This window comes from Clostridium sp. AF27-5AA (genome assembly GCF_003478415.1).
Lineage (GTDB): Bacteria > Bacillota > Clostridia > Lachnospirales > Lachnospiraceae > Otoolea > Otoolea fessa.
In genome coordinates, this window is sequence record NZ_QUFH01000008.1 from 1 (window position 1) to 43,931 (window position 43,931).

37 protein-coding genes, 2 tRNA genes, 1 rRNA gene and 2 riboswitches are annotated in these 43,931 nt (G+C 49.1%); of the genes, 36 read left to right on the top strand and 4 right to left on the bottom strand.

What is annotated here, in order from left to right; genetic code table 11:
* Window positions 1-92 precede the first annotated feature (92 nt).
* The 18 genes from DWY89_RS09105 to DWY89_RS09190 all read left to right on the top strand — a co-directional run bounded on the left by DWY89_RS09105 (window position 93) and on the right by DWY89_RS09190 (window position 19,141).
* Window positions 93-2,980 (top strand): 23S ribosomal RNA (locus DWY89_RS09105).
* 131 nt (window positions 2,981-3,111) lie between these two features.
* Window positions 3,112-3,186: transfer RNA gene (locus tag DWY89_RS09110), tRNA-Pro, on the top strand.
* 13 nt (window positions 3,187-3,199) lie between these two features.
* Window positions 3,200-3,272: transfer RNA gene (locus tag DWY89_RS09115), tRNA-Gly, on the top strand.
* 322 nt (window positions 3,273-3,594) lie between these two features.
* Window positions 3,595-4,326: a 30S ribosomal protein S2 gene (gene rpsB / locus DWY89_RS09120; protein ID WP_022359217.1), complete on the top strand. Its 732-nt coding sequence runs from the start codon at window positions 3,595-3,597 to the stop codon at window positions 4,324-4,326.
* 128 nt (window positions 4,327-4,454) lie between these two features.
* On the top strand, window positions 4,455-5,387 hold the full coding sequence (tsf, locus tag DWY89_RS09125; RefSeq protein WP_107000379.1) for a translation elongation factor Ts: 933 nt from the start codon (window positions 4,455-4,457) through the stop codon (window positions 5,385-5,387).
* Between the two features lie 456 nt (window positions 5,388-5,843).
* A riboswitch (TPP riboswitch) is annotated at window positions 5,844-5,950 on the top strand.
* Between the two features lie 393 nt (window positions 5,951-6,343).
* Window positions 6,344-6,880 carry an energy coupling factor transporter S component ThiW gene (gene thiW / locus DWY89_RS09130; protein WP_117796324.1) on the top strand — a complete coding sequence of 179 codons (537 nt, stop codon included), beginning with the start codon at window positions 6,344-6,346 and terminating at the stop codon, window positions 6,878-6,880.
* Window positions 6,873-7,694, top strand: coding sequence for a hydroxyethylthiazole kinase (gene thiM, locus DWY89_RS09135; protein ID WP_118523686.1), 822 nt, complete (start codon window positions 6,873-6,875; stop codon window positions 7,692-7,694). Before thiW ends, thiM begins: the two co-directional genes overlap by 8 nt.
* A 54-nt stretch (window positions 7,695-7,748) precedes the next feature.
* Complete coding sequence (gene thiE, locus DWY89_RS09140; RefSeq protein WP_118472127.1) at window positions 7,749-8,384, top strand: thiamine phosphate synthase; 636 nt, start codon at window positions 7,749-7,751, stop codon at window positions 8,382-8,384.
* Between the two features lie 182 nt (window positions 8,385-8,566).
* Complete coding sequence (gene thiD / locus DWY89_RS09145; protein ID WP_118293611.1) at window positions 8,567-9,376, top strand: bifunctional hydroxymethylpyrimidine kinase/phosphomethylpyrimidine kinase; 810 nt, start codon at window positions 8,567-8,569, stop codon at window positions 9,374-9,376.
* Window positions 9,373-10,035 (top strand): thiaminase II, encoded by a 663-nt coding sequence (tenA, locus tag DWY89_RS09150; RefSeq protein WP_107000374.1) that lies wholly within the window; start codon window positions 9,373-9,375, stop codon window positions 10,033-10,035. Before thiD ends, tenA begins: the two co-directional genes overlap by 4 nt.
* Before the next feature lie 2 nt (window positions 10,036-10,037).
* On the top strand, window positions 10,038-10,790 hold the full coding sequence (locus DWY89_RS09155; protein WP_118524614.1) for an ABC transporter ATP-binding protein: 753 nt from the start codon (window positions 10,038-10,040) through the stop codon (window positions 10,788-10,790).
* A gap of 35 nt (window positions 10,791-10,825) precedes the next feature.
* A complete protein-coding gene (locus DWY89_RS09160; RefSeq protein WP_117796467.1) occupies window positions 10,826-11,566 on the top strand; it encodes an ABC transporter permease in 741 nt (246 codons plus the stop codon).
* Between the two features lie 236 nt (window positions 11,567-11,802).
* Window positions 11,803-12,882, top strand: coding sequence for an ABC transporter substrate-binding protein (locus DWY89_RS09165; protein WP_118523689.1), 1,080 nt, complete (start codon window positions 11,803-11,805; stop codon window positions 12,880-12,882).
* A gap of 257 nt (window positions 12,883-13,139) precedes the next feature.
* Window positions 13,140-14,213, top strand: coding sequence for a tryptophan--tRNA ligase (gene trpS, locus DWY89_RS09170; RefSeq protein WP_117796329.1), 1,074 nt, complete (start codon window positions 13,140-13,142; stop codon window positions 14,211-14,213).
* Window positions 14,214-14,462: 249 nt separating this feature from the next.
* Window positions 14,463-15,782 carry a sodium-dependent transporter gene (locus tag DWY89_RS09175; protein ID WP_117796330.1) on the top strand — a complete coding sequence of 440 codons (1,320 nt, stop codon included), beginning with the start codon at window positions 14,463-14,465 and terminating at the stop codon, window positions 15,780-15,782.
* Window positions 15,783-16,137: 355 nt separating this feature from the next.
* A complete protein-coding gene (locus tag DWY89_RS09180) occupies window positions 16,138-16,794 on the top strand; it encodes a DUF6465 family protein (protein ID WP_117796331.1) in 657 nt (218 codons plus the stop codon).
* Window positions 16,795-17,332: 538 nt separating this feature from the next.
* On the top strand, window positions 17,333-17,560 hold the full coding sequence (locus DWY89_RS09185) for a hypothetical protein (RefSeq protein WP_118482355.1): 228 nt from the start codon (window positions 17,333-17,335) through the stop codon (window positions 17,558-17,560).
* A gap of 189 nt (window positions 17,561-17,749) precedes the next feature.
* Window positions 17,750-19,141, top strand: a complete 1,392-nt coding sequence (locus tag DWY89_RS09190; protein WP_182429164.1) for an RsmF rRNA methyltransferase first C-terminal domain-containing protein — start codon at window positions 17,750-17,752, stop codon at window positions 19,139-19,141.
* Here DWY89_RS09190 and DWY89_RS09195 read toward each other — a convergent pair.
* Complete coding sequence (locus DWY89_RS09195) at window positions 19,138-20,025, bottom strand: RluA family pseudouridine synthase (RefSeq protein ID WP_118482356.1); 888 nt, start codon at window positions 20,023-20,025, stop codon at window positions 19,138-19,140. The genes DWY89_RS09190 and DWY89_RS09195 overlap by 4 nt on opposite strands.
* Window positions 20,026-20,318: 293 nt before the next feature.
* On the opposite strand from DWY89_RS09195, the gene purE reads away from it, so the two are divergent.
* The 9 genes from purE to DWY89_RS09240 all read left to right on the top strand — a co-directional run bounded on the left by purE (window position 20,319) and on the right by DWY89_RS09240 (window position 28,788).
* A complete protein-coding gene (gene purE / locus DWY89_RS09200) occupies window positions 20,319-20,831 on the top strand; it encodes a 5-(carboxyamino)imidazole ribonucleotide mutase (protein ID WP_107000367.1) in 513 nt (170 codons plus the stop codon).
* 38 nt (window positions 20,832-20,869) lie between these two features.
* Window positions 20,870-21,901 carry a phosphoribosylformylglycinamidine cyclo-ligase gene (purM, locus tag DWY89_RS09205; protein WP_022359210.1) on the top strand — a complete coding sequence of 344 codons (1,032 nt, stop codon included), beginning with the start codon at window positions 20,870-20,872 and terminating at the stop codon, window positions 21,899-21,901.
* Window positions 21,895-22,488: a phosphoribosylglycinamide formyltransferase gene (gene purN / locus DWY89_RS09210; protein ID WP_118467813.1), complete on the top strand. Its 594-nt coding sequence runs from the start codon at window positions 21,895-21,897 to the stop codon at window positions 22,486-22,488. The genes purM and purN overlap by 7 nt, the downstream gene beginning before the upstream one ends.
* A gap of 10 nt (window positions 22,489-22,498) precedes the next feature.
* Window positions 22,499-23,773 (top strand): phosphoribosylamine--glycine ligase, encoded by a 1,275-nt coding sequence (gene purD, locus DWY89_RS09215; protein ID WP_118524615.1) that lies wholly within the window; start codon window positions 22,499-22,501, stop codon window positions 23,771-23,773.
* Between the two features lie 190 nt (window positions 23,774-23,963).
* Entirely contained in the window at window positions 23,964-24,503 is a 540-nt protein-coding gene (gene rbr, locus DWY89_RS09220) for a rubrerythrin (RefSeq protein WP_107000364.1), read from the top strand.
* A 567-nt stretch (window positions 24,504-25,070) separates the two neighbouring features.
* Window positions 25,071-26,144, top strand: a complete 1,074-nt coding sequence (locus tag DWY89_RS09225) for an NlpC/P60 family protein (protein WP_182434550.1) — start codon at window positions 25,071-25,073, stop codon at window positions 26,142-26,144.
* Window positions 26,145-26,180: 36 nt separating this feature from the next.
* Window positions 26,181-26,636: a ribonuclease Z gene (locus tag DWY89_RS09230; protein WP_118482359.1), complete on the top strand. Its 456-nt coding sequence runs from the start codon at window positions 26,181-26,183 to the stop codon at window positions 26,634-26,636.
* A 165-nt stretch (window positions 26,637-26,801) separates the two neighbouring features.
* Window positions 26,802-27,890 (top strand): DNA/RNA non-specific endonuclease, encoded by a 1,089-nt coding sequence (locus DWY89_RS09235; protein WP_118523683.1) that lies wholly within the window; start codon window positions 26,802-26,804, stop codon window positions 27,888-27,890.
* Between the two features lie 433 nt (window positions 27,891-28,323).
* Entirely contained in the window at window positions 28,324-28,788 is a 465-nt protein-coding gene (locus DWY89_RS09240) for an Hsp20/alpha crystallin family protein (RefSeq protein ID WP_118472111.1), read from the top strand.
* Between the two features lie 150 nt (window positions 28,789-28,938).
* On the opposite strand, the gene DWY89_RS09245 is transcribed toward DWY89_RS09240, so the two are convergent.
* Both DWY89_RS09245 and DWY89_RS09250 read right to left on the bottom strand, forming a co-directional pair.
* On the bottom strand, window positions 28,939-29,493 hold the full coding sequence (locus DWY89_RS09245; protein WP_118482360.1) for a hypothetical protein: 555 nt from the start codon (window positions 29,491-29,493) through the stop codon (window positions 28,939-28,941).
* A 218-nt stretch (window positions 29,494-29,711) separates the two neighbouring features.
* On the bottom strand, window positions 29,712-30,962 hold the full coding sequence (locus DWY89_RS09250; RefSeq protein WP_243015348.1) for a cell wall hydrolase: 1,251 nt from the start codon (window positions 30,960-30,962) through the stop codon (window positions 29,712-29,714).
* 403 nt (window positions 30,963-31,365) lie between these two features.
* On the opposite strand from DWY89_RS09250, the gene pfkB reads away from it, so the two are divergent.
* The 9 genes from pfkB to DWY89_RS09295 all read left to right on the top strand — a co-directional run bounded on the left by pfkB (window position 31,366) and on the right by DWY89_RS09295 (window position 42,558).
* Window positions 31,366-32,286, top strand: a complete 921-nt coding sequence (pfkB, locus tag DWY89_RS09255) for a 1-phosphofructokinase (RefSeq protein ID WP_118524616.1) — start codon at window positions 31,366-31,368, stop codon at window positions 32,284-32,286.
* A gap of 93 nt (window positions 32,287-32,379) precedes the next feature.
* Entirely contained in the window at window positions 32,380-34,389 is a 2,010-nt protein-coding gene (locus DWY89_RS09260) for a PTS fructose transporter subunit IIABC (RefSeq protein WP_118523682.1), read from the top strand.
* A 94-nt stretch (window positions 34,390-34,483) separates the two neighbouring features.
* Complete coding sequence (locus tag DWY89_RS09265) at window positions 34,484-34,741, top strand: HPr family phosphocarrier protein (protein WP_022359198.1); 258 nt, start codon at window positions 34,484-34,486, stop codon at window positions 34,739-34,741.
* 80 nt (window positions 34,742-34,821) lie between these two features.
* Window positions 34,822-36,447 (top strand): phosphoenolpyruvate--protein phosphotransferase, encoded by a 1,626-nt coding sequence (gene ptsP / locus DWY89_RS09270; protein ID WP_107000455.1) that lies wholly within the window; start codon window positions 34,822-34,824, stop codon window positions 36,445-36,447.
* A 79-nt stretch (window positions 36,448-36,526) separates the two neighbouring features.
* The gene (locus DWY89_RS09275) at window positions 36,527-37,273 is read left to right on the top strand and encodes a DeoR/GlpR family DNA-binding transcription regulator (protein WP_118523681.1); all 747 of its coding nucleotides are present in this window, start codon (window positions 36,527-36,529) and stop codon (window positions 37,271-37,273) included.
* A gap of 348 nt (window positions 37,274-37,621) precedes the next feature.
* The gene (locus DWY89_RS09280) at window positions 37,622-38,437 is read left to right on the top strand and encodes a MoxR family ATPase (RefSeq protein ID WP_118523680.1); all 816 of its coding nucleotides are present in this window, start codon (window positions 37,622-37,624) and stop codon (window positions 38,435-38,437) included.
* Window positions 38,427-39,620: a VWA domain-containing protein gene (locus DWY89_RS09285; protein WP_107000351.1), complete on the top strand. Its 1,194-nt coding sequence runs from the start codon at window positions 38,427-38,429 to the stop codon at window positions 39,618-39,620. Before DWY89_RS09280 ends, DWY89_RS09285 begins: the two co-directional genes overlap by 11 nt.
* 89 nt (window positions 39,621-39,709) lie before the next feature.
* Window positions 39,710-39,794, top strand: a riboswitch (NiCo riboswitch).
* 101 nt (window positions 39,795-39,895) lie between these two features.
* On the top strand, window positions 39,896-40,786 hold the full coding sequence (locus DWY89_RS09290) for a cation diffusion facilitator family transporter (RefSeq protein WP_117796348.1): 891 nt from the start codon (window positions 39,896-39,898) through the stop codon (window positions 40,784-40,786).
* Between the two features lie 410 nt (window positions 40,787-41,196).
* Window positions 41,197-42,558, top strand: a complete 1,362-nt coding sequence (locus DWY89_RS09295) for a L,D-transpeptidase family protein (protein ID WP_243022807.1) — start codon at window positions 41,197-41,199, stop codon at window positions 42,556-42,558.
* Between the two features lie 435 nt (window positions 42,559-42,993).
* Here DWY89_RS09295 and DWY89_RS09300 read toward each other — a convergent pair whose 3' ends face one another.
* The gene (locus DWY89_RS09300) at window positions 42,994-43,617 is read right to left on the bottom strand and encodes a hypothetical protein (protein WP_117796349.1); all 624 of its coding nucleotides are present in this window, start codon (window positions 43,615-43,617) and stop codon (window positions 42,994-42,996) included.
* Window positions 43,618-43,931: the final 314 nt, after the last annotated feature.

Sequence of the window (43,931 nt, forward strand, 5' to 3'; positions counted from 1 at the left end):
AAAACAAGCAATTATTAATTGTAAACACCATAAGCCAAAGATGCAACGCTATGCATCTGAGAGGAACACCGTACCCGCGGTGTGAATCAATTGGTTAAGCTAATAAGAGCGCAGGGTGGATGCCTTGGCACTAAGAGCCGATGAAAGACGTGATAAGCTGCGAAAAGCTTCGGGGAGGAGCAAATATCCATTGATCCGGAGATATCTGAATGGGGAAACCCGGCTGAGAAGACCTCAGTCATCCATACGCCAATACATAACGTATGGAAGGGAACCCGCTGAACTGAAACATCTAAGTAGGCGGAGGAAGAGAAAGAAACATCGATTCCCAAAGTAGCGGCGAGCGAAATGGGAAGAGCCCAAACCAGAGTGCGTGCACTCTGGGGTTACGGACTGCATAAGTGAGCTGATTCGTTAATGGAACGGTCCTGGAAAGACCGGCCAGAGAGAGTGAAAGCCTCGTACATGAAAACGATAAGCAGCGGCAGGATCCAGAGTACCGCGAGACACGTGGAACCTTGCGGGAATTCGGGGGGACCACCCCCCAAGGCTAAATACTCCTTAGTGACCGATAGCGCATAGTACTGTGAAGGAAAGGTGAAAAGGACCCCGGGAGGGGAGTGAAAGAGAACCTGAAACCCTGTGTTTACAAGCTGTGGAAGCACGTTAAGGTGCAACCGCGTACTTTTTGTAGAACGGTCCGGCGAGTTGCGGATGCTGGCGAGGTTAAGGAGTAAAGCTCCGGAGCCGAAGCGAGAGCGAGTCTTAATAGGGCGTAAAGTCAGCATGTGCAGACCCGAAACCGGGTGACCTATCCATGTCCAGGTTGAAGTTCCCGTAAAAGGGAATGGAGGACCGAACGCACATCCGTTGAAAAGGGTGGCGATGAGGTGTGGATAGGGGAGAAATTCCAATCGAACCCGGAGATAGCTGGTTCTCCTCGAAATAGCTTTAGGGCTAGCCTCGTATTAGTTTAGCGGAGGTAGAGCACTGAATTTCCTAGGGGGCGTCAAAGTCTACCGAAGAATATCAAACTCCGAATGCCGCATAAATGATGTACGGGAGTCAGACTGCACGAGATAAGTTGGGTAGTCAAAAGGGAAAGAGCCCAGACCTACAGCTAAGGTCCCAAAGTGTGTGTTAAGTGGAAAAGGATGTGGGATTTCGAAGACAACTAGGATGTTGGCTCAGAAGCAGCCACACATTCAAAGAGTGCGTAATAGCTCACTAGTCGAGAGGTCCTGCGCCGAAAATGTCCGGGGCTAAAACACAACACCGAAGCTTAGGAATGTAATTATACATTGGTAGAGGAGCATTCTTAAAGAGACGAAGCAGTACCGATAAGGAGCTGTGGATTTTTAAGAAGAGAGAATGCCGGAATGAGTAGCGAGATGGAGGTGGGAATCCTCCAGGCCGAATATCTAAGGTTTCCAGAGTAAAGCTGATCTGCTCTGGGTAAGTCGGGGCCTAAGGCGAGGTCGAAAGACGTAGTCGATGGATAACAGGTTGAAATTCCTGTACTGCATATCATCAGAACTGTGGGGACACAGAGAGATACCGGAACCTGGGAATGAAGATACCAGGGCAAGCGAGGTAGGTGCTAAGCTGGCAAAACCGCTTAGTAAGCCGAAGACGTGATGCGGAGCGAATTAAAGTAGCGAAGTCCGGGATTCGAGCTGTCGAGAAAAGCCGCTATTGTGTGATATGTACCCGTACCGTAAACCGACACAGGTGGATGAGGAGAGAATCCTAAGGCCGGCGGGAGAAGCATTGTTAAGGAACTCGGCAAAATGACCCTGTAACTTCGGGATAAAGGGTGCCACAGAGATGTGGCCGCAGAGAATAGGCTCAAGCAACTGTTTAGCAAAAACACAGGTCTATGCGAAACCGAAAGGTGAGGTATATGGGCTGACGCCTGCCCGGTGCTGGAAGGTTACGAGGAGAGGTTAGAGCAATCGAAGCTTTGAATCTAAGCCCCAGTAAACGGCGGCCGTAACTATAACGGTCCTAAGGTAGCGAAATTCCTTGTCGGGTAAGTTCCGACCCGCACGAAAGGCGTAATGATTTGAGCGCTGTCTCGACAATGCACCCGGTGAAATTGAAATACCAGTGAAGATGCTGGTTACCTGCGCCAGGACGGAAAGACCCCATGGAGCTTTACTCTAGCTTGATACTGGGATTCGGTACTGCATGTACAGGATAGGTGGGAGACTTTGATGACAGGACGCCAGTCTTGTCGGAGTCGCTGTTGGGATACCACCCTTGTGGTACTGGATTTCTAACCAACCTCCGTGACCCGGAGGTGGGACAATGTCAGGTGGGGAGTTTGACTGGGGCGGTCGCCTCCGAAAGGGTATCGGAGGCGCTCAAAGGTTCCCTCAGAATGGTTGGAAACCATTCAAAGAGTGCAAAGGCAGAAGGGAGCTTGACTGCGAGACCGACGGGTCGAGCAGGTACGAAAGTAGGACTTAGTGATCCGGTGGTAGAAAGTGGGATTGCCATCGCTCAACGGATAAAAGCTACCCTGGGGATAACAGGCTTATCACTCCCAAGAGTTCACATCGACGGAGTGGTTTGGCACCTCGATGTCGGCTCATCGCATCCTGGGGCTGAAGTAGGTCCCAAGGGTTGGGCTGTTCGCCCATTAAAGCGGTACGCGAGCTGGGTTCAGAACGTCGTGAGACAGTTCGGTCCCTATCCGGCGCGGGCGTAGGATATTTGAGAGGAGCTGCCCTTAGTACGAGAGGACCGGGGTGGACTGGCCTCTGGTGTATCTGTTGAGCTATCAAGCTCATGGCAGAGTAGCCAAGCCGGGACGGGATAAACGCTGAAGGCATCTAAGCGTGAAGCCCCCCTCAAGATGAGATATCCCATACGCAAGTAGTAAGACCCCTTGAAGACGACGAGGTAGATAGGGCAGAGGTGGAAGCGTAGTAATACGTGAAGCTGACTGTTACTAATCGGTCGAGGGCTTAACCAAAAGGTTATGGTTAAGGATAGGTAAGAGGAAGTTATTTCCTAAAAGGATGAAAGATAGAAAGTAGAAGAAATTCAGTGTGCAGTTTTGAAGGTATATAAACGTTCAAGAAAATCAAATATAAACGTGGATGACGGGGTGTGGCTCAGCTTGGCTAGAGCGCCTGGTTTGGGACCAGGAGGTCGCAGGTTCGAATCCTGTCACCCCGATTCTTACAAATATGCGCGAGTGGCTCAGTTGGTGGAGCGCGACCTTGCCAAGGTCGAGGCCGCGGGTTCGAGTCCCGTCTCGCGCTCTTTTTTATTTCTAGGATTTATGCGGGTTCCGAGGTTTTCGGAGCCCGCTTTTAATTTACATAGAATTGCTAAAAGTTTTTACTGAAGGTTTTGTATTATCATTCCGTATATGCTTGCTGGAAGAAATTCAAGAAACAAAGAAAAATGAAGGAAAATGCGTGATTTTTTTAATTTTCACTTGCATGTATACCTTGCCTGTGATATAGTATAAAGGCTGAAAATTCACGCCGGTCGGATTTGCGCAGGACGGTGCTCATTATGAGTCCCCGCGGAAAGCATGAGAAGACGGCGGAAGAAAAACCAAAATTGGAGGAAAGAAACATGAGCGTTATTTCAATGAAGCAGTTACTCGAAGCAGGTGTACATTTTGGACACCAGACCAGAAGATGGAACCCGAAAATGGCTCCGTACATCTACACCGAGAGAAATGGTATCCACATCATCGACCTTCAGAAATCTGTAGGTAAAGTAGATGAGGCTTACAAGGCAGTATCCGATATCGCAGCAGACGGCGGCACAATCCTGTTCGTTGGTACAAAGAAGCAGGCTCAGGACGCTATCAAGACCGAGGCTGAGAGATGTGGTATGTTCTATGTAAATGAGAGATGGTTAGGCGGTATGCTGACAAACTTCAAGACCATCCAGAGCCGTATCGCTAGATTAAAACAGATCGAGGCTATGTCTGAGGACGGAACTTTCGACGTTCTGCCGAAGAAAGAAGTTATCGAGCTGAAAAAAGAGTGGGAGAAGCTGGAGAAGAACCTGGGCGGTATCAAAGATATGAAGAAGATCCCGGATGCTATCTTCGTAGTAGATCCGAAGAAGGAAAGAATCTGCGTACAGGAGGCTCATACTCTGGGTATTCCGCTGATCGGTATCATCGATACCAACTGTGATCCGGAAGAGCTGGATTATGTAATCCCGGGTAACGATGATGCTATCCGTGCCGTAAAACTGATCGTTTCCAGAATGGCAGACGCTGTTATCGAAGCTAAGCAGGGCGAGGCTGAGGCAGCTGCAGCAGAGGGCGAAGCAGAGGCTACAGAGGCTTAATTTAAGCTTACAAAACTTAAGAACTGAAACCAAAAAACCAGGAGCACGCCGCGGATTTCCGCATTAAAGCGTGCTCCAAGCGGGTATACGCAAGTGTACCTGAATTTATATACACGGAGGGATTTAAGATGGCAGTTACAGCCGCAATGGTAAAAGAGTTACGTGAAATGACAGGCGCTGGTATGATGGACTGTAAGAAAGCTCTTGCAGCTACAGATGGCGACATGGACAAAGCTGTTGAGTTCCTGAGAGAAAAAGGACTTGCAGGCGCTACTAAGAAAGCTGGCCGTATTGCAGCAGAGGGTATCGTTATGACTAAGGTTACCGCTGATGAAAAGAAGGCAGTTGTAGTAGAAGTAAACGCAGAGACAGACTTCGTAGCTAAGAACGAGAAGTTCCAGAACTATGTATCTGATGTTGCTGAGCAGGCGCTGAACACAAGCGCAGCAGATATTGACGCATTCCTGGCTGAAAAATGGGCAAAGGATCCGTCCCTGACAGTTGCAGAGGCTCTGTCTTCCCAGATCTCCATCATCGGCGAGAACATGAAGATCCGTCGTTTTGCTCAGTTAGCTGAGGAGAACGGTTTCGTTGCTTCCTACATCCATGCAGGCGGCAAGATCGGCGTTCTGGTAGACGTTGAAACTGACGTTGTAAACGATGCAATCAAAGAGATGGCTAAGAACGTAGCTATGCAGGCCGCAGCTCTGAAACCGCTGTACACCAACGACAGCGAAGTAGATGCAGATTACATCGCAAAAGAGAAAGAGATCCTGACTGTAGCAGCTAAGAACGAGAAGCCGGATGCAAACGACAAGATCATCAACGGTATGGTTATGGGTCGTATTAAGAAAGAGCTCAAAGAGATCTGTCTTCTGGATCAGGTATATGTTAAGGCTGAGGATGGCAAGCAGAGCGTAGCTCAGTATGTAGCTCAGGTTGCTAAAGAGAATGGCGCGAAGATCACTGTTAAGAAGTTCGTTCGTTTCGAGACTGGCGAAGGTATCGAAAAGAAGGAAGAGAACTTTGCAGAGGAAGTTGCAAAGCAGATGGCACAGTAAGCGAACTACTTGTTGTAACTTCATATAACTTATTAGAAAGTGCTGAAACCCAGTATTTATGCAGGGTTTCAGCACTTTTTTGTGTACTGTTTTTTGATACTTTTTTATATAACTTGTTGCAATTTATTATATCTTCTTATGCGAATTGTGTAAAAAAGTGTGTAGTGAGTTGTGTAGAGGTTTTGGGGATTTGTGTAATAACACGAATGGAACGCCTCAGCTGATTGCAGACGCACCTTTGCAGTCTGCGCAGCATTACATTTACCGGTCTCGGGATCCCATTAGCGATTCTTTTGGATGGCATTATGGGACTCACCGGAATCTGGCGGGCGCTTACGCTGACCTTGATCGTGAAAGGATAGGGGATAAAAGTGCACCAGAAAGTCGCACTTGAAAATTTCGCCAGATGCGCTATAATAAGTCTGGCGATGGTTCAGCATGGAAACATTGCAAATTTGATAAAAACAGGGGAGCTCGTTAGCGGGCTGAGAGGAAGTAATCGAACTTCGACCCTTTAACCTGATGCGGATAATGCCGTCGTAGGAAGTCATGAGATGAATTTTTACAGGAGATATCCGCAGGGGTATCTCCTGTTTTTTCATATAACAGGAAAATCCGTTGAAATTTCCTGTTATATAAAAAGCCCTACCGGGCGGGATCGCACTGCGGCGGAAGGGAATCATGTCGCAAGCGACCGCGCTCGGCGCGGGAATGTGCCAGGGCACATTCTTTTAAAATTAAATTCTTTGAAAGGGGGAACGTATTCCGCATGTGTGCGGCGAGCTGAGGGGGAGCGCCCTGGGCTTTGTAGGCAGCGATGGGAAGCCGTGTTCCGGCGTGAGAGGATACCAGAGAGTATCGACCGAATTTCATGCAGAAAACGTAAATTGTTCGTAACTGTTCAAGAATATCAAAGAAACAGAACAGTTGCAAATTTTCAAAGAAGGAGAAGAAAAATGAATAAGACAAACACGAAAAAACTGGCGATTGCGGCTGTATTCTGTGCCGTTGCCGTCGTAGGAAGTTTATTTTCCGTTCCGGTGTTCGGAAGTAAGTGTTCCCCGGTACAGCATATGGTAAATATCCTGTGTGCCGTTCTTCTGGGACCGGGCTATGGACTGGGAGCGGCCTTTGCAGCGGCGCTGATCCGAAATCTGTTAGGACTTGGAAGTCTGATGGCATTTCCGGGCAGTATGTTTGGCGCCCTGATCTGCGGACTGGTTTACAAGAAAACGCAGAGTGTGTTCGCAACTTTGATCGGTGAGGTGCTTGGAACGTCCATTCTGGGCGGATTTGCGGCATATCCGGTGGCGGTTTTCCTGATGGGAAAGAGCGCGGCGGGACTGGCTGTCTATGCCTATGTGGTTCCGTTTTTGATCTCGACCGCGGGAGGCGCGATCATAAGTGCGGTTCTGATTTTAAGTTTAAAGAAAGCCAATATTTTAGCAGGAATGCAGGAAGCACTGAGAGAGGAGAAGCCAGCACATGTTTAAAGAAATATTTGATAATGTAAGAGAAAAATGTCCGTTAATCCATAACATCACGAACTACGTGACTGTCAATGACTGTGCCAACGTGGTACTCGCATGCGGCGCGTCCCCGATCATGGCGGATGATAAGGACGAAGTTTCGGATATCCAGACCATCTGCGGCGGACTGAATATCAATATCGGCACATTAAACAGCCGGACCATCGAATCCATGCTGCTTGCCGGAAAGCGGGCAAATGAGCTGGGTCATCCGGTAGTTTTAGACCCGGTAGGCGCCGGTGCGTCGAAACTCAGAACAGAGACCGCCAATCAGCTTTTAAAGGAAGTCAGGTTTACCGTGATCCGTGGGAACATTTCGGAGATCAAGACACTGGCACTTGGAAATGGAACGACGAAGGGCGTGGATGCCGATCTGGCAGACCGGGTGACGAAGGAAAACCTGGACGAGGCGGCAGCTTTTGCGAAGGCATTTGCTGGAAAGATGAACGCGGTCGTTGCGATCACCGGTGCGATCGACATTGTGGCGGATGCGGAGAAGGCATACTGCATTTACAACGGTCGTCCGGAGATGTCTTCCATCACAGGAACCGGCTGTCAGCTCTCGGCTCTGACGGCGGCCTTTGTGACAGCCAACCAGGAACAGCCGCTTGAGGCAGCTGCTGCGGCAGTCTGCGCGATGGGACTGGCCGGAGAGAAGGCATACGCCCGTTTAAGTGAACTGGACGGCAATGCAACCTACCGGAATTATATCATTGATGCTATTTATTGCATGAACGGAGAAGCGCTGGAGGCCGGAGCAAAATTTGAAGTAAGATAATAGAGCTTTAGTGTCCGTTTTTATAAGAACAGCTGAGAGAAGGAGGAAATGCAGATGAACTGCAGACCGGAAGATATGCTGCTTTACGCGGTGACAGACCGCGCATGGCTGAAGGGGGAAACTCTGGAGAGTCAGGTTGAGAAAGCTTTGAAGGGCGGGGCGACGTTTGTCCAGCTGAGAGAAAAGGAGCTTGACGAGGCGGAGTTTCTGGAGGAGGCAAAGAAGCTTAAAATGCTTTGCAGAAAGTATCAGGTTCCGTTTGTGATCAATGACAACGTGGAGATTGCCCTGGCGGTGGATGCGGACGGCGTCCATGTGGGACAGAGCGATATGGAAGCGGGAAAGGTCCGGGAAAAGCTGGGACCAGATAAGATCATCGGCGTTTCCTGCAAAAATGTAGAACAGGCGCTTCTTGCGAAAAAGCATGGGGCGGATTATCTGGGAGTCGGAGCCATCTATCCGACGGGAACCAAAAAGGACGCCGATGCCGTGACGCCGGGGATGCTTGCCAAGATCTGTCAGGCAGTCGATATTCCGGTTGTTGCGATCGGCGGACTGAATAAAGAACATCTGGAGCTGTTAAAAGGAACAGGTGTGGACGGCATTGCAGTGGTCAGCGCCCTGTTTGCGGCCGATGATATTGAAAAGGCAGCAGAGGAACTGAAGGAAGCTGTAAAAAAGGTTCTGTAAAGTTGAAAACGTTGTCATTTTGTCAAAAAAATGGCATGAAAAAGTTTATAAGAAAAAGCTTGTGAAAAAAGCTTCATTAAAAAATGGTAAGAAACTTTGCAAAAGGTTTTTTATGGCGGCACATTGGGGGCACCACCTTGTGTCGCCTTATAAAAGTTATTGATGCCTGAAAGGAGTTAATTATGAAGACAGCATTAACAATCGCTGGAAGTGATTGCAGCGGAGGCGCCGGTATCCAGGCCGATTTAAAGACGATGATCGCCAATGGAGTATATGGAATGAGTGCGATCACGGCGCTGACGGCCCAGAACACAACCGGCGTCCAGGGGATTTTTGAGGTAACCCCGGAATTTCTGGAACAGCAGATTGACAGCGTATTTACGGATATTCGTCCGGATGCGGTAAAGATCGGCATGGTTTCATCAACCGGACTGATCAAGTCGATTGCGAAGAAGCTTTGTGAGTACCAGGCAGAAAACATTGTTGTGGACCCGGTTATGGTGGCGACGAGCGGAGCAAAGTTAATCGGTGACGACGCCATCGACACATTGAAAGAATCGCTTTTTCCATTAGCGGCGGTTCTGACACCGAACATTCCGGAGGCGGAGGTCTTATCGGGAATGAAAATTAAGTCTGCCGACGATATGATTACGGCAGCAAAATGGATCAGTGAAACGTACCATTGTGAGGTTCTCTGCAAGGGCGGACATCAGTTAAATGATGCCAACGATCTTTTATACCGGGACGGTGGATACCGTTGGTTTAACGGAAAACGCATCCACAATTCCAACACCCATGGGACGGGCTGTACCCTGTCCAGCGCGATTGCATCCAATCTGGCGAAGGGCTATGATCTCGACACCGCGGTGGAACGTGCCAAAGCATATATTTCCGGCGCACTGGGAGCGATGCTGGATCTCGGCAAAGGATCCGGTCCGATGGATCATGGATTTGATTTCCGGGGAAAAGGATTTGCGGAGGAACGCGTATGACAATGACAGAGAGGCTTTTGGAAGCCACAAAGGAGATCTGGGCTGGTTACAATGAAAAACCGTTCGTAAAAGGCATTGCGGACGGCAGTCTGGATCATGATAAATTCAAATATTATATGATACAGGATTATCTGTATCTGATTGATTACACAAAGGTGTTTTCCATCGGGGCGGCAAAATCAACGGATCTCGCATTTATGCGCCTGTTTGCCGGATATACCCACTCGATTCTGGATGGGGAGATGGATATTCACCGTGCTTACATGGAACGTTTGGGGATAACCAGAGAAGAGGCGGAACAGACGCCGGTCGCTCTGGATAACCTTTCTTATACTTCTTATATGCTTCGCATCGCTTATGAGGGGGGCGCGCCGGAGGCAGCAGCAGCGATATTGTCCTGCGCCCTCAGCTATGAATGGATTGCGAAGAAAATCGCAGCAGACAGACCGGATGCCGACAAACATCCATTTTATGGAGAGTGGATCCGGGGATACGCTTCCGAGTCTTACCACAAGGAAAATGAAGTCCTTGTAGAGTGGATGAACCGTCTGGCAGAGGATCTGTCTGAGAAACAAAAGAAACATCTGGTGGATATTTTTGTGGCCTGCTCCCGCTATGAAGCGGCATTCTGGGATATGGCGTGGGAAATGAGGCGGTAAATATGCTTACATTTGACAACGTGCGTTTCCAATATGCGGTAGAGGATTTTTCGATCATTGACCATCTGTCGTTTGAAGTCCAGAATGGGGAGTTTGTGTCCATCATCGGCGCTTCCGGCTGTGGAAAAAGTACGATCTTCCGGCTGGTAAATAAGCTTCTTACCCCGGCTTCCGGTGTGATCCGGGTGGATGGGGAATCGATCGAAACGAAGAAAAATTACTGCGGATATATGCCGCAGCAGGATCTGCTGTTTCCATGGCGCACCGTGCGGGAGAATCTGATGCTTCCGATGGAGATTCAGGGCGGATATTCGAAGGAACAGATGCAGAAAAAAGCGGATGATGCGCTTCGATCGGTTGGACTTGCAGACTGGGGAGATAAGACGCCGAAAGAGCTTTCCGGCGGTATGCGCCAGAGAGCCGCCTTTGCGAGAACGGTTCTGACGGGTTCAGACCTTCTGCTTTTGGATGAGCCGTTTTCAGCCCTGGATTATCTGACAAGACTGTCTATGCGGGAGTGGCTTCTGGAACAGTGGGAGAAGGAGAAAAAGACGGTTCTTTTCATCACGCATGATGTGGAAGAAGCGGTGTTTCTGTCCAGCCGGATTCTCGTGGTGGAACAGTCACCGATCACACATCTGCGCTCCATCGAGGTCCCGGCGGGATATCCGCGATCCCGGGAAGAGCTTCGCAGACCGGAGATTCTGTCCTTAAAGGAAGAACTGATCGGAATGCTTAAGAAGGAGAAGGCGTGATGGAACAGAAAAAAACAAATAAAATGGGAAGCCGGATGAATGCGAATCTTCCAGCCCTGATTCTGGTGGCGGTGCTTCTGTTTACATGGCAGGCAGCGGCTATGGGGATTGATGCGGCCTATATTCTCCCGTCTCCGGTTCAGGTGGTTGTACGGCTGTGGGAACTTCGGGGTCCATTATTTACGGCACATCTGCCGGCGACGATGTCGGTAGTTGCGATTGGACTTTTGATCTCAATTGTGCTGGGCGTGGGACTGGCTGTGCTGATGGATGCCAGTGAGACGGCAAGAAAGGCGCTGTATCCGCTGATCATCGCCTCGCAGACGATCCCGACGACGGCGCTGGCACCGCTGTTTGTCCTCTGGTTTGGCTACACGATCTGGAGCAAGGTGCTGGTAACGGTACTGATTACGTTTTTCCCGATCACGATCACGGTATTTGACGGGTTCCGGTCGGTGAAGACGGAAATGGAAGAACTTTTGTTTACATTTGGCGCGGATAAACGTCAGATCTTTTTGAAATTAAAGATTCCGGCGACGCTTCCGTACTTTTTTTCAGCGATCAAGATGGCGGTACCGCTGTCGATCATCGGAGCGGCGATTGGAGAATGGCTGGGCGCCCAGAGCGGACTCGGATATTTCAGCCGGAGAATGATGACCCAGTTAGATGGAGCCGGTGTATTTGCACCGATTCTGCTCTTATCGGTAGTGGCGATGGCGGCAACGTGGGTTGTCTCGCTGCTTGAAAAGCGGATGATTTTCTGGAGGAATGAGTAGGAAATTGTGATATAGGATGAAATTTTGAAGTATGTGTGCGGATATTGAAAAGTCTGTATTTTTGAAATGTGTGCTGCAGGCCGAAAAAAGTGTATTCACAAAAAGAGCTACTCGTGAAGAAGTCCAGATCGTTGAGATTGGTATGTGAATCCAGCAAGTCATATGCAAAAAAACTGGAAAACATATAAGTGATAGGGAAATATAGACGGAAATTTGTAAAACTGAAAGGATATGAGATGAAAAAACGAATGAAAATGGCTGCCGCAGTGATGGCAGCAGTGATGGGAATGATGACACTTGGCGGATGTGGAACGGCCAGCGAAAAGAGTAAGACAGCTGCTCTGACAGAGAGTCAGGCAGAGGGCACGGATGCGAAACAGGCCTCGGAAGATGGAAAAAGTCAGGATCTTAAAGAGATCAATGTGGTTCTTGACTGGTATCCGAATGCGATCCATACCTTTATTTATACGGCGATCGAGCGCGGTTATTATGCGGAAGAAGGACTGGATGTGAAAGTGCGTTTTCCGGCCAATGCGAACGATGCGTTATCACTGGTAGCGGCTGGAAAGGCGGAGATCGGCATGTACTATCAGCAGGATGTGATCCAGGCGGTTGCCAATCAGGGAACGAAGATCAAATCCATCGGTGCGATCGTGCAGTCCCCGTTAAGTGTCGTTCTTTCTTTAAAGGATAAGAATATCACAGGACCGGAAAATCTGGTTGGAAAAACCGTTGGTTACGGCGGAACAGCACTCAGCGAGGCGGTTGTCAAGAGCATGATGGAATATGTGGGAGCGGATGCATCGGATGTAAACCTGATCGATGTCGGATTTGAACTGATGAGTTCTATGACGACCGGCAATGTGGATGCGACGATCGGATGCCTTGTTAACCATGAGGTTCCGCAGATGGAGGAAGAGGGCTTTGATGTCAACTACTTCATGGCAGCTGGATATGGAATCCCGAATTATTATGAGGAAGTATTCCTTGCCAACAACGAAATGATCCAGCAGGAGCCGGAAGTTCTGGAAGGATTCTTACGCGCATCGAAGAAGGGCTTTGAAGACTTTAAGAACGATCCGAATGGCTGCCTGGCAATCCTGATGAATAATCAGAATGAGGAAAACTTCCCTCTGACCCAGAGCGTGGAGGAGAAGTCCTGTGAGACACTTCTGCCGCTCATGGAGAGCGATGAGGTTCCGTTTTTGACCCAGACCGAAGAGTGCTGGCAGGAAAACATCGACTGGATGAGCGAGAGCGGGCTGATCGATAAGAAAGTGGATGTTTCGGATGTGATGGTAAACCTGCAGGAGTAAGAGCCAGAAGTAGTCAGAGACTGGCTGTTTGCGCAGAGCAAGTAAATTTCCGGAACTGGAAATTCTGGTGTTTAACATATATATGCAAGACAAGAATGGTAACAGAGTTACAGAGTTACTGGGGAAGATGGAGTCTCAGAATGTTGACAGTCTGCCAGCCAGGATATATAATATTTTCGTAACTGTTCAGTACCTTAACAGTCACGCGCAAAAATCCATTAAAGAAAAAACACCAGAATGGAAGGGGAAACAAATAGATGAAGAAAATTATTTTAACCGGCGATCGTCCTACCGGGCGCTTACATGTCGGACATTATGTTGGCTCTCTGAGCGAGAGAGTGAGACTTCAGAACTCCGGCAAGTTCGATGAGATTTATATTATGATTGCCGATGCGCAGGCACTGACGGACAATGCCGATCACCCGGAAAAGGTGCGTAAAAATATTCTGCAGGTTGCCCTGGACTATCTGGCTTGTGGAATTGACCCGGAGAAATCCACCATCTTTATCCAGTCGATGGTGCCGGAGCTGACAGAGCTTACTTTTTACTATATGAACTTGGTTACGGTATCCCGTGTACAGCGAAATCCTACCGTAAAAGCAGAGATTCAGATGCGTAATTTTGAGGCAAGCATCCCGGTTGGATTCTTTACTTATCCGATTAGCCAGGCGGCGGATATCACTGCATTCCGCGCGACGACCGTTCCGGTTGGAGAGGATCAGATGCCGATGTTAGAGCAGTGCAAGGAGATCGTCCATAAATTCAACAGCGTGTACGGCGAGACTCTGACGGAACCGGAGATTCTGCTTCCGTCCAACAAGGCGTGTCTGCGTCTGCCGGGTATCGATGGAAAGGCAAAGATGAGCAAATCGCTTGGAAACTGCATCTACCTCTCTGATTCGGAAGCAGATGTGAAGAAGAAGATCATGTCCATGTTTACAGATCCAAATCACCTGCGTGTCGAGGATCCGGGTAAAGTCGAGGGCAATCCGGTCTTCATCTATCTGGATGCATTCTGCCGTCCGGAGTATTTTGCAGAGTTCCTGCCGGATTACCAGAACCTGGACGAGCTGAAAGCGCATTACCAGAGAGGTGGTCTGGGCGATGTGAAGGTGAAGAAATTCTTAAACAACGTCATGCAGGCTGAACTGGCTCCGATTCGCGCGAGACGCCAGGAATGGGAGAAGAGAATCCCGGATGTATTTGACATCTTGAAAGAGGGAAGCAAGGCAGCAGAGGCGAAGGCTGCTGAGACACTTCGCGATGTGAAGGCTTCGATGCGGATCAATTACTTTGATGATGACAGTCTGATCGATACGATCGAAGACTAAGATAAAAAGTGGAAATTCGGCGTGGCTTTCTGGAATGCCGGGAGTGTGCTGCCGGAAATGAATTGAATTAAGAAATAGAGAAAAGTCTGTCTTTTGGCATGGGAAAGGTGTCGGGGGACAGGCTTTTTTGCGTGATTCCCACTTAAAAACGGTTTACATAGTCCCTAAAATTCGATATAATAGTCCATATTGCGTTATAACGCAAGGCTATATCAAATATGAAATGAAAGAATACTAAGAGGGCTACACATGAGTAAAAACAAACAATGGGCGAGTAAGCTGGGCTTTATTATGGCGACGGCTGGGGCGGCGATTGGATTGGGAAATCTGTGGAAATTTCCATATCTGATGGGAAAGAACGGTGGATTTCCATTTCTGGTTGCGTATCTGTTTTTTATCGTCGTTCTCGGACTGCCGGTTATGATCACGGAAATGTCCCTGGGACGGAAGACGCGGCATGATCCGGTGCAGGCATATGCGGACATTCATCCGCACGCACGGATTGTCGGTATATTCGGCGTACTGGCGGCGTTTATTATTTTGAGTTATTACAGCGTCATCGGCGGCTGGATTTTAAAGTATATTGCCAGCTATGTGACGACGGCGGCAGCGCCGGATTTTAACGCCTTTATCGGCAGCAGCGAGCCGGTGATCTGGCATATTGTATTTATGGCAGCGACTATAGCTGTCTGCTATTTTGGCATCAATGGCATTGAGAAAGCGAGCAAATTGATGATGCCGATGCTTCTGGTTCTGTTATTTGTCATCATTTTCAGAAGCGTGACGCTTCCGGGAGCTTCGAAAGGACTGTTATTTATCTTCCAGCCGGATTTTTCGGCGTTCACGCTTTCTTCTGTCAGCGCGGCACTGGGACAGGTGTTTTATTCCCTGAGTCTCTGTATGGGTATCACGATCACCTACGGAAGCTATCTGAGTGGAAAGGAAAATATTCCAAAAAGCTGTATGATCGTCGGTGGTCTGGACACCGTGATTGCGGTTCTCGCGGGTATCGCGATCTTTCCGGCAGTATTTGCCTTCGGTCTGGAGCCGGGACAGGGACCGGGACTGATTTTCGGCACACTGCCGATGGTATTTGCGAATATTGCGGGGGGAACTTTCTTTGCAATCCTGTTTTTTGCGCTGGTTTTTTTCGCAGCCGTTACGAGTGCGATCGCACTTCTGGAAGTCTGTGCCTCTTTTGCGATTGATTCGCTGGGCTGGGAACGCAAGCATGCGGCGCTTGTGATTGGTACGGCGATCACGCTGCTTGGCATTCCGAGTGCGCTGTCCTTCGGCGTCCTGAGTGATGTCACAATCCTGAATCAGTCGGTCTTTGATTTCGCCGGACTGGTAACGGATAATATTCTGATGCCGCTCGGTGGACTCACGATGTGCTACTATGTAGGCTGGAAATGGAAACCGGAGTATCTGCTTGCGGAGATCGAGGCGGACGGTACGAAATTCCGTCTGGGAAAACTCTGGGTGTTCTGCATCCGATTCCTGACGCCGATTATGGTGGGAATCGTCAGTGTAACTGGATTTTATAATTTGTACTTGGCGATTCGGTAGGAAGAGCGGTTTTGTTGACAAAAACAGGAAATTGCCGTATAATTTGTTAAAGTTCAGACAAGGTCATGGAAATAGGGATAGGATGTGCTTGACGGTGGATCAAGGGCGGAAAAAGACCATTTGTGTGATAATCTGAATGGACAGACAACTTGGGGAAACTTGAATATAAGACAATTAAATTATGGGGATACCGCAGAATGACAAGGATGTGATTAGGCGGTGTCCCTACTTCGACTGTCGGGAATGAATCGGATATGAGGCATTGCCGCAGGCAGAAAAGCTGCGCCGTGTGAGTGAGCACAGAATCACAAGCCGGAAGACGTTGCGGAGAAAGCAGAGAAGGAGGATGAGATATATGGTTCAGAGAAAGAAAACATTAGCCAAGACAGCGGCAAAGAAATCTGTTTCAACGGAAGAGAAAAAGGTTCCGTCTGTTGTGGAGAAAAAAGAGACAGCCGTAGCTGAAGTGGCGAAGAAAGAAACGGCAGTGGCAGCAGTCGCAAAGAAAGAGACAGCGGTAGCGGAAGTGGCAAAGAAGGAAACAGCTGTTGCAGCGGTGGAGAAAAAAGAGACGGCAGTAGCATCCGTTCCGAAAAAGGAAACTGCACTGGCACATGTAGAGAAGAAAGAAACAGCCGTAGCGCCGGTACAGAAGAAGGAGACCGCCCTCGCAGAGAAGAAAGAGATGGCAGCAGCCGCAGAGAAAAAGGAGACAGACGTGACCGTAAAGAAAACAACTGCAAAGAGAACCACAAAGACAACCACAAAGACAACCACTGCAGCAAAGAAGACAGCTGAGAAAAAGGAAGTAAAGACAGTTGCATACGTACAGTACGCAGGTGCTGAGATTTCTATCGAGAAGCTGGAGGCAGAAGCAAAGAAAGCATATGCAGCTCTGGGACATAAAGAGGACGAGATTGAGACTCTGACCCTGTATGTTAAACCGGAAGAGCGTGCCGTTTACTATGTGGTAAATGGAGAAGGTTCCAGCGAGTACAAGATTGTGTACTAAGGTGGTCGTTCGGTGAAGTTTCCGGCTCTGTATGACGGGAAGTTTACATACCATATCTGCTTAAAATGAGGGAGCAGGTATAAAAATTTAAGAATGGTAAAAAGCCAGTTTTTATATCTTTGGTGTATTAAGAGAGATATAGAATTGGCTTTTTTTGTTGATAGGGAGATGTTTAAAAAACGCTTTGCAAGAATTACAACAGGGAATGCGGATGATTCGATGCCAGGCGTAGTGAAGGAAAAAACAGCCAGAACAGTACGCCAGCGGTTAAGGTCAGGCAAATTTCCATGGCACTGTTGATGATTCCCGATAAAATCCAGCTGTCCAGACAGAAAACACAAGAAGTCCAGAGAAGCAGGAGGCAGAGGCGCCCACGGGCAGCAGGAGAATCCAAAGAGTGAGTCAATTTGCTGAAAAAGGCAGTATTGGAGGGGGGTTGGGAATAACGGGCAGGAGCTGGGGACGAAAGATAGAGCTGCAAGCTTAAATAAAACAGATTATAAAGAAATAACAGTGCAGCCGCCAGTGCCAGAAGCGTGTGAAGGATAGCACAGACTGGGAGGTGCTCCGGGGTATAGGGCAGCAGGGCAGCGGCAGTGAGGAGAAGCAGGCAGTATTTTGCCTGGCGGGGGCGGTACAGGGAGAGTTGGGAGTAGAAAAAGCCGCCGCAGAGCAGGCACCAGAGAAAAAATTCCCCGCGTCGGTGCAGTGCGATGCTGATACTGGAAAAATTGGAAGAAAACAGATTGCATCCGCGTGTGAGTGAGAAACTAAAAAATGGGAGGAGAACGAACGTAAATATCCATCGAATCATGAGGATAGTGTGGGAAAATGGGGCGGAAAAGATACTGGAAAGAAGAGGCAGAAATAGTTGACGGAATTGCTGTTTATGTAATAGTATTATTATTTAGGAAAGATGAATTATATGTTTGATTAAGAAGGATAATACAAAACCATGATAAATTTACCAGCAGCATTTACTGAACGAATGAAACAGATGCTCGGCAGGGAGTACGATGCGTTTATCGCCAGTTACGACAAGGAGCGCTCACAGGGACTGCGCGTGAACGGACTGAAAACGGATCCGGCGGAATTTGCTAAGACGGCTCCATTTTCTCTGAATCCGGTTGCGTGGGCGGCGGAGGGATTCGCTTATGGGGCGGAGGATCGTCCGGGGCGTCATCCGTACCACGATGCGGGCGTTTACTATATTCAGGAGCCGAGCGCGATGATTGCGGCTTCGCTTTTAAACCCGCAGCCGGGGGAAATGATTCTGGATCTCTGTGCGGCACCGGGCGGAAAATCGACGCAGGCGGCGGCGAGACTGAGCGGAGAAGGACTTCTGGTGAGCAATGAGATCCATCCGGCGCGTGCAAAGATTCTCTCGCAGAATATCGAGCGCATGGGAATCCGGAATGCGGTTGTGACAAATGAAGATTCCGGGCGGCTGACGAAGTATTTTCCGGCATTTTTTGATGGGATCATCGTGGATGCACCGTGTTCCGGCGAGGGAATGTTCCGCAAGGATGAGACGGCGGTCACGGAATGGAGCCCGGAGAATGTGCGTCGCTGTGCTGGGCGGCAGCAGGAGATTCTTGAAAATGCGGCGATGATGCTGAAACCGGGCGGACGGCTGGTGTACTCCACCTGTACTTTTGCGCCGGAGGAGGACGAGCAGGCGATCGGACGTTTCTTAGAGGCACATCCAGAGTTTGCGCTAGAGGAAACGCCGGACTATCCGGGACTTTCGCACGGCGTTCCAGCCTGGGGGGCGGGTGTGACGGATGGAATCGAGAAAACGGTCCGTATCTGGCCGCACCGGACCGAGGGAGAAGGCCATTATGCGGCACTTCTTCGAAAAACGGGTGAGCCGGAGATCGTGAAGCGTAAATATCCGGCTTCAATGAAGGACAAGAAGCTTCTGGCAGTCTATGAGGATTTCTGCAAAGAGATATTTATTGAGCCGAAGAAATGGACAGCGGACAGTACGATGACGATGTTTGGCGACCAGCTTTACCGGACGCCGGAGGAGATGGTCGATTTTAAGGGGCTGCGGGTGCTTCGCCCGGGGCTTCAGATGGGAGAATTTAAGAAAAACCGTTTTGAGCCGTCCCACGCGCTGGCACTTGCCCTGCATCCATCGGAGGTAAAACAGAACGTGAACCTGTCTGCCGCCGCGCCGGAGACGGCGGCATACCTGCGCGGCGAGACGATCCAGCTTTCTGAGGAAGACGCCGGAAAAGGCTGGTGCCTTGTGAGTGTGGACGGGTATTCGCTCGGATGGGGCAAGAAGAGCGGCGGTACGCTGAAAAACCATTATCCGAAGGGACTGAGAAAGCAGTATTAATGGAAAAAGGAAAAATCCTCCGGCATCGGAGCCGTAAACTCCATTGCTTCCCCTGTGATCGGATGCCGGAATGCCACCGTATAGGAGTGAAGCGCCTGCCGTCCGATGAAGCGGTAATCCGGGTTGTATAGAAAATCCCCTAAAAGTGGGTGCCCGATGGCTTTCATGTGGACCCGGATCTGGTGGGTGCGCCCCGTTTCCAGGCGAAGCCGGACGAGGGAGCAGCCGAGATCGTCCCGGTAATCGAGACACCGGTAATGGGTGACGGCGTGTTCCCCATGATCCATATCGATGCAGCGTTCGATGGTGGAACCATCTTTTCGGGCGATCGGCAGATCGATGGTGCCGGATTCTTCTGGTTTACCGGCAACAATCGCGAGATATTCGCGGCGTATCTCTTTTTTTGCAGTCATGGCGGAGAGAAATGCGCCGCTTATTTTATGTTTGGCGATCAGCAGAAGACCGGTGGTGTCGCGGTCTAAGCGGTTCACGGCACGGAACACGAAATGTTCGCCGCGCGAGGCAAACCGGTACGCGAGGGCGTTTGCCAGAGTATTTTCATGGTGTCCCTGGGATGGGTGGACAGGCATTCCGGTGGCTTTGTTGAGTATTATGAGATCTTCGTCTTCATATACTATATCGATCGGAAGATTGACCGGAAGAATATCTGAAGAAACGGGTTCGTCCGGGAGAAAGAGCGTCAGGGTGTCTCCGATCTGAAGCGGTGTGTTTAGCCAGGACGGTGTTCCGTTCAGGCAGATCTGCTCAGGGTTCTGTTTGAGCTCGATGAGTATGCGGCGGGAATATCCGGCATCGCGGAGGAAGGCGCCGATGGTGTCAGCTTTGTTTTTATTTGTAATAGTGTATGATAATGTCCGTTTCATTTAGGGAACCTCTTTGGGGTGAAAATGGGTTATTTGTTGTCATTCCAATAAGGATAACATAAAAGCAGGATGGGCTGCAATGTCAGAGTGAAATTTGTTCTTGATTACGGCTACATTATTTTGGAACAGGAAGCGCCACATGAGAACGTATGACGAAATTTTGAAGGATTCTCGAAACACTATTGACTTGCCATGAAAAACCTAGTATCATTACTAATAAGTAAGGCTGTTTTTATTCAAATTACTTATAAGTAGAACTAATAAATACAATGCAGAGAAAAGGAGAATGAACGATGGCAAAAGTAGGAATTGTAATGGGAAGCGATTCGGACATGCCGATCATGGCACAGGCAGCAGATTTTCTGGACAAGATGGGGATTGATTATGAAATGACAATCATTTCTGCACACCGTGAGCCAGACATCTTTTTTAACTATGCAAAATCCGCTGAGGAGAAAGGCTTTAAGGTTATCATTGCAGGTGCTGGCAAGGCAGCACATCTGCCGGGTATGTGCGCGGCACTGTTCCCGATGCCGGTAATCGGTATTCCGATGAAAACCTCGGATTTAGGCGGAGTTGATTCTCTGTATTCGATCGTACAGATGCCATCCGGTATTCCGGTTGCAACGGTAGCGATCAACGGCGGCAAGAACGCGGGTATTCTGGCAGCCAAGATTCTGGCAACTTCCGATCCGGAGCTGTTAGCGAAATTAAAGGCATACTCCGAGGAGATGAAGAATGAAGTAGCCGGTAAGGATGAGAAATTACAGAAGCTGGGACATAAAGAGTATCTGGCACAGAAATAAAAACAAAAAATATAAACAAGGACATACGGAGGAAAACCATGGATTACAAGAATTCCGGAGTAGATATTGAGGCTGGTTATAAGTCGGTAGAACTGATGAAAGAGCATGTAAAGAAAACGATGCGTGAGGAAGTGCTGGGAGGTCTGGGCGGCTTTGCCGGTGCATTCTCCCTGGCAAAGATTAAAGAGATGGAAGATCCGGTTCTCTTATCTGGTACGGACGGCTGTGGTACCAAGGTAAAACTGGCGATCATCATGGACAAGCATGACACGATCGGTATCGACGCGGTTGCGATGTGTGTCAACGACATTGCATGTGCAGGTGGCGAGCCGCTGTTTTTCCTGGACTATATTGCCTGCGGCAAGAACTATCCGGAAAAGATCGCGGATATCGTAAAAGGCGTTGCAGAAGGCTGCTTACAGTCGGAGGCAGCTCTGATCGGCGGCGAGACAGCCGAGCATCCGGGACTGATGCCGGAGGAAGATTATGATCTGGCTGGTTTTGCTGTCGGTGTGGTTGATAAAAAAGACATGATTACCGGCGAAAACCTGAAACCGGGTGATGTACTGATCGGTATGGCATCCACCGGCGTTCACAGCAATGGTTTCTCCCTGGTCCGCAAGGTATTTGAGAAGGAACTTAACAAAGAGGGGCTGGAGACCTACTATGAGGAGTTGGGAACCACGCTTGGCGAGGCCCTTCTGGCACCGACCCGTATCTATGTAAAGGCGCTGAAAGCAGTGAAGAATGCAGGCGTGACTGTGAAAGCGTGCAGCCATATCACAGGCGGCGGCTTCTATGAGAATGTTCCGCGTATGCTGAAAGACGGTGTCCGCGCAGTCATCAAGAAAGACAGCTATCAGATTCCGCCAATCTTTGGTATGCTGGCGAAGAAAGGCGATATCGAGGAGCATATGATGTACAATACCTACAACATGGGTATCGGCATGGTTGTAGCAGTCGATGCGGCTGATGCAGAGCGTGCGATGGAGGCAATGAAGTCCGCTGGCGATACACCGTACATCATCGGTTCCATTGAGGCAGGAGAAAAGGGAGTAACATTATGCTAAGAGTCGTTGTAATGGTGTCTGGCGGCGGTACAAATCTGCAGGCAATCCTGGATGCGGTTGATAACGGCAAGATCACGAACGCAGAAGTTGTGGCGGTTATCAGCAACAATGAGGGCGTTTATGCGATTGAGCGCGCGAAAAAACACGGTGTCCCGGCGTTTGTTGTGACTCCGAAGGCGTATGAGACGCGAGATGCATTCGATGAGGCGCTTTTAGAGACCGTCAAGGCGTGTAAGCCGGATCTCATCGTTCTGGCTGGATTTCTTGTGAAGATTCCGGCGGCGATGATCGAGGCATACAGAAATAAAATTATTAATATCCACCCGTCCCTGATTCCGTCCTTCTGTGGCGTCGGCTATTATGGACTGAAGGTGCATGAGGCGGCACTGGCGCGCGGCGTCAAGGTGACGGGCGCGACGGTTCACTATGTGGATGAGGGAACCGATACCGGTCCGATCCTCTTCCAGAAAGCCGTAGAGGTGCAGCCGGATGATACGCCGAAGACGCTGCAGCAGCGCGTGATGGAACAGGCAGAGTGGGTACTGCTTCCGCAGGCGATCGATGCGATTGCAAACGGAAGAATATAAGGAGAAGAACATGAAAGTTTTAATCGTTGGCAGCGGCGGACGTGAGCATGCGATCGCATGGAAAGTGTCTCAGAGTCCGAAGGTAGATAAAATTTATTGTGCACCGGGCAATGCGGGAATCGCAGAGTATGCAGAGTGTGTGCCGATCAGTGCGATGGAATTTGATAAGCTGGCGGCATTTGCGAAAGAGCATGAGGTTGATCTGACCGTGATTGGCATGGACGATCCGCTGGTTGGCGGTATCGTGGATGTGTTCGAGGCACAGGGACTGCGTGTATTTGGACCGAGAAAAAATGCGGCGATTCTGGAAGGATCGAAGGCATTTTCCAAGGATCTGATGAAGAAATACAACATTCCGACCGCAGCCTATGAGACTTTTACCGATCCGCACAAGGCGCTGGAATACTTACAGAGCGCTAAGATGCCGATCGTTTTGAAAGCAGATGGTCTGGCACTTGGAAAAGGTGTTCTGATCTGCAATACTTTAGAGGAAGCAGAGGCAGGCGTCAAGGAGATCATGGAGGACAAGAAGTTTGGTTCTGCCGGCAATCAGATGGTCATCGAGGAGTTCATGACAGGACGCGAGGTTTCTGTCCTTTCCTTCGTCGATGGCGATACGATCCGCATTATGACTTCCTCCCAGGATCACAAGCGGGCGCTGGACGGCGATCAGGGCTTAAATACAGGCGGTATGGGAACCTTCTCGCCAAGCCCGTTCTACACAAAAGAAGTAGACGAATTCTGCAAAAAGTACATCTATCAGCCGTCGGTTGACGCGATGAAGAAGGAAGGACGTACCTTCAAGGGCATCATTTTCTTCGGTCTGATGCTGACCGAAGATGGTCCGAAGGTGCTGGAATACAATGCGCGCTTCGGCGATCCGGAGACACAGGTTGTCCTGCCGCGCATGAAGAACGATATCGTGGAAGTCTTTGAGGCATGTATCGACGGAACCCTGGATCAGATTGAGCTTGAATTTGAGGACAATGCGGCAGTCTGTGTTGTTCTGGCGTCGGATGGTTATCCGGTGAAATATGAAAAGGGCTTCAAGATTCACGGTCTGGAGAAATTCAAAGACACGGACGGTTACTATGTATTCCATGCAGGCACGAAGTTTGATGCAGACGGCGATATCGTGACAAATGGCGGTCGAGTGCTGGGCGTTACTGCAAAGGGCAAAGACCTGAAAGAGGCGCGCGCCAACGCATACAAGGCGACCGAGTGGATCGATTTCGCTAACAAATATATGCGCCATGATATCGGGCATGCGATTGATGAGGCGTAGGGGAAGCGGTAGGTAGTAGATTCCTATTTAGAAAAGAAACGGGGATATCAGATTTGAACGTCTGATATCCCTGTTTTTGTCTGGATGTTGGAAAAAAATGCTTTTGAAAAACATATTAAAAACATTCAAGCGTGCTATAATAGAAAGAAAAGATGAACTGTTTTCATGCAATTAAAAGGAGGACAATGCAATGGCTAACAAATATGCAGGAACCCAGACGGAAAAGAACCTGAGGGAGGCTTTTTCTGGTGAATCACAGGCAAGAAATAAATATACCTATTTTGCATCCAAGGCAAAAAAAGAGGGATTTGAGCAGATTTCCGCCCTTTTTTTAAAGACCGCAGACAATGAGAAAGAACACGCAAAGATGTGGTTTAAGGAATTAGACGGTCTGGGAAATACCGCAGAGAATCTGGCATCTGCTGCAGACGGCGAGAACTATGAGTGGACAGATATGTATGATGGATTTGCCAAGACGGCTGAGGAAGAAGGATTCCCGGAACTGGCAGCGAAATTCCGTATGGTAGCGGAGATTGAAAAGCACCATGAAGAGCGCTACCGTGCCCTGCTTCACAATGTGGAAGCACAGGAAGTATTTAAGAAGAGCGAAGTGAAGGTATGGGAATGCCGCAACTGCGGTCATATCGTAGTAGGCGAGAAAGCACCGGAAGTCTGTCCGGTATGCGCACATCCGCAGGCTTATTTCGAGGTTCATGCGGAGAATTACTAAATCTGGGGACTCAATCGTGGAAGCAGATGCCTTTTGTGGGAATGTGAGACGCAAGAGGTAGTTCTGGATTTGGTATGTGATTGAGTATCAGTAATGTGAGTTAGAGTGGATATGCCATGGACGGCGAGGATCTGATGGATTTGCTGGTCAGTCAGCTGGGGGCACTTTCGGAAACGACGAGACGCCAGCTGGGGGGCTGCCGATTCCTTATTGTGTATAAAAAAGGAAGATGCATCATATAAAAGATACGAAAATTAAGCAGGCTGTTTTGGATCAGTTCATATGAGATCGTCTTTTTTATCATTCGCACCAGATGTTTCGAAGGAACAATGCCAGGCAGAGCATTGGATCGATATAGAAAATGTGTTAGAATCAGTAAAAATGACGCCGGAAGAAATTGAAAATTTGAATGCACGGATTTTACGGACATATGGAACGGAAATGCATGATTTGAAAAATGAAGCCTTTGCCAAAGAAGAGAGAGTTGTTTATGATAAATGGTGTGGAAATTTCTTATCATTTGGGATACAGGGGATAAATTGGACTGTGCATGATGCTCAAAATTCCGTGGATAAAAATGTTCATATCAAATATGGAATCGCGACTTCACAGGGGTTGATCAAACAGTTTCCGATGGAGACTTTTTTAGCTGATGAGGAGGATCTATCCGATCCGGAGTGGGATGAGGCAGCACTTTGTCTCTGTATGGTCGGGGAACCGCTTTTGATTTTGGGTTCGGTGCAGGAGGAGAGTTATCTGTATGTCCGGAATGAATGCAGCGAGGGCTGGATATCGGCAGAGTCGGTGGCAGTCTGTCGGAACCGGGCGGAATGGCTGATGGCGGCATTTCCGATCCATCCGTTAGTAGTGACAGGGGATATGGTCTGGCTGGAAGCAAGTGCAGTCTATCCGGGAACCAGTGCGTACCGGCTTCGGATGGGGACGGTGTTGGAATTGTGCGTGGAAGAAGGAATTCCAGAGATAAAAGAAACAATAGAAACAAACAGAATAAAAGGGACAGGAGCGGTAATAGAGACAACAGAAGCACAGGCAGAACAGAGTGTACAGAACAGACTGTCTTGGAATAATTACATCGTCTGGCTTCCATGCCGCGCCCCGGATGGCAGTTTCTTCCGGCAAAAAGGATTGATTCCGATGAGCCGGGACGTATCGGTGGGATATTTGAGCTTGACAAATGAGGAGATTATTAAACAGGCGTTCAAGTGTCTGGGAGACCGCTACGGCTGGGGCGGAATGTTGGAGAGTCGGGATTGTTCTTCCTATATCCGGGAAGTGTACCGCTGTTTTGGATGGATCCTGCCTCGCAATACGACCGGTCAGCTGCAGATGCCAGTTCGAAAAATAGAGCTGGCGGGGCGGCGCTGCTCAGAAAAAAAGCAGATTTTAAGAGCATTAGAACCAGGCACACTTCTATATTTTCCGGGACATGTGATGATGTATCTGGGATATGAGAATGGCAATTTTTATGTCATAAACGATGTGAGCAGGCTGGTAAAAGAAGGAGAAACGATGCCGGTGCGTGTAAGATCGGTGATTGTCAACACGCTGGCAGTCAGGCGTCCCAATCTGCGGACCTGGATGGAGGAGCTGACGCTTGCTTTGATTCCTTGGGAAACATGAAGCGTACAGCAGATAGAAAAAGGGAGAAAAAGAGAGATGAAGATAATTGTATGTGTGGATAATCAGAACGGCATGATGTTCAATCACAGACGGCAGAGCCAGGACCGCGTGCTTAGAAAGCGTATTCTGGAGCTGACAGGTGGGAAAAAACTGTGGATGAATGCATACAGCCAGAAACAGTTTTTACAGGTGAATGGAAATATGCCGAAAGAACAGGAACAATCCGGGCAACTGGGGCAATCCGGGCAGATTCAGGCAGATGAAGCGTTTTTGGAAAAGGCGGGGCCGGGAGAGTACTGTTTTGTCGAGGACAAGGATGTTGTTCCGTATGAGAGCCGGATCGAAGAAGTGATTCTTTGTCATTGGAACCGGGATTATCCGGCAGATATGTATTTTAAGATGGATCTGGGCAGCTGGAAGCTGGCAGAAACGCAGGAATATGCGGGTTCCTCGCATGAGAAAATCACAGAAGAGCGGTATGTGCGCAGGTAAAAAATATACATAAAAAGTAAGTACAATATAAAAGAGTAAGAAAAACATAAAAAACAAGTCAAATATAAAAAAGAGCCGGTTCTGCACCTGAAAATCAGGCGCCAGAACGCACAAATCTACATGGCTCTGAAAGGGATAGGCTTAAACGGAAAGGCAGAAATTCATATGAGAAAATTGAAAATGTGGCTTCTGGGGCTGGCTGCAGCGGCGATGCTGTCTGTTTCAGCGTGCGCGCAGGAGATTCCAGAGGGAAGTCTGAATGGAAACGGAAGTGTCAGCGCGGAGGAAAATCAGGCGGAAAGTGCGGACGGAGATTCGCAGGTGGTGTCATCGTCAGAAAATGGTGGAAACCGTGTATCTTCTGCTTCAGGAACGTCATTTAATCTGGCGGATGTACCGGCATATTCCGGTCAGCCGTATGTGGCGGTCAATGGAAATGTGCCGTATTTTACCGATGCGGACCTGACGGATGTATCATTTGAGAGTTACAGTGATCTGGACAGCCTGGGGCGCTGTGGCGTGGCATATGCTTCGGTTTCGCAGGATACGATGCCGACGGAGAAGCGCGGCTCGATCGGGGAAGTCAAGCCGACGGGCTGGCATACGGCGAAGTATGACAATGTGGATGGAAAGTATCTCTATAACCGCTGTCATCTGATCGGCTACCAGCTTACGGCGGAGAATGCCAATGTCAAAAATCTGATTACCGGAACCCGCTATCTGAACGTACAGGGAATGCTGCCATTTGAAAATTTGACAGCCGATTACGTGAAAGAAACCGGAAACCATGTTATGTACCGCGTGACACCAGTTTTTGAGGGCGGTAATCTGGTTGCCTCCGGCGTCCTGATGGAGGCGGAATCCGTCGAGGATCAGGGCGAGGGAGTGCTGTTCTGCGTGTACGTCTATAATGTCCAGCCGGGTATTGCGATCGATTATGCGACAGGAGAAAGCTGGGCGGACGGTTCTGGAAGTACGGGAAGCACAGCCGGACAGGGAACGGCTGGAAATGGCAGGAGCCAGAATCAATCGGCTGGATCGGGAGCAGCTGGTTCGTCGGGAGGCGGCGCTGGATCCTCTGGAAGCAGCGCGACGGTTCAGACCTACATTCTCAATACCAACTCGAAAAAATTTCATCTTCCAAGCTGCACATCTGTCACCCAGATGAAGGTGGCAAACAGGCAGGAATTTACCGGTACGCGCGATGAAGTGATTGCAGATGGATATGAACCTTGTAAGAACTGCAATCCCTGATAAAACAGGGATGCAAAGTATCTCGTTTCTGGGATTGGTGCTGTCCCAGTATGCGTACTTAAATGCAATCAAATGGACCAATTCGGGAACGGCGACGGTTTTGATTATGAAATAGTATAAGAATAATATTAGAGATTTACTTTTTTAACAATGCTTTGCAAGAATTCTCCTATCCTCTTTAGTGTGGCAGTATCAATAGAGAGAAAAAGGATTGACAATTTCACAAAATATTCACAAATAATTAGCACTCACCTCTTGACAGTGCTAACGGAAAGTGCTATAACATAGCCAGAACGAAGGAAGAGGAACAAAGAGGAAGCAAAAAGAAAGGGTTGAGCGCTTCCGGGAATGTTCCCAGACCGTCCCGGTTCCGAAAATGTTGGTTATAAACATAATGAACAGCTAGTAAGCTGAAAAAAAGGAGAGATGACTTATGTTAATGCCGAGTATTTTTGGAGAAAATTTGTTTGATGATTTCTTTAATGATTTTCCGTTTTATGATGATAAAGCCGGACAGAAGATAGAGAAAAAGCTGTATGGACGCCATGGACAGAACCTGATGAAGACCGATATCAAGGAAATGGAAGATGGCTATGAGCTGGAGATGGATCTGCCGGGATTTAAGAAAGAAGAGATTTCGATTTCCCTGGAAGATGGTAATCTGACGATTCAGGCTGCGAAGGGACTGGATGAGGACGAGAAGGAGAAAAAGTCCGGTCGTTACATCCGCAGAGAGCGTTACGCAGGTTCCTGTGCGAGAAGCTTCTATGTCGGTGATGATATAACAGAGGAAGATATCAAGGCGGAATTTAAGCATGGTATTTTGAAGATTTTTGTTCCGAAGAAAGAAGCAAAACCGGAAGTCGAGCAGAAAAAATATATTGCGATTGAAGGATAATGTAGAAGAAGCAGTCAGCCGGATTGATGGATGCAGTTGTCTGGCTGTAACATAGAAAAGAGCGCTGTGGCACTCATGAAGCAGTTTTACCAGAAATGGAAAGCCGGTTTGTGAGTGTTGCGGCGCTCTTTTTCACTATTTTATCTCTGATTAGTAGTTAATAGCTGTGATACCGATAGATCCCTCTTTGTCCAGACCAAAGGTAACTGCCGGTTTACCGGATGGATCGCCTACGATGAAACCTGCCTTGGTCAGTTCGTTGGAAGAAACATCGGCTGTCTTGACTGCCTCAATCAGCGCGTCGGTAAATACCTTGTCTGCGTCGAGAGCCATAAATTCAGTTCTGTTATTTACGACAATCCCGTCATCGATGCCGATGTAGGACGGATAGACAAGCAGCTCGGCTAAATCGTTCATATTTTTATTGGCGATGATGCTTTGAAGGGATCTGGCAAAACCACGGTAAAGTTCTGTGATTTCTTTTTCACTCAGAGTCTCGTCTTCTGCATGATCTGCATCCGTTGTCTGGGCGGTTTCTTTTTCTCTGGCAGTAGTTGTTTCGCTGGCATCGCTGCTTTCTGCTGATGTATCGTTTTCCTGTGTGGATTCAGCGGCAGTTGTTTCAGACGGCTGGCTGGAGCAGGCGGTCATGCTGGCGGCTGCGATGAGAGTGGAAACCATCAAAGTATAAATTGATTTTCTCATAATTTCCTCCATTTGCAATCAATGGACTCCCGGAAGCTTTCTGTGCTTAATGTTGTGAGATGATTTGCAGGAAAGACTCCGAGAGTACCTATCAATAAGGTATGGACAGTAGGTGTCCTCTGCCTGTATGTTTTGCTGATATGATTATCATATCATAAGGCGATGGGAATGTATATGAGGTTTAATGTAATGCGTTTAAATCCGCCTTTTTAAGCCTTTTATTTTTTATAGAAACAATTCCCACCAACCACCTGATAGCTGGAGTAGCTGTCGTAGTTTGCTGATTTGGTCGAGGTAAAATAAAGGTAGTCGCCTATCTGATTCTCCCCGGCGAGCGCTGCCTTTGCCGCCTTGGTGGCAGTAGAGGACGGTCCTCTATCGAGATATTTGTCAAGCAGGCCGGAGGTCGCGCCTGGGAACTGTCCGTCCGCGTAGATAACGCTGGAGATGGATTTGCCCCATTTGCCAGATTTGACGCGGTTGACGATCAGACTTCCGACTGCCAGATAGCTTTCATAGGATCCGCCGTTGGCTTCCATCGTGAGGCAGGCGGAGAGCAGATAAACGTCGCTCTCGGAGGCGGAGATCACGTAGGCTGATTTTGCGGCTGGTGCAGCCGTGCTCTTTTTCGAAGAGCTTCCAGAATTTCCAGATTTTCCCGAAGTCTGGGAGGAACCTTTAGCTGCGTTTGCTTCTGCCTGCGATTTCGCGGCTGCAATCTGGGCTTCTTCGGCGGCTCTGGATGCCTGCTCAGCTTCTTCAGCAGCCTGTCGTGCCGCCTCCAGCGCTGCCATCTCAGCCTCAATGCTGATTGCGCGTCCTGGCTTGACGCTGATTGTGACATAATCAGAAGAAACGTAACCGGAGGTGTCAACGGAAAGCTGGATTTTGACCCATCCAGTTTCCTGACTCAGTACAGGATAGTAGTCTTCCGCGGCAGCCAGACCGACGATGGCAGAATCCGTGCTGGCTTCCTCACGTACATGGAGTGTCTGTGTGCTGACGGTAGCGATATAGAGACCGAGCTCTTTGGCGAGCGGCTTGATATCATCGCCAAATACAAGATAATCGTCCTTGAGCCATCCCTCCAGCCCACCGGAGCGGATTTTTGTCCAGCCATTTTTGCGTTTTAAAATGGTACCGCCGCCTCCGCGGAAGCAGGTGCCGAGTACCTTGGCATCTGTATCTGGTTTTTCTCTCAGGTTCAGCGCATCATCCACATTGGCGACCGCGAGATTTTCATACGGATCGACCGGCTTTTCTTCTTTGATTTTGGCTTTCGCCGTACTTTTAGCATCGGTGCCGGTCTGATGACTGTTTTTTAAGGTGCTGGAAGAAGCGATGGAAGGATCAGAGCCGGCGTTGTTCTTCTTATCAGAAGGTTTAGAGAGGCATAGAAATGCCAGCAGAGCCGCCCCGGCCACAATAAAAAGGATCAGGAAATAGATCGCCATCATTGTTTTATCCATTTTTTTGCGCCTGGAAGAAGCAGGTTTCAAAGGGGAATCGTTCATATCGTATATCCTTTCTGATATAAAAACATCTTGGAAATATTACAAAGATATTACAAAATTCTTCATTTACTATAGCAAATGGGGAAATCCTTGTCAACAAAGGCGGATTTTACGATTAGAAGAGGAGATGAAGCTGAGTAAAAAAGATGTTTTTGGAAACACTATTCCATCAGTGACAGCAATCGTTTCGCCGGAATTCACACGAAACAATCAATCAAAAACAATCATAAAAAATCAAAATTGTGCAATATAACCCAAAAAGAGGCAGCATGTTTGTGAATAAGTTTGATTGATTTTGAATGAAAATGATTTTATAATACAGTCAGAATCAATCAAGATAAGAAAGGAATGAAGGCTTATGATTTATACGGTAACCTTTAATCCATCGTTAGATTATATTGTGTCAGTGAGCGATTTTAAGCTCGGACTGACCAACCGGACGGATTCGGAGCTTTTGCTTCCGGGCGGAAAGGGAATCAATGTTTCGACGGTCCTTCAAAACCTTGGAATTGCCAATACGGCGTTTGGCTTTACTGCCGGGTTTGTCGGCGAGGAGGTTCGGAAGGAAGTGGAGCAGCTGGGCGTGAAAGCCGAGTTTATTTCCCTGGATGAGGGAGTCTCCCGCATCAACCTGAAGCTGAAATCCATCGACGGGACTGAGATCAACGGTCGGGGACCGAAGATTCCGCGGGAAGCGGTGGATGCGCTGATGACCCAGCTTGACCGACTGGGGGCGGATGATACGTTGGTGCTGGCTGGAAGTATTCCAGCGTCGATGCCGGATGATATTTATCAGAAGATTATGGAGCGCCTGGATGGCAGGGACGTCCGGATTGTTGTGGACGCGACCAAGGATCTGCTGCTCAATGTGCTGGGACACCATCCATTTTTAATCAAACCGAACAATCATGAACTGGGAGACATTTTCGGCGTGAAGCTCTCGGAGCGGGAGGAAGTTGTTCCGTATGCGAAGAAGCTGCAGGAAAAAGGTGCGGTCAACGTGCTGGTTTCGATGGCAGGCAAGGGCGCGGTTCTTCTGGCGGAGGATGGAAGCGTCTATGCGGCGGAAGCGCCGAAGGGAACCTTGAAAAATGGTGTCGGAGCCGGAGATTCGATGGTAGCCGGTTTCCTGGCCGGATACGGGGAGAGCGGAGATTATGAACACGCCTTCCGCATGGGACTGGCAGCTGGAAGCGCGAGCGCCTTTTCGGAGCAGCTGGCGACGAAGGATGAGATAAAGAAAGTGTATGAGAACTGTAAAATCACAAAAATCGGATGAGGTTGTATGCAGACATTTTTGAAGCTGGCAGAATGTACTGCCGGATATGCAATGCATACCTGACATTCGGGCATAAATAGGGAGGCAACAGATATGAAGATTACTGATTTACTGGATCCGAGAAGTATATCGCTGGATGCGGCACCCACCAGCAAATCGGAGACACTGGACAAGGCGGTAGAGCTGATGGCGGCGAGCGGAAAGCTGTCGGATGTCGAGGCATTCCGCAAGCAGGTTTATGCGAGAGAAGAAGAGAGCACGACCGGTATCGGCGAGGGGATTGCAATTCCTCATGGAAAATGTGATGCGGTCAAAAAGCCGGGGCTGGCGGCGATGGTCATCAAAAATGGCGTGGATTTCGACTCTCTGGACGGCGAACCGGTCACTCTGCTGTTTCTGATTGCAGCGCCAAATACAAAAGATAACGTACATCTGGATGTGTTGAGCAAGCTTTCCGTTCTCATGATGGACGAGAATTTCTCAGATTCCCTGCGAAATGCCTCTTCGGTGGAAGACTTTCTTTCCATTATTGATAAGGCAGATGCAGAACAGGCAGGCATCGATGAGAGACTGGCGGCTGATTCCGGCGAAGAAGCGGCAGATACAAATGGAGAGAATGTCGCACAGGCAGGTGGTCAGGAGATTCAGGCGCAAAAAGCGGGTGCAGAGACGGAACAGACAGCCGGACCGAAGATCTTAGCGGTTACTTCCTGTCCGACCGGTATCGCGCACACCTACATGGCTGCCGAAGGCCTGGAAAAAGCGGCACGCGCGAGGGGATGGAAGATCAAAGTTGAGACGCGCGGTTCAGCCGGAGCAAAAAATGTGCTGACGGCACAGGAGATCGAGGCGGCGGACTGCATCATCGTGGCAGCGGACGCACAGGTGCCGATGGATCGGTTTGACGGAAAACGAGTGATCGAATGTCAGGTTTCGGACGGTATCAGCAAGGCACCGGAGCTTTTGGAGCGCGCGGCGTCCGGGGAGGTACCGGTTTACCACGCAGCATCATCTGGAAGCAGCAGCCCGGCAAAGGCAGCCTCTGGCGGCAAATCGGGCAGTGTCGGACACCAGATTTACACGCAGCTGATGAATGGTGTCTCCCACATGCTTCCGTTTGTAGTCGGCGGCGGCATCCTGATTGCGATTGCGTTTCTGATTGATGGTTTTAGTGTGGATATGAATGCACTCCCGCTCGACCAGCGTGTAAACTTTGGTACGATTACCCCGCTGGCGGCATGGTTTAAAAATGTCGGCGGTGTGGCATTTGGCTTTATGCTCCCGATTCTGGCTGGTTTCATCGCGATGGCGATCGGAGACCGCCCGGCGCTGGCAGTCGGTTTTGTCGGCGGCATGATTGCTTCTCAGGGAAAATCAGGTTTCCTTGGTGCCCTGGCGGCAGGTTTTATTGCCGGATATCTGATTCTGGCGCTTCGGAAAGCGTGCGAGAATCTTCCAGAGGCACTGGAAAAGATTGCTCCGGTCCTGATTTACCCGGTTGTGGGCGTCCTGCTCATCGGACTGGTTATGAGCTTCGTCGTAGAGCCGGTCATGGGCGCGATCAATATGGCGTTAAACAATGGTCTGAGCAGCATGGGTGGTTCGAGTAAGCTGATTCTTGGTTTTGTGCTGGCGGCGATGATGGCGATCGACATGGGCGGTCCATTCAACAAGGCGGCATATGTATTTGGTACGGCGGCAATCGCCTCCGGCAACTACGATGTGATGGCAGCTGTTATGATTGGCGGTATGACACCGCCGTGTGCGATTGCGCTGGCAACAATGCTGTTTAAGAAGAAATTTACAAAGGAAGAGCGCGAGGCAGGACCGACCAACTTCATCATGGGTCTGGCATTCATCACGGAGGGCGCGATTCCATTTGCAGCGTCTGATCCGGTACACGTGCTTCCAGCCTGCATCGTCGGTTCGGGTGTTGCGGGAGCGATGAGCATGTTATTTAACTGTACGCTGATGGCGCCGCATGGCGGAATCTTCGTATTCCCAGTCATGGGAAATCCGCTGTTCTACCTGCTGGCACTGGTGGTTGGCACGGCGATCTCGACGGTACTCTTAGGAGTTCTCAAGAAGAATGTAGAAGAATAGATAAATAATTTTTTTTGACGGAATGTGAATCTTTATTAGAAATTTTTTGGTCAAATCAATCAAAATAGGTTATAATGAGAAGGAGAACATCATCATGAAAGAGTTTAAATATACCATTACAGACCCGGAAGGAATCCACGCACGCCCGGCAGGTGAACTGGTAAAGGCGGCAAAACAGTTTACGAGTACGATCAAGCTGGCGAAAGATGGAAAGAGCGGCGACTGCAAAAAGATTTTCGGTATCATGGGACTGGCGGTAAAGAACGGACAGGAAGTAACCCTGACTTTTGAGGGCGAGGACGAAGAAGCAGCTTATGAGGCAGTCAGCCAGTTTATGAAGGAAAATATGTAGTTTAACAAAGATGCCGCGATGTAAGGGATTATTACATGGCGGCATTTTTCGATAATGGATCAATGGAAAGGGGAATGATCATGCAGACGTATCGTGGAAAAAGTGTATTTGGCGGTGTCGCAGTTGGAAAAATATGTGTGTATCAGAAAGGCGAGCAGACCGTAAAACGGACGAAAATAGAGAATACAGAGCAGGAAAAAGCGCGGTTTAATGCGGCAGTTCAGGAGTCCATCCGCCAGCTCGGCGAGTTGTATGAAAAGGCGGTAAAAGAAGTTGGCGAGGCGAATGCGGCGATTTTTGAGATTCATCAGATCATGCTGGAGGACGAGGACTATCTGGACGCAGTTCAGAATATCATCGATACGCAGAAGGTCAATGCCGAGTATGCGGTTGCGGTGACCGGTGACAATTTCGCCCAGATGTTTGCGGCGATGGAGGACGAATATATGCGCGGGCGCGCGGCGGATGTCAAAGATATTTCGGAGCGGATTGTGCGCGTTCTGTCCGGAGGCGCAGGTCAGGGCATCCATACGGACGAGCCGGTGATTATTCTGGCAGATGATTTAGCACCGTCAGAGACGGTACAGCTTGAAAAGGACAAGGTGCTATCCTTTGTGACGGTACACGGTTCCGTCAATTCCCACACGGCGATCCTGGCGCGTACGATGAGCATTCCGGCGCTGATCGGAACGGACGTGGCGCTCGATGAGACGGTAGATGGGAAATTTGCGGTTGTGGATGGTACTAACGGAGTCCTGTATGTGGAACCGGATGAGGAGACATTGGAAACAATGCGCCGCCGGCAGCGGGAGGAACAGGAGAAGAAAGAACTGCTGCAAACACTGAAAGGGCGCGAAACAGTCACTATGGATGGCAAGAAGATCCGCCTGTATGCGAACATTGGCAACAGCAAGGATCTGGCGTCGGTCATTCAGAACGATGCGGCGGGCATCGGACTGTTCCGCAGCGAATTTTTGTATCTGGAAAAAGAAACATTTCCGACGGAGGAGGAGCAGTTCCAGGTATATAAACAGGTAGCGGAAACGATGGCGGGCAAACCGGTCATTATCCGCACGCTGGACATCGGCGCGGACAAGCAGTGCGATTATTTTGAACTGAAAAAAGAGGAAAATCCGGCGATGGGCTGCCGGGCGATCCGTATCTGCCTGACAAGACCGGAGATTTTCAAGACACAGCTTCGCGCGCTGTTTCGGGCAAGTGCCTATGGCAATCTCCAGATCATGTATCCGATGATCACAAGTGTCTGGGAGGTCGAGGCGATTGCGAAGATTGTCGAGGAGGTCAAGACGGAGCTGACCGCACAGAATCTCCAGTTTGGCGACCCGAAGCAGGGCATTATGATTGAAACCCCGGCGGCAGTCATGGTAAGCCGGGATCTGGCGAAAAAAGTGGACTTTTTCAGCATCGGAACGAACGACCTGACCCAGTATACGCTGGCAGTTGACCGTCAGAACCCGGAGCTGGATGCATTTTACGATCCGCACCATCCGGCGGTGCTGGCGATGATCCGCATGGTTGTCGAAAATGCGCACGCTGAGGGCATCTGGGCAGGTATCTGCGGCGAATTGGGTGCGGATCTGAGTTTGACAAAAGAATTCCTGAAAATGGGTGTGGATGAGCTTTCCGTATCGCCGGGGCGTGTGCTGCCGATTCGGAAGGTCATTGTCGAAAGCAGCTGCAGTTGATAAGAATATTAAGACAGAGAGAAGTGAAAAATTGAGCTAAAAAAGTTCAACCACAGCAGAAGATGAAAGGAAAAGAGTCATGCTGACAGAAAAAAGATACGAACTGATTTTGGAACTTCTGGATAAAAAGAGGAGTGTGACAGTTCCTGAGATTAAAGATGTGCTGGGAGTTTCGGAATCGACGATCCGGCGGGATCTGAATGCGCTTGACAAGGCGGGGCGCCTGACTAAGGTGTTTGGCGGCGCGGTGTCCTCAGACGGGACATTTACGGGAACCGAACCGTCAGTGGCACAGAAGATGGAATTGCAGCAGGAGGAGAAAAGGAGAATCGCCCAGTTTGCGGCGGGACTTATCCAGCCGGATGATTTTGTCTATCTGGACGCGGGCACGACGACCGGGTATATCTTAGACTATCTTCCGGCGCGCAGCGCCACGTTTGTGACGAATGCGGTATCACATGCCAAACGTCTGGCAGCCGCCGGAAACCGCGTAATTCTGATTGGTGGTGAGTTAAAGGGCACGACGGAGGCGGTCATTGGAAGTCAGGCGATCCTGACGATCCAGGGCTATCATTTTACAAAGGGATTTTTTGGAACCAACGGCGTCAGCAAGCGCCACGGTTTCACGACGCCGGATCCGAATGAGGCATTAGTCAAGCAAGAGGCGATGCGCCAGACAGAGCGCTGCTATGTGCTGGCGGACAGCCAGAAATTCGGCATGGTAAGTTCGGTGACGTTCGGGGTGTTTGAAGAAGCGACGATCCTCACGGAGACAGAGCCGCCGGAAGGATTTAGCGGCAGCAAGAATATCCGGGTGGCAAAGTAGAATAGTGAGCAGTAACAATCGTGTTTTTCTAATGAAATCCTAACATATATACGATTTGACAAACTATTAGAATATTGCTATATTATGATGAAAGGGTCAAAAAGTTTTTTGACACTCTGATACCAAATTCAAAAATCTTCCTGCAAGCAAGCTTGCATCGGATTTCTGAACTTTTGGCACTGGTATCGCAAATCAATAGGGCGGCAAACGGGCAGGATTATGTATGACGATCGGGAGGAACGATGGATCCGAACCGATCGCAGTCAGCATGGATCCTGAATCGTTATGCCGCCCTTGTTAGTGTTTACAGTTATGTAAAAGGAGAACTTTCTAAAAGGAGAATTTACCATGCAGCAATTTCACGGCAGTGACGAATACATCGCTTCGGATGAACTGATCCGCAGCGTTAACATTGCGGCGGCGCTCAAAAAGCCGCTCTTAATCAAGGGAGAACCGGGCACTGGAAAGACGATGCTCGCGGAGGCGATTGCCAGATCCCTCGATATGGAACTTTTGATCTGGAATATTAAATCGACGACCCGCGCACAAGACGGTCTTTACGTGTACGATACGGTACAGCGTCTTTACGACAGCCAGTTTGGTGCGGACGGCGTTGATGATATTGCCAGATATATCCGCCTCGGAAAGATGGGAGAGGCATTTGAGAAGGAAAAGCAGACGGTTCTTTTGATCGATGAGATCGATAAAGCGGATCTGGAATTCCCGAACGACCTGCTCTGGGAACTTGACAAGATGGAATTTTACATTCCGGAGACGGGAAAGACTGTCAAAGCGAAGCACTGTCCGATTGTGATTATTACCTCCAATGCGGAGAAGGAGCTGCCGGATGCGTTCCTGCGCCGCTGTATCTTCCATTATATTGCATTCCCGGAGCAGCCGATGATGGAGAAGATCATCAAGGCACATTACCCGGATCTCGACCAGAAGCTGATCGACGGCGTGCTGGACGCCTTCTACCGGGTGCGCGATCTGCGCGGCCTGCAGAAGAAGCCGAGTACCTCCGAGGTGTTGGACTGGATTCAGGCGCTTGTGATCGGCGGCGTGCCGTTGGAGAAGCTGGAAAAGGAGATCCCGTTTGCGGGGGTACTTTTAAAAAAGACAGAGGATTTAAAGCTGGTGGAGAATAACCGATATGTTTACTGATTTTCTGTATCTACTCCGTTCTTACGGGATGAAGACGAGCCTCAATGAGTGGAACAGCCTGATGGATGCGCTGGAAATGAACCTGAACGACGCGAGCCTGACGGAGTTTTACTATATGGCGAGGGCGGTTCTGGTCAAAAAAGAGTCCGAATATGACAAATTTGACCAGGCATTTCTGGCATATTTTAAAAATGTGCAGACGTTTGAGGAACTTCCGAAGGAGGTCTTAGACTGGCTTGCCAAGGCGCACGCGCAGACGCCGTATGATAAGGATGAGGTCGATGCGCGGTTTGCGGGACTTGATCTGGACGATATCCGTAAAATGATGGCGGAACGACTGAAAGAGCAGCATGAGCAGCACCACGGCGGCAATAAGTGGATTGGAACCGGCGGTACGTCGGCATTTGGACATTCCGGTTACAGCCCGAAGGGCATCCGCGTGGGCGGACCGGGCAAAAACCGGAGCGCGCTGCAGGTGGCGGAACAGCGGAATTACCGCGATTTCCGCGACGATGCGGTCATCCAGATCCGGCAGTTCCAGGTGGCACTCAAAAAGCTGCGTCTTTTATCCTGCCGTGAGGATGGACCGAAAACGGAGCTCAATGTGGAGAAAACGATCGAGAAGACCTGCGACGAAGGCGGACGTCTGGAGCTCGTCATGGAGCGCCCGAGAAAGAACCAGACGAAGCTTCTGCTTCTGATGGACAGCGGCGGGTCGATGTGGGCATATGCGGATCTGTGCAACCGGCTGTTCCAGGCGGTCAATCAGTCGTCCCATTTTAAGGATTTGAAGATTTATTATTTCCACAATTGTTTCTACGATCAGCTATTTACGACGCCGTCCTGCTCCTGGAGGGATAAGATCTCGACCGAGTGGGTCTTTCACAACCTGAAACCGGAATACAAGGTAATTCTGGTTGGGGATGCGTCGATGGCGCCGTCGGAACTTCTGTACCGCGGCGGCAGTCTCGACTATTTCCACAGCAACGAGCGGACGGGCATTTACTGGCTGCAGGAGATGCACCGGCGTTTTCCGTCAGCGATCTGGCTGAACCCGATGCGGGAAAATAACTGGGCATATGCCTACGGTGCGTACACGATCAGTCTGATCCGCGAGGAGATTCCGATGTTTCCGCTGACGGCGGCAGGACTTGAGGCTGGAATTAAGGAATTGAAAAAATAAATATGGAAAAAGGGGCGGTTCCCGATATTGACAACAAAGTAAATTTGTGCTATTATTCATCATAAACTCTTTGCACTGCATATCAAACTACAGTACAAACTGAGCAGACCGTGAATATCATGGGGTCGGGTCGCAGAAGCGACAGTGGAAGTTAGTTTCATCCACGGGACAGTAGTTACTCATACTGGTTCGTGGGTGTTTTTTTATACTTTTTTATGGGTTTGCAGCACCCACCTATCGTTAGTGCCATGAGATATTTTTGGGAGGTAACGAATATGAAACAGAATGATTTTCAGAAGGTGGCAAATCAAGTGTCTTTTGTAACGATAGTAGTGAACATCCTTTTGGCGTTTATGAAGCTGTTAGCCGGCGTGTTCGCACATTCGAATGCGATGATCAGTGACAGTATCCATTCGGCGTCCGATGTGTTCAGCACGATGATCGTGGTGATTGGAATTAAGCTGTCGTCCAAACAGCCGGACAAGGAGCACCCGTATGGACATGAGCGGATGGAGTGTGTGGCTGCGATTGTCCTCTCGATGGTTCTCTTTATGACAGGTCTGGGGATTGGCGTGGAGGCGCTTACGGACGTGCTCAAGGGAGAATACAGTCACCTGCAGGTACCGGGGATGCTGGCGCTGGCAGCGGCTGTTATATCCATTGTCAGTAAAGAAGCGATGTACTGGTACACCCGATATTATGCGAAAAAGATTGATTCCAGCGCACTGATGGCAGATGCATGGCATCACCGTTCCGATGCGTTTTCCTCGATCGGTGCGCTGGTCGGAATCGTGGGCGCGAGAATGGGATTTCCGGTCATGGATCCGATCGCGAGCCTGGTTATTTTCGTCTTTATCGTGAAAGCGGCGTATGAGATTTTTAAAGATGCGATGGATAAAATGGTCGATCATTCCTGTGATGAGAAGACCGAAGAACAGCTGCGCGCCTGCGTTCTTCAGAATCCAGATGTGGCGCGGATTGACCTGCTTCAGACGCGGATCTTTGGCAATAAAATTTATGCGGACATTGAGATTGAGGTAGATGGTTCCATGCCGCTGCGGGAGGCGCACAAGATTGCCGAGTTGGTGCATAACAGCATTGAAAAGACATTTCCGAAGGTAAAACACATTATGGTGCATGTCAATCCGGAAATTGACCGGAAATAGAAAGAAGGACTGCCGCAGACTGGCATATTTCCTTTTAAGCAGACCAAGATAACAATAAAAATCTTGTTTACTTAGAAGAGGGCATGCCAGATGCGGCGGTCCTTTTGGCGCTTTTGGGAACATGAAAATTTTAAACATTTTTAAGGACGTCCTGAAAGTTATACTTCCCATTTGCAATGAATACCATCATACTGCAAAATGGAAAAACTGCAATCATGAATATGGAAAAAATGAAAGAAAAAAAGGAACCGTTAAGAAATTCTTACGAATTGGATCTTTTGACGATCTTTTTTAGAATCGGTCTGGACTTTTTTTCCGACTCTGCTATAATAAGGATTCAGAATCCATATATACAGGCCGCAGCCAGATGGCGCGGCAGAGAGGTTTGTGAAAAAATGAAAAATAAAAGTATGAGTATACTTAAAATGACTGGTGCAGCAGCTGCACTGGTGCTGATGTTTGCACAGCCAGTACTGGCAGATGGCAGTTTTGCAAATGGAACAAGTGTAAATGGCGTCGCAGTCGGCGGAATGAGCAACGAGGAAGCGAAGGCAAAGCTGGAGCAGAATTACGGTTCTTATAAATTAACGATCAAAGAACGCGGAGGCAAGACAGAAGAGATCACCGCAGCGGAGATCGGCTATAAAGTAGTGATTACAAATGAGCTGCAGGCAGCGATTGACCAGCAGGCAGCAGGGGCAGCTGGAGCAGGAGCGCTGACGATCGCGATGCCGCTTTCCTGCGATCAGACGATGCTTGCAAACCGCATTGCTTCCTTAAATTGTATGTCAGATAGTGCAGCACCGACGGTAGATGCCCATATATCCGCCTGGGAAGAAGGAAAAGATTTCACGATTGTTCCGGAAGTAAAGGGAGAATCTGTGGATAAGGCAAAGGTACAGACGGCGATCAATGCAGCGATCGCCTCCGGCATGACAGAGATTGATCTGGAAGCCTTGGGATGTTACACACCGATCCAGGTGACTTCCGGCGATGCATCCTTAAAAGCACTCTGCGCCCAGATGAACCAGGCTAAAAATGCGACCATCACCTTCCATATCGGTGATGCAACCGAGACACTGTCCGGTACTGAATATGTCAGCTGGTATACAGGCGGCGAGAATGGTGTCATTACTGTAGATCGCGATAAGGCAGCTGCCTACATCAAGGCGCTGGCAGCGAAATACGACACAGCTGGAACTACCCGTACCTTCCATACCACTTCCGGAAAAGAGGTTGCCTTGACAGGCCCTTATGGATGGAAGATTGACCAGACTGCAGAGACAGACAACCTGGTTCTGATGGCGCAGACAGGCATTAATCAGGAACGTGAAGTCCAGTTCTCCCAGCAGGCAGCCAGCCATTCAGGCGCAGACTGGGGCAATACCTACGCAGAAGTTGATTTCGGCGCCCAGCATGTATATATGTATGAAAACGGCGCCCTGACCTGGGATGCTCCGTGCGTAACCGGAAACGTGTCCAAAAACTACACAACCCCGGAAGGTATTTACAGCCTGACCTACAAGCAGGCCGACCGCGTTCTGCGCGGCGCCAAACGGGCAGACGGCACATATGAATATGAAAGTCACGTAGACTATTGGATGCCATTCAACGGCGGCATCGGTTTCCATGACGCAAGCTGGAGAAGTAAATTCGGCGGAACCATCTACCAGTATTCCGGCAGCCACGGCTGCATCAATCTGCCGGTTGATAAAGCAAAACTTCTCTACGAGAAAGTATACAAGGGAATGCCAGTTCTCTGCCATAACTAAACGTCTATTCTAATTGCTCATTCAGCAATTAGAAGAAGGACTAGCAGTGACGGCATTACTTTATTAGATAATAAGATAAGACAGTAGATGTCAGCTAAAATCATAAACACAATACTGTCATAAAAAAAGATCCTACGTCGTCATCCAGCCGCATTCATGCGCTGGATGACACCAGGATCTTAAATTTTACCAAGTTATCATCCAATAAACAGGAGAAAAAGCCGCCCGAGCAAAAATGGAATTTTCGGGACTGTGGATTTACTTGGCAGATTCGGATTTGATGTTGAAAGAAACCGCAACAAACTTGCTTTGTGAGGATTTCTTTCTGTTTTTAATGAAACCGAAGATGCCTAGAAAATCCCAGTCCTCGAAACCTGATCATTTTTGCCCGGGCGGCTTTTTCTCCGTCCCTCTCACGAAAATCAAACTAATTATCTATTTTCCTTCCCCAATAATCAATTCTTCCCCATACGGCAAAGTCTTGATCCAGTCACAGAATGTATGCCACTCCGCCAGCTTATGATCCTTTCTGGCATAATAAATATTAATCAGTGTCTCATAATTAAACGAACAAGTCCGCATCTGATTATAACTGCTCGGCAGCAGCTGGATCATATCATACCAGTCATCCTTATTCTTTGTCTCCAGATAACGCAGGCGGATTTCCTCCAGCTTGGCGACAACTGTTTCCATAAATGCGCGTGTTCCGGCTGTCATGTGGTCGCAGCTGAAATCGTCCATCGAAAACGGTTTGCTGGCGATTTTGTGCATCGTGCTGGTTGAATTGGCGACGGTCGCTACTTTATAAGTATCATATTCTTTCCACCAGTAGAGAGGTGCGGTCACATCGACTGAGACAAATACCTGGCGCAGAAACTTGCGGTGGTCGCTGCCTGCTTTGCGGAGACGTTTCGCAAGGTCGAGATCGTTCGGTCCCAGTTTATATTCGCCATTCTCATCATAAAAGCTGTCCATCCGTCCCCAGCTGTTCATCGGATTGCGGGCACCGCGCATGGCATTTTCCAGATTCATGACGCTGGTACGTTCTAATTTAAGCATAATCAAACTCCTTTTTTCATATAAGTGAATTATTTTCAGGATAAACTCACTTTTGTGAGTTGTTTCGGGCGGGATCAGTATACCACAAAAACCATGTCCCGTAAACAAAGCATAAAAAAACATACAGAATTACAAGAATCGATAGTTACTGTTCCCGGGGGGGCACTTTTGGAAGCAGAAGTGCCGTAAGAAAACGTGGTGGCAGCAGGAATTTACCGTATTTAAATGCGAAGCCACGGCAAATTCCGTTACTGGGCACGTATGCGTGAACAGTAAGATCGATAAAAATTACAATCCAAAACAGAATACAGGAA

Bases quoted from the DNA above. Each gene is read 5' to 3' on its own strand.
- DWY89_RS09155 (WP_118524614.1), top strand. From the start codon at position 10,038: ATGCTTACATTTGACAACGTGCGTTTCCAATATGCGGTAGAGGATTTT.
- rbr (WP_107000364.1), top strand. From the start codon at position 23,964: ATGGCTAACAAATATGCAGGAACCCAGACGGAAAAGAACCTGAGGGAG.
- rpsB (WP_022359217.1), top strand. From the start codon at position 3,595: ATGAGCGTTATTTCAATGAAGCAGTTACTCGAAGCAGGTGTACATTTT.
- DWY89_RS09295 (WP_243022807.1), top strand. From the start codon at position 41,197: ATGAGTATACTTAAAATGACTGGTGCAGCAGCTGCACTGGTGCTGATG.
- DWY89_RS09260 (WP_118523682.1), top strand. From the start codon at position 32,380: ATGAAGATTACTGATTTACTGGATCCGAGAAGTATATCGCTGGATGCG.
- DWY89_RS09230 (WP_118482359.1), top strand. From the start codon at position 26,181: ATGAAGATAATTGTATGTGTGGATAATCAGAACGGCATGATGTTCAAT.
- DWY89_RS09265 (WP_022359198.1), top strand. From the start codon at position 34,484: ATGAAAGAGTTTAAATATACCATTACAGACCCGGAAGGAATCCACGCA.
- DWY89_RS09160 (WP_117796467.1), top strand. From the start codon at position 10,826: ATGAATGCGAATCTTCCAGCCCTGATTCTGGTGGCGGTGCTTCTGTTT.
- DWY89_RS09300 (WP_117796349.1), bottom strand. From the start codon at position 43,617: ATGCTTAAATTAGAACGTACCAGCGTCATGAATCTGGAAAATGCCATG.
- thiW (WP_117796324.1), top strand. From the start codon at position 6,344: ATGAATAAGACAAACACGAAAAAACTGGCGATTGCGGCTGTATTCTGT.
- DWY89_RS09190 (WP_182429164.1), top strand. From the start codon at position 17,750: ATGATAAATTTACCAGCAGCATTTACTGAACGAATGAAACAGATGCTC.
- DWY89_RS09195 (WP_118482356.1), bottom strand. From the start codon at position 20,025: ATGAAACGGACATTATCATACACTATTACAAATAAAAACAAAGCTGAC.
- ptsP (WP_107000455.1), top strand. From the start codon at position 34,822: ATGCAGACGTATCGTGGAAAAAGTGTATTTGGCGGTGTCGCAGTTGGA.
- DWY89_RS09275 (WP_118523681.1), top strand. From the start codon at position 36,527: ATGCTGACAGAAAAAAGATACGAACTGATTTTGGAACTTCTGGATAAA.
- DWY89_RS09235 (WP_118523683.1), top strand. From the start codon at position 26,802: ATGAGAAAATTGAAAATGTGGCTTCTGGGGCTGGCTGCAGCGGCGATG.
- DWY89_RS09175 (WP_117796330.1), top strand. From the start codon at position 14,463: ATGAGTAAAAACAAACAATGGGCGAGTAAGCTGGGCTTTATTATGGCG.
- pfkB (WP_118524616.1), top strand. From the start codon at position 31,366: ATGATTTATACGGTAACCTTTAATCCATCGTTAGATTATATTGTGTCA.
- tenA (WP_107000374.1), top strand. From the start codon at position 9,373: ATGACAATGACAGAGAGGCTTTTGGAAGCCACAAAGGAGATCTGGGCT.
- thiM (WP_118523686.1), top strand. From the start codon at position 6,873: ATGTTTAAAGAAATATTTGATAATGTAAGAGAAAAATGTCCGTTAATC.
- DWY89_RS09250 (WP_243015348.1), bottom strand. From the start codon at position 30,962: ATGGATAAAACAATGATGGCGATCTATTTCCTGATCCTTTTTATTGTG.
- DWY89_RS09245 (WP_118482360.1), bottom strand. From the start codon at position 29,493: ATGAGAAAATCAATTTATACTTTGATGGTTTCCACTCTCATCGCAGCC.
- DWY89_RS09180 (WP_117796331.1), top strand. From the start codon at position 16,138: ATGGTTCAGAGAAAGAAAACATTAGCCAAGACAGCGGCAAAGAAATCT.
- DWY89_RS09285 (WP_107000351.1), top strand. From the start codon at position 38,427: ATGTTTACTGATTTTCTGTATCTACTCCGTTCTTACGGGATGAAGACG.
- thiE (WP_118472127.1), top strand. From the start codon at position 7,749: ATGAACTGCAGACCGGAAGATATGCTGCTTTACGCGGTGACAGACCGC.
- DWY89_RS09290 (WP_117796348.1), top strand. From the start codon at position 39,896: ATGAAACAGAATGATTTTCAGAAGGTGGCAAATCAAGTGTCTTTTGTA.
- DWY89_RS09165 (WP_118523689.1), top strand. From the start codon at position 11,803: ATGAAAAAACGAATGAAAATGGCTGCCGCAGTGATGGCAGCAGTGATG.
- DWY89_RS09280 (WP_118523680.1), top strand. From the start codon at position 37,622: ATGCAGCAATTTCACGGCAGTGACGAATACATCGCTTCGGATGAACTG.
- purM (WP_022359210.1), top strand. From the start codon at position 20,870: ATGGATTACAAGAATTCCGGAGTAGATATTGAGGCTGGTTATAAGTCG.
- thiD (WP_118293611.1), top strand. From the start codon at position 8,567: ATGAAGACAGCATTAACAATCGCTGGAAGTGATTGCAGCGGAGGCGCC.
- purD (WP_118524615.1), top strand. From the start codon at position 22,499: ATGAAAGTTTTAATCGTTGGCAGCGGCGGACGTGAGCATGCGATCGCA.
- purN (WP_118467813.1), top strand. From the start codon at position 21,895: ATGCTAAGAGTCGTTGTAATGGTGTCTGGCGGCGGTACAAATCTGCAG.
- tsf (WP_107000379.1), top strand. From the start codon at position 4,455: ATGGCAGTTACAGCCGCAATGGTAAAAGAGTTACGTGAAATGACAGGC.
- trpS (WP_117796329.1), top strand. From the start codon at position 13,140: ATGAAGAAAATTATTTTAACCGGCGATCGTCCTACCGGGCGCTTACAT.
- DWY89_RS09240 (WP_118472111.1), top strand. From the start codon at position 28,324: ATGTTAATGCCGAGTATTTTTGGAGAAAATTTGTTTGATGATTTCTTT.
- purE (WP_107000367.1), top strand. From the start codon at position 20,319: ATGGCAAAAGTAGGAATTGTAATGGGAAGCGATTCGGACATGCCGATC.